Raw genomic sequence first — 57,671 nt, 5'->3', positions numbered from 1 at the left:
CCCTATTCATCCGTATCACTTATGCAATACAAGACAAAAGTAATAATACCATCGACCCAAATAAAATTTTGTCGTTTTATGTCGGTTTACTTGATTTTTTTCAAAGGGTTTAAATAAGCTCAAAATTGGACAGCTAAAAACAACGGCGGGTAAAGCAGAATTACTTCTGTTTCAACCGCCGCTTTTATTTGAATTAGCGTACCAATCAGTTAAATTCGTTTTGTTTACAATGAAAATAGGCAAACTACTCTCTCTGTCCTCCACACATATAAAAATTTACTAACCCTCTATTAAAAAGTTACTTTTCCTTCCTAACTCCCTTAAAAGGAGTATTATCAGACGTTTTAGCTTCTAGGAACCTTCCGTTACTTGCATCCCTTTTGACCCACGTGTCATTTTTAGGATTGTAAGTTTGAGATCTATCTCTTACAGCTCCTTTCCTATAGTCGTTTCCGGTATTTTTCGCCATGTTATTCCAGTCCCTTCCTTTTTATATTGTAAATTATATGTACTAATTCAATATCTATCAATAACATTTAGCAACGATACCAACGAAAGCGTCACACTTCGCCAAAGTCAGTATCGTCGCTATCACTCAGATAAGGCAAGACAATAACATCTACTACCCAGCGCTAATTGCCCCAACGTATTCCAATTTCTCCAAAGGAAGTTTCGCTTTCATTCAATCCCTCAGGATCACTCGTTCCAATTGCTTCAATTTCTTTCTTGGTTAATATTATGTCATTACTTAAATCTTTAATCTTTCTCGTGTATACTGATTTAAGAAGATCAACTTGTTCATCCGTCATCTCATAATAATCCTTCCAAGATTCAACCGCTGAATCATATTCCATTAACTGGCTTTCTAAAAGATAGCCACCATTTAAAACGATTCTTACTACGTTATCTATAGAGATCATATTATCCTGATCCCCCCAGAAAGCTGTAGTAATGGAAGGGATGGGTACACCATCTTCCCCTTCTTCCAGAAGATACTCCAAAGTTTCGTTTCTCGCTAGCTCCAAGACTTCATTGGGTGCTCCTTCAAAAAAATCAATAGCAGCTGTAACATCAGAACGAGTAACATTGTCATTTCGGAATGCTGCAACACAATACTTTTCACTGAATGTAATTGTTGCTCTCCCACCTGTTCCGTCAATAACACTATAGTTCATTCCATCCCAAGAATGTTCATAGGACAGTTCAGGGTAATGGGCCACCATAATTGCGTGCGCAATAGATGAAAGTATACATCCCTTCCAAAGATCGTGTTTATTCCATCCTTTAGTTATCATTATAGGCTTCATTATGGTCTCCCTTTTTTAGGTTTAGAAGGTGGATTCGCTTTATTGGCTTTCGATGAATCAGAAGGCAAAATATTTGATTTATCTCTGTTTTCTTTACGTGTTAGTACCTGGGCATTACTATAACTGTTACTTCCACCTTTATCTTTGGGATAAATATGATCAATTTGCCATTCATTCTGATCAGGAGTAACACCTTTTTGGCTTTTTTGTGGCTTAGTAGCAATTTGACCAGATTGATCAGATTTCACCACGCCTCCGTTTTGTTTTCTATTTTCCTCTATAATTTTTTTCTTTTGGGCAGGTGTGAAATTTTTGCCTGGCCCCACATGTTTTGAATCCTCAAGATTGGAATAAGGACCTGATTCTGCGTCCTTGTTTCCTTTATTTTCAGGAACACTCTTTTTCGGTTTCTGTGGTGTTGGCGAGCCCTTACTCGACTTGGTATCAGTGGGCTTAGGAGGGGTCGAGCCCTGCTTGTTTTTTTCTTTAATCATTTTCCAGAGTTCAGCAGAATCTCCTCCTGTATTCGACGCCCCGTGGTAGGACATCACACCTCCATGATATATCATACCAGCAGATGCAACGTTCACCAACACACCAGCCGGAGATAATACGACCGATCCATCAAGAAGAAAACCACCAACCTCTCCCCCCGTACCAATCATCATCTCTCCAACTCCAGCTACAGTGCTGAACACATCTCCTATCACTTCACCTGTTTTACCTGCAATCGGATGTTTTGGGTTGTAGTCAATTTGATGTTTACCATGTGATACACTTCTTAAACCAGCTTGGTATGCTCCTTGAGTAGCATCCCATGCCATTTCACTGCTAATCCGGGCTCCTTCTAACTGTAGTTGTGCGTTCAGTAATTCAGCCTCACCTTGCTTCTCTAATGCTTGTTCCCACCATGACTGAGATTCCTCTTCTTGCTTTGGCTTTGCTTGTTGAGCCATATAGCTGTCATAATTTGCTCTCCAGCGTTGTCTCAGATCTACCGGAATCTGCTGATACGCATGAACCATGGCATTAGACTCTTTCAGCAGGCTTTGAACCAGCTCTAATGGGCCACCGGAATGTGCTATATGACGTGCACTCGTATATACTTTGCCTAAAATCCACTTGCTATAATAGGCTTGTTTCGCTTGCTCATGCTCGTACTGACTAATCAATCCTTGAAGCGCCAGTCCTGCCAAATGTTTCAACGGATGTACACCCGTTTCCTTAGACGCTCCCAAGGTAGGCGTTCCTTTGCTCCGAACAGGGATTGCTGCGGATACTTGTAAAACCGTTGCCGCCACTTTACCTGCTATTCCACCCGATGTATTCAACATCACACTGGCAACATTTCCGACTGCTGGAATGGAGCCTAATAGCTTGGATACTGTACCCAGCAATGCGTTGGCCTGTTGAAGCGCCGCTGGACTTGTAACCTTTGCCGTAAGAGCAGGAGCCGTACTACTGGAAGAAGCGTTGGCTGCTTTAGATTGTGCGGCCTCATACGCCTTAATATTCATTAACGGCGGCTCAGGTACAGGAGGAAGGTCAGCTACGAAAACTGGAGCTTTTACCGTACCTTCCTGATAAATCACTGGGGCTTTGGTGTCCGTCTCGCCATCCAGCACCATACTGCTGGCCCCACCTTTTAAGTATAGTGCGGTTCCAGCTTCCAGTGATAGTTCCTGACCTGCATCCAGCTTTACATGACCGCCCTGAATCTGTACATTTCCCAGACTGTTAATGGTGATGCCCGTATCCTCATGTAGTGTAATCGAAAACCCATCGGAAGTGGACAGGATCAGCTCCTGCTCAGACATTTCGATGCCGCTACCTTGTACGTGTTTCCATACCTTCACATCTGGCTGTCCATTGGCGTGGCGATGTTGTCGCAAGGAATCTGTCACATAGGCTTCCTGTTCACAGTGTGTAGGTAAATACAGCTCCACTTGTTCCCCAACTTCAGGCATGTCGTACCAGCCGCTATGTTCTTCCGCGACATAACGGGTGGCTACGGGAAACCAACAAGCTTTAGCTGGGTCTTGCTTCGGATCTATTTCCAGTTGAAGTTGTACGAAATCCTGTTGTACCTTCAGCACCGTTCCCGTGAGCGAAATCCCGATAGCTTGATCATTTTCATACCGAGTATAGTGAATATCCCGTTCAGCTTGGAGATCATAACGAGTTTGGAGTAAACCATCCCTTAACTCTGTCACTGCCCGAACAACAACTAGCTCTTTGCCTTGTCCGACGGGTAACGTAATCAAGTCACCCAGCGCATAGTATTGCAGATTTTCAATCGTATAGGTGACATACGCGCCAGCACGTTCCCCTGGTTTTCCTGTATCTAACTCATGAAACGTTTTTCGTACCCTGTAAAATACATCTCGCTCAACCTTGTACTGCTTGCCTTCTGGCATTCCAAAGAAAACCTTAGGTGATGCAGCCGTGATCTCCGGTACAAGTACCGAACCAAAGCGAGAGACAAGACGCTTTAAAAAGGCCCAGTCGGTTTCTTCATATTGTAAAACAAAAGCACCTAACTTGGCATAGTTGGTTACCGTATCAATCGCATCTCCATACATGTACTTCCGAATCATTGTAGTGACCAGATCATCATAGGTACGATGTATGTCCTGATAGGAGCGTCTTTTCGTCTTGATATCCATTTGGTAGGAATGCGAGGCCGCCTCCAGTTCAAAGGTATATACTCCCCTTATACAGTGTACGGACATGCGTGTAACCAGCCCATGAAACAATCTTCTGATCGACTGTCCTTGCTCATCCAACTGGCGTATGACAATCGGTTCCTGCTCCATGTCCTGTCCAACACACGCGGCTCCCTGTTCTTCCGACAGCATGCCGCTCACATACAGGTATGCATGATCGTTAACGGCCCTGGTAATTCGCAATTGTTCCATATGCTGAGGTTGAAAGGGACCGTATAAGCGTAGACTTTCATATCCTATTCCGTTTTGCAGTACGTCCAAATGCTTTCATATCTCCTTTCCAGCGGCACAAGGCACGTTCGCCAGCTACCTCGTGTTTACATGTGTTCGTAGCTATCACACTATTCAGATCCTGAGTTTAAGAGGTTATTTTTAACAGCAAACCATTCTTATGTATGTATCGGATAGAATAAAGATTTTGTTTACAGAAAGCCCCATCCATTCTGTTATTTTGAATTAACATAGCGAACGAATGAATATATGAAGTACCCTAAAACCGTCTTGGCCTTAAATGAAAATAGATATTATTACTTTGAAAGGCTCCTGTTCTCAGTGAAGCCTTATTTCCTTTTAGGAGGTTACGTTGTGCGCATCATACAGACCCAGCAAGACATCGACTCACTGCAATACTCTTCGCTTTCCCCCTCTTTTTTAAAACACATCCAAGAATACTTCACTCAGCTTCGCGACTCATTCCATAACAAAGATGATCCGTATTTCTCCCTCCAGCCTTCCGGCCCTATCTTCATACTAGAAGTAGGGGATAACCTACACGATCTTAGCCTCGTAGGTTTTAGGCGAGAAGACGACGGACTTTTCGGTAGTTGCCCTGAATACGTCGAGTTTTACAACCTTAGTGACATTCAAATCTACAAAATCGCCGTCATGAACACCAATGACTACATCATCACTCTGTTTACACAAGTCGGAATTCATTACAAGGAGGCCGAACAATGGCTGAAAGAACTAGCAGAAGTTTAAAGGCAAATGAGGACAACATACTGAACAAGCTAAAAGAGGTCATTGAATATAACGGGGACGTTGTAAATAATCCTGAATCGTACGGAAACACCTGGATTATGGCGGTGTCACTTAGATCATTCATCCGCAATCAAAAACAGTTTCTACCCGTCTGTTTGGAAGAGCATGAAGTGCTCAATTCCAAACAGGCCTTTTTTGTGCGTGTGATCATCAGAACAACCGATCAGAGTGGAACAAACAGATACGTGGATGGTACGAATCTGTTTGTGACGATAGACCAGGATACTGGAGTTGTAGATATTTTAAAAGAGGATGAAGCACTGTCAGACAACCCTGTATTTCATGGCGGTGAAATTGTAGATGCCTTACGTTGGGTGAATGAGTTAGCCGATCCTTGTTACATCGCACTAGAAGACCCGTATCTAACACCGGAGCAACGCATCCTGTTCATGCAGAGTGCACCTTTTACTCTGTAAATGAATCTTTCCAATCAAAAAAAAAAAAGCGACAGTACGGGCGTTTGAATGTCCATACTGCCGCTATTCTTATTTAGAAATGGAGCGAAAACCATGACAACGCTAACCTTCACGGAAAAAGAAAAACGCGCCCTCGTTGCTCTCATTCAAGAGCAGATGAATACACATCTCTCACGCTTCCCATATGCCAGATATCCCGTATATCCTTTGGAAGAATGGAAGCGTCTTTTGTGTGATCCAGTTACTGTGACGCCAACGATTTTAAAGCAAATACTTGGTTGGACATTCGGGAGCTGGCAGCGGAAAGACCTTCCCTCTGCACAAAGCAGTGTGGTTAGAAGCATCATCAAGCTGTGGCCGGAATTTACAGAAAAGATGCCATCAGAATCCGCTAGCATACTTCAATTTTGGGAGGAGCGGCTGACAGACTGGACGAATGGATTCCAGGCTGTTTCCTTCCTTTTACACCTCATGCGTCCTGACCATTACGAAATCACGGACTCCCATCGCCTTCAAGCCATGTATGAATTGCTTCAAACGATCAATCACCAGGAAAACGACCGTAGTTTGTCACATTCGTTACTTGACCTTGAAAACTACTCCAGCTTTTTCCGCGCCATCTTACCCAAATTCTCCTTTGGCGAACACAACCGCATACAACTTGACCGCTTTCTAAAAGCCTACGGCAACCGTCATGCTTACAAAAATGTAGACAGCAGCTACACCACCAGTGAGCCTCACATCTGGCAATTTTCTTGGAGTGACGTCAAAACAGAACACTATGACCTGGAGAAAATCACTTTACGCTCCAATGCAGACGTCCTGTTTGCTTGCCTACTCTCATTGTTGGACGAGCAGCCAGAGGTGGGGCAAAAACTTACCATTGGACAAGTCGTTGAGCTGCTCCCTATGGGTACTGGAGGCATTTGTAATCCCGCCAGCTTTAAATACGCGCTCATTTCCTTGTTTGGTAAGCAGAAAGGACGGGATTACTTCATTACGGACGATTCTTCGCTCCAACAGGCTTTTACAGTACAAGCCAACCAATCGACTCGTGACATGAAGTTTTACACTCATTTTCAGGGAACAAAAATTACTGTTAATAAGAAATATTTTAAGGAGCATGATCTTTGATCTAATCATCGTAAAATTACATTGAAAACTACATTATTTATTCTTTTCTTTATCAAATGTATGAAGCATGTCGCGCACAACTCTTTGAATCATTGCAACCTCCTCAAAACTTCTTTCCATGAGTAAAGAACGGTGCATTTCTATAACATGATGCTTCTCTGTATTTCCTTCAATTCCATCTAACGAGCCGAACCTAAAAATTTCGACAGGTTCAACTTCAAGTGCAGAAGTAATTTTGTCAATTGATTTCAGCGATATGTTTCGCTCTCCTCGTTCAATGCCGCCAATATAGGAGTCCTGTAATTCGGACAGTTCTGCAAGCTTTGCTTGAGAAAGTCCTTGCTGCTTGCGTAAATTCCTGATCCTTGCTCCGACCAATTTTAACAAATCAGACATCCTATGCACCCCTTATAAAGTAAGGGTAGTTAAAATGAATAAGGTTAAGTAATACTACTAAACTATAAAAATATCTTGTTTAAGGTATTATAAGTACTCTATAATGGATTTATCTTACTTATAGTACTTGAGTAGTAGGCCAAATTGTATGTCATCAGTATCCTGCATAGATGGAAAGTCGCCAAAATCGTCTTCTATTTCATACTGAAAGGGTTGAATTGAATGTTAATGAAGTGGGCTATTGGGGGAGCAGTCCTTGGACTGATTGGATCTATTTCTACGGATACGAGCATCATTTCAGGCATCGTATTCGGTGCAATACTCGGTGTAATCATTAGAAAATGGATTTTTAGGAATATGTGGATGTAGCACTGGTAGGTTTCTTTCAAAGATAGGAAATAAGGCCAGCCCAAAGCTGGCCTTTTGCACAAAACAACGAATAACTAAACTGGACTAATTCATAATAATACAAATCTCAAAGCTTATATTTATTTTCATTAGCTACGTTAAATCAATATAGAGAGGTGCACCGCACATGCTAACCAAGGCAGAACAAGCTCCACCTACCCCAAAGAATTTTACTTTTGAATGGAACGGGGGTTTCAGTTATCTTACGTACTTAAAAAAGAAAACAACCGTTACATTCGAGGGCGAAAAACTGTTGCTAACTAGACAAAACTTCATCTTAGGCGCTTTCCCCTTACAACCATCGACTCAGGAAATTCCGCTCACCCACATCAACTCCATGGCTGTGGGCTCCAAAATCAATTGGTTTGACATGGTATTTGCTATTTTGTTTGTATTCGTAACTCTGATCACCATGAACTTTTTGCCTTTACTTCTGACAGCTCTTTTTCTGTGGCGCACCTTTAACACCAACATTCAAATCTGCGAACGCTCAGGAAACAGCCTAAACATCCTAACTGGTTCTAAAGGTGATGCAAACTCATTCATTCAAGTTCTAGCCAATACGATCAATCAAGTAAAGCATTCCGACAACACAGAAACGGGACAAGATTCCATCGTTCCCCAAGTCCTAAGCAACAAGCCTAAAAAAGTATTTGGCATAGTAAGTGCTGGGGTTGTGGCGATTCTCATTTTACTGCTTGTCATTGCATCACGCGGAGGCTTTGATAACCCCTACGTCACCTGGGTTAAAGATGCTACGGTCCCAGGCGGTACCCATCATACGATGGACGAGGCCCTGAGCAATGACAAGTATTTTAGCAATGTCGTCTGGAAACAGGTCAACAAGGGCGGCAACGAAGAAGATGTAAACAAATACGTCATGTACCAAGCCACCTACACCGATCAAGGCGCGAGCATCAACATTCAAACCGTGTTTCAAGTGTTTGCTGAAAATCAATTTACTCCCGTTGCTTACGCTATTGACGGAAATGGACAAGATCTGTCGGACTGGACTTATTTTTTAGTAGAGGTTACTTCCAAACTGGATGGAAGTCCCCCATCCTCGGATAAAGGTGCTTGGCAAGAAAGCGCCTCTACTTTCTCTACATCAACGTCCCCTCAGTCAGAACCCCCGACTCAAACCAATGCCGAAGCCAAATCACCCGCTCCTCCTGTGCAGGTAGCTACAACACCTGTAAAGGAAGTACAGACTCCAGCGCCAGCATCCGATGCCGTCCCAACAGTGAGCTTAAAAGACTTCAAGCACTGGACTCCTCCTGCTGCTGATCTCACCTATCCTGTTCGTTTAGATGGGGATAACATGGACATTGTGCTGGGTTTAGATCATCCCAATGGCGTGAAAGCACAAGTTGTCGATCATGCTTTGGGGCAGGGCTGGGACATATCCTTGCCTTCCATAGAAGGCAGTAGTCCCTTTGATGAATTTGGAGACTTGTTACCTGATTACTCCCTGGCTGTCAAAGAACATGATTTTACTCAAGATGGAACGCCTGAAATTGTTTTGGTTGCGAGTGATGGGCAAGCCGACATGTACGTGTGGATACTCACATATAATTTCATGGCTTCGGAGCAGGGAACTAACCCTTTAGAACTGCTGTGGAGTGGCATGGGACAATCGGATATTCTAATGTCTGGCAACAAGTTCCTACTTCCATACGGTTCGCAGGGACTGTACGAGGAATACAAGTACGCTAATGGAGTTTTTGTTAAAAATACACAGTAGCTGGATCAGATTACACAAGGAGACGAGTTAGAATACTCGTCTTCCCCTTTGTATCACCGTCCTGATAGGTAAAGATTGCCTCCCACTAAGTTTTCATCATAAAATGAGGAAAACTATTAGGTGGCGATGACATGGATACAATCATTAAAATTCCATTTTCAAAAATTGGAGAAGAGTTGTTTCAGGAGTCTGGTAAAGAAGAGAGGTATAAGAATTTGGACGATTATGACTTTGAGGAAAAAAAGAAGGACTTCATTAAAGCACAAAGAAATGATTTTTTACTTATTTTGAGGATTTTAGGGGTAGATACCGAAATCTTTAAACATCCAGATAGGAACGAATACTCCTTGCCTAAGTCCCAAAAAGAAAGTATTAAAATGCTATTATCCTTCCGATCAGGAAAGACTATCCAAGCCTTTAGGAAATTCTATTCAGATTTAAAGAGCTTTGATTTAGAAAAACAACTGACAAACGAGGAAATTAATTTCCTGCGCGAGAGGTACAAAACCGAATCTAAAAAGTTTGATCTTTCTGAATTGAAAACAATTGTAGATTTGGTGGCACTCATTCTGAAAGACGGAACTACTCCTCTTCAATATAATCATTATGTGGAGAAAATGTATAATCTAACTAGAGTTCATCTAACGCAAGCCACAAAAATGATCGAGCAGGAACTGGTTCCATTTGTGACGGAAAAGATTGACAGGCTCTTTCCAATATTAAAAAACTATTCTTTGAATGATGCCGATAAAGTAGAGCTACTTCGTTTTTATAAAGACTTGATTGTTAAGATTAATCATGATTTCAATTCGATCGTAAACATAGCCGACGACATCAGAAGTTCTGAAATTAATGCTATCTCTGAAAAGGAAATAGAAGATTGGGATAAATCACTTTCTTCCATTGAAGATATCTTAGAGCAGGCCCGCGAACAGTACAGAGAGGAAAAAGAAGAAAGAAAACATCAATTAAAATGGTCTGAAAAACAAATTCAGGAAATAGATGAATTCATCAATTCAAGACCTGTAAATAATAAAACCAATATGAATTCTAATGAGTACAAGTTCAAGCCTGAAAGATATAAATTAAGTACATATCAAGATAAATTAAGGTAGTAGGAAAAGGCGGGAGGAACTCCGCCTTTTTTTTGTTTACAAGATTCGTTAAACCAGTATTTTAACCAAATTAAAAATCATTTAATACCACAAATAAATGAATATATCAAGGGGTTTAGAAAAATAAAAATTTTCTCCCTATTTTGCGCTTTAATCTTGTCATATTCTAAAAATAGAAAGAGAAGCAAGAGGACATAAACGGGAGGAAACAACATGAACAATACAGACCGACACAAAGACACTACAGATCGCACCGAAGCACTACGACACTACTTTTACAAATACGCTGACATGGGCTTGCCTGTCATTCCGCTTTGCCCTCACGATCACGAAGGAATGTCTGAAAGACATAAAGTAACGTGCAGTCACCCTGGAAAAGCCCCTTTTTTCAAGGGATGGCAAGAGGCTGTACCACCATCCAAAGCCAAAATTGACTGTTGGCTATCCAAATATAAGTCATGTAACATCGGATTGGTGCTAGGTGGAGACAGTGGCATCCTCGGCATTGACGTGGATGGAGAAAAGGGTTTTGACATCCTAGAGCGCCTTTCCCAAGGGGATGTACCCTCTACATGGCAATTCAGTACTCCAGGCGGAGGAATGAGGTACTTGTACAGAATCCCTGAAGGATCGTCGTTCACTAGTTGGGTAAAGCGACACCCGACGGAGTCACATTGCGAAGTAAACGTATTGGGAAGTGGACGTCAAACCGTTCTTCCCCCGTCCATTCATACAAACGGAGGTCAATACCAATGGATCATCGAACCCTAAAGGCCAGTGCAGTGCTGGCAGAAGCGCCCTCTTGGATTTTTCAGCATTCTACTCGGGTGCCAACCAACAAAAGCGCGGTTACAACTGTAGTTGGCAACTTGAAAACATTACATGCTCGCTGCCCCCGTTTTGCCCAGGACTACGCTTCCCAGCAACAACATGGCCTGGATGAAGAAACCTGGTTTAAGTGGGTACAGTTACTCCCAGAGGAATTAGCCTTGGAGTTTTCGGCGTTTTCCGATAAACACGACACACATAGTCAGAATCGCATTCGTCAATTACAGCAGAACAAGAAGCCGCCTACGCGCTGCCGCACGTTTGGCTGTAATGAACAACAGATTGCCACTTGCTTTCAACACCGTGTACATAAAAATGAGGAGGGAATCATCGTGAATAGTCCTGCTAAAATGTTAAGCCAACCCAAAACTAAAACCCCTAACCCCTTTACGTCCGTAACAGCCAAGCTAAAGTCTACACAGAATCTAGGTTTGAAAGACGCCGGGTTTACCTTAGATAACACCAATCAGCCGAAACGCTTAAACTCTAACAAATTTGCAGAATTCATTCTTCATCATTACCTCAACACTATTTTTGTGGCCCCTGAGCAACGCTACTATGTTTACAAAGCTGGTGTGTGGGAGGATCAACTTCTTGATGTGCTCAAAACCAATGTACGAAACATTCTTCATACTTGGGCTCCTCATTTCTGGCGTTCTAAAATCGAAGCGGAGTACATGACTGCCTTGACACGTGATTGCACACTGGAACATTCAATGGACAGCGAGCGCGATTATATTAACCTGAGAAACGGGATGCTTGACCTACGTAACTTCAAGTTAGAGGAGCATGATCCTACGTTCTATTCCAGTGTACAGGTTCCCATTGACTATGAACCTGAAGCTCCCTGTCCGAATTTTGAAGCCTTTTTGAAGGACATTTTTGATCACGACCAGGAACGTATTGACCTCATTGCAGAAATTTTTGGCTACTGTCTTACCACATCCACCCAAGCTGAACAAGTCTTTCTTTTTTACGGAAAAGGGTCTAACGGGAAGTCCGTGCTCGTTCATGTGCTAAAAAGCCTGATTGGAGAACGTAATACATCGGCTCTCTCTTTAAATGACCTAGAAAAACCTTTTGCCCGTTCCGAGATGATCAACAAACTGGTCAATATTACGACGGAAAATGAAGTTGGCAGTAAAGGGATTGAAACAAGCTACCTAAAGGCCATTGCTTCCGGTGATCCTGTTCGTATTGAAGAAAAATTTAAACAAGGGTACATGCAGGAACTATTTTGTAAGCTTATTTTCGCAACGAACAACCTGCCCTACTCCAAGGACAAAAGCTACGGACTAATCCGTAAAATGACCATGGTTCCCTTTGAAAAAACGTATACGGACGCTCAGAAAGATCCGGATTTGAAAGTAAAACTGATGAAGGAAGGCTCAGGTATTTTGAACTTTGCGTTAGAAGGATTGAAGCGTTTACGTAAAAATTCATACCTTTTTACAAAGTCGAAAAAAGTACAACAACTGGCTAACCAGTACAGCCAAATGATTAATCCAATTCAAGTGTTTGTTGAGGATATGATTGAAGCCAAACCTGAGAGTAAGCTGCTTAACAAGGATTTAAAAGCTAGTTTTTTTAGCTGGTGTCAGCGTGAAGGCCATAACGGTCTGTCCAACATCAGTAATCAGCAACTGACGGGTAAAGTGAAAGAAGTTTTGAAGGAGCAAGGAATTGTATTTGAACCGGATAAGTCTGGCGGGGAACGCTTAATCAGAGGCATTTGCCTGAAAACCGCCCCTAAGCCTTCTTGGATGAATAGCACTCAGATCCAAGTCGTTGATAACATTGAAGATCTGGATTAAACGGTAGCAAGAGGCATTGGGGGCAGTCAGGGGCGAGGTTGTGACAGATACATCGAAGGTACGCCACATCTCAATTCCTTGCCTGGTAAGGGATTTGGAGAAAGCGGGGCGCTTGTGGCTTCTTTTTCCCTCCCCTGACAAATTTTTTAATCCTTCAATATCTAAAAATAAAAAGAGTAGTTTCCCACAAAAAGGGTCACAAACGCCACGACACCTAAAAAAGCCATGCCCTGCAAAGAAAGAAGCTAGTGGCACAGGCTTTCACAAACGTCACTTTCGGGTCGCTCCAGCGCCACCACCTAAACAGGTAATCCGTTTCAACTCCTCTTTCAAACAGACATTATATCTTTGTAGTCCTGATCACAAGACTACATCACAACCTGTTTAAAGGAGGAACACCATGAAACAAACCGCTAAACGTGTACAGGTGCTGCACCTGCACACCATTCGAGAGAAATCCCTGCTCTTTGCAGATCGGGTGGTTCACAGGCCCGAGGATACCGTTTGCCTTTTCCGGGAGTTCATCGGGGACTATGACCGGGAGGCCTTTTGTGTCCTAACCCTGAACACCAAGAACCAGCCCATGGCCTTACAGTTGGTTTCACTGGGTACACTCAGCTCGTCCTTGTTACACCCGAGGGAGACGTTTAAACTAGCGGTGCTATCCAACGCTGCGTCCATCATAGCTTGTCATAATCATCCTTCTGGCAAGCCAGATCCTTCTACGGAAGATCTGGACATGACCAAGCGGCTTCAACAAAGCGGTGCTATTTTAGGTATTGAACTGCTGGATCACATCATTTTGGGCGATGACTCGTTTGTCAGCCTCAAGCAAAGGGGGCTCATGTAATGAATCAAGCCATACTCACGTTGATCGTCGCTGCTGCTCAGTTGGCATTCGAGATCATCGCCCAATCTAAAAAAAGATAAGTAAGGGGTTTTTGCTCTCATGCCAATGCATTACTCGACTCGTATTTCCAGACGCAAGCTCAAACAATTTTGCACTGATCCCGATGCTTCTTCCTGGCTTACTTCCGATCAGGTACGGGAAACGACTACTTCATACTACCAACCTGCCGTTGAAATGCTGGATACCATTTTGAAGCGAAAACGATAGGCTCACAGTTACGTTCCTGATGATACCTAAGCGGTAGATTTTCAGAACACGAACACATTCATACACTTTAATACTTTAACGCCTTTTTGTATTATACCAATCTGTGGCCTCTCCTTTTACAGAGGGGCTACTCTTTCCCTCAGATTCACCTTCTTTTAAAAATTCATCACCATCATCATTCGCCTTCATCGAAAGGGGTAACTATACTAATGACTATTCAACGCGCCGCAGCTTACGCTCGCTTTTCCAGTGACAACCAACGGGATGAATCCATCGACGCTCAGGTTCGAGCCATTGAAGCCTACTGCAAACAAAAAGGCTTTGAACTCGTTAAAATCTATATCGACCGCGCCAAAAGCGCCACCACAGACAAACGCCCACAGTTCCAGCAAATGATTGTCGATAGTGAAAAAGGCCTTTTTGATGTGCTCATCGTTCATAAGCTGGATCGTTTTAGCCGGGATAAATACGACAGTGCTAAATACAAACGCAAACTGAAATTGAACGGTATTAAACTGTACAGCGTCACCGAAAACCTAGATGGCTCTCCAGAAAGTATCATTATGGAAACTTTGCTGGAAGGTATGGCTGAGTACTATTCCAAAAACTTGGCCCGTGAGGTCATGAAGGGAATGAAAGAAACAGCATACCAATGTAAACATACAGGCGGCTTACCTCCCATCGGCTATGCTGTAGATCCTGTAACAAAAAAGTACATCATTAATGAAGAGGAACGCGGCATCGTCGAAACTGTTTTTTCTATGTTCCTCGCTGGTCACGGGTACAATCAGATCATTCGGGAACTGACGGAGCAAAGTTACAAATCCCGTTACGGTAAACCCATCAGCAAAGGCACCTTGGGTACGATTCTTCGTAACGAAAAGTACACAGGCACCTACATTTTCAACCTCACCGACAGCAAGGATGCGGCTGGTAAACGAAACGGCAATCGGCATAAAAATAGTGAAGATGTGATTCGTGTCGAAGGTGGTATGCCACAACTTGTAACCAAGGAAGATTTTCAGAAGGCACAGGATAAGATGAATCAAAACAAGCGCCAACCTGGCGCTTACAAGGCAAAAGAAATGTACCTGCTTAGCGGACTCATTGTTTGCGGGGAATGTTTGAAAAACGTAGGTATTCAGTATGCCATGATGGGCAATACCAAATACAGTGGTAGAAGCAAACTGAAATATGTTACCTACCGTTGCGGCAACCGTGACCGAACAAAGGCATGCAAGAATCCCGAATTACGCCGGGAGTACATTGAAGCCTATGTACTAGCCCAACTCCAAGAGAAGATTTTTAACGATGAAGCTATCCCTCTTCTGGCTAAACAGCTTAATGAGTACCAGAAGTCCAAAGAAACTCATGTGAAAGCCGATCAACAACGCCTAAACAAGAGTCTGGAAGGTGTAGAGCGCCAGATTGATAACATTGTAAATGCGGTGGCTAGCGGTCTGAACAATCCTACCATTCTCGAAAAGTTGTCCTCACTGGAACAGCAAAAGATTGAGCTAGAAACGAAACTGCTTGAGGCTCAGCAGGTAAAAGAAAAAGCAGCCATCACAGAGGATGCTCTGCGACAACTGCTTTCTGGCTTTCAGGACCACATCACCAGCCGGAATCTTCCTGAGATCAAGAAGTTCATCGGCAGCTATGTAGAAAAGGTGATCGTCTACAAGGAACACGTAGAAGTCATCTTTAAGCTACAAGTTGTGGATTTGATCGATGGAGGCGAACCTTGTTGTACCCCGTTCCGCGTATTTTACGAAGATGCCGGTTGCTCCTGCGGCGCTCTCTGTACCAACGCTTTGCCCAGAAACTGCCGTGTCCGTTCTTCCTTCGGATTGGTGAAAAACTGCTCCACCGGCCCTTGCTCCACGATCACGCCATGCTCCATTAGCACGACCCGATCCGCGACATCCCTCGCAAAGCCAAGCTCATGCGTGACGATAATCATCGTATTGCCTTCACTCGCTACCTTTTGGATGACCGACAGCACTTCATCCACCAGCTCGGGGTCGAGTGAGGACGTAGGTTCGTCGAACAGCAGCACCTGCGGATTCAGCGCCAAGGCGCGGGCAATCGCCACACGTTGCTGCTGTCCACCCGAAAGCTGGGCAGGGTAGTAGGTCATGCGATCCTTCAACCCGACCTTTTCCAAAATGCCTTCACTGATCTCCCTCGCCTGCTTGCGATCCAGCTTTTTGACACTGGTCAGGCCAATCATGACATTGTGGAGAGCATTCAAGTTTTTGAACAGTTGATATTGCTGGAATACCATCGCCGTTGCCGTACGCAGTCCGAGAATGTCCTTTTTCCCCGCCTTGGCTGCATCCACCTTCACACCGTCGATCTCAATGACACCACTGGTCGGCTGCTCCAAAAAGTTGATGCTGCGCAGCAATGTGGACTTGCCCGATCCGCTTGGCCCCAGAATAACCACGACTTCTCCCTTGCCTACGGTCAGGTCTATACCCTTCAACACATGATGCTGTCCAAAATGCTTATGAATTTGATGAAGTTGAATCATGTCCTTACTCACTTCTTTCGTAAATTCGAATACGCTTCTCCAGCACGACAAGCCCACGCTCAATAATGATGCACACCAGCCAGTAGATCAGGGACACCGCAACGTATACCTCAAAAAAGGCCAGCGCACGTGCGCCCATAATTTTGGCCTGTCCCATCATATCGACAACACCAATCATAAAGATAAAAGACGTGTCCTTCACCGTACTGATCAGCGTGTTCCCCAAATTGGGCAAAGCCACCGTCAACGCCTGCGGCAGCACAATTTTAAGCATAATCTGTGTTTGGCTCATACCAATGGAATTGGCAGCCTCAAATTGCCCCCGATCCACCGAATTAATCGCCGCTCGGAACGTCTCCGACAGATAACCCCCGAGATTTAGTGAAAATGACAACAATGCGAAAACCTCGGGTGGAATCACGTAGATATTTAATTGCTGTAAGAAACCATATTCGCTCTGAAAATAATATAAAAACTTGGGTATTCCATAATATACGAGAAATAACTGCACGATGAGCGGCGTTCCCCGAATGTACGAGACATACAACGTAGACAATTGCGCCAATACAGGCACCTTGTATATCCGAATTAAGGCCGTCCCCAACCCGATGATCGAACCCAGCAGCATGGACAAAAATGCTATCCATATCGTAACGGGGAGATACTCCACGATCCGGGGAAGGCTTTTCAGCATATAATCAAGGTCAAACAGTTTTTCCATATGAACCCCACTTTACCCTTTGCATTGTTGTTACTGCGGGATATATTCCCCGCCCGTCCACTGTTCAGACAGCTTTTTCAGCGTTCCGTCCGCTTTTAGTTCCTTAATGATCGGGTCGATTTTGGCTTTCAGCTCTTCGCCCTGCTTATCCTTTTTGAATACCAGGTTAATGTTGTCACTTTGCACCGGATCGCCCACAGCTTCCACCTGCAAGCCTTCCTTCTTGATCGTTGCTGCCGCCATAACCGGATCATTCACATAAGCATCCACCCGGCCATTTTGCACGTCCTGAAGGTTGTCAGATGAAGTGCCCGTGTCATTGTATTTCAGAATAATTTTGTTGCCGTTCTTCGCATTATACTGCTCCAGCAATTGAGTGTAGGAATCCCCTACGGAGGCAGCTACCTTCTTGCCTTCCAAATCCTTGAGAGAGTGGATGTCCGTTCTGCCTTTTTTCACGACAATAACAGATTGTGCCTGGAAGTAGGATTCATCCGAGAACAAATATTTTTGCTCACGCTCGGGATTTTTGGCGACTTCATCCGCTACGACTTGAATTTTGTTCGATTCCAGCGCCAGGAAAATTCCGTCCCAGCCGGAAGGCACAAACTCAAACTTATAGCCGTTCAGCTTCTTGTCAATCTCCTTGACCACTTCCACATCGTACCCGGTCAGCTCATTTTTATCATTCGTAAAAGCGAACGGCGGGTAGTCATTTTGTGTGCCCACATAAATCACCTTATCCCCCGATGCTGCTTCCTTTGAGGAACACCCGCTCAAGGCTCCCGTCAATAACACGAGAGATAGGCCAATCACTGCAACAAGAGCAGATTTCTTCATATGTGATATCCCTTCTTAATCCAAGTAATTTAGTATGATTTTATATTATAACGGGTTATTCAAATAATACAACAGCTAAATTTAATTTCAATTACTTATCCATATGTTGCACACAAAAAAGGACCCTTGCGGGTCCGCTGTCATCCATGAAGCGGAAGACGGTCTGCTGGATGTTCAGGCAAAATGGACGAGATCAGCCGTTGCACAGCCGGATGAGTGGATTCAAAAATCCGATCCTTCTCGTCACAGCGCTCGATCAATCTTCCCTGCTCCATCACAGCAATCCCATCACAGACAGCATAAGCCGCCCGAATATCATGCGTGATGAACAGATACGACAATCCAAACGAAGATTTCAGCTCTCCCAGCAGGGATAAAATGTGCATCTGGTGAACCATATCCAGGCTGCTGACGGACTCATCCAGAACGATGAGCTTCGGTTTGAGCGCAATCGCCCGTGCAATGTTGATCCGCTGTAATTGTCCGCCGCTGAATTGATGCGGATATTTATTCCGATCCTCTGGCTTGAGGCCGACCCGTTCCAGCAGGTTTTCGACCGTTCTCTTTTGCTCCTGCACCGATAACCGTTCGTAATTGTCCAGAGGCTCTCCGATAATCTGCCCGGCGGTCATCCGGGGATTTACGGCCGAATAGCAGTCCTGAAATACGACCTGCATATCCCGTCGCAGTCCCCTGCGAACTTGTTGGCTTCCATTATAAATGTCCTGCCCCCGGAACAGCACCTGACCCTCCTGCGGCTTCTCCAGCCCCAGAATGACCTTGCCCAGCGTGCTTTTTCCCGCTCCGCTGGTTCCAAGCAACCCCAGGCAAAATCCACTCTCTATGGTAAGCGACACGTCCGCCAGCACAGGGGGGCGTGGTTCGGAGCGACCCAGCCATTTGCGCCTTCCATAGCTATGAGTTACTTCCTTCACTTGTAGCATGCGCATTCGCTCCCCTTTTGAAAGTGTAACCGTCCAACAGGCGACTAACCGCCTGCCTGATTTATGCCCCGAAGGGACAACTTGGGTCTGGCATGCAGCAGCATTTTCGTATATTCATGCTGCGGGTGGTCGAACAACTGATGAACCTCCGCCTGCTCAACGATACGTCCCCGCTGCATGACAGCCACTTCATCCGCCATTTGGGAAATGACGCCCAGATCATGCGAGATCAGCAAAATGGAAGTATCGTACTCTGTACGCAGGCGATCCAGCTCTCTAAGCACCTGTAGCTGATTGACCACATCGAGCGCCGTCGTCGGTTCATCCGCAATAACCACTGCTGGCCGCAGACACATGGAAATGGCGATCATGACCCGTTGCAGCATTCCCCCGCTCAACTGAAACGAATAACGCTTCATCAGCTTGGTCGGATCAGGCAGATTCATGTTTTCCAAAGCCGATATGGCAAGGTCGCGGGCCTGTCGTTTGGTTAATCCGGTGTGCGTACGGATCGTTTCCATAAACTGAGCTCCGATCGTATACACTGGCGTAAAAGCGCTCATCGGATTTTGCATAATAAACGCGATTTCCTTGCCGCGAATACGCCGCATCTCCTCGGCTGCCATGCCGTTCAGCTCGCGCCCGTTCAGGCGGACACTGCCATCCACGTCCATCGTCTGGCGATCCAGCAACTGGAGTAGCGCGTTACAGGTCACCGTTTTGCCGCTTCCACTCTCGCCGACAAGACCCAGAACCTGTCCCTTCTTCAGCTCAAAATGGATCGGCTCCAGCAAAGATACCGTCCCTGCATCGGTTTTGAGCTTCACCTGCAAGCGGCTGACCTCCAGCACCTTCGACTTCGCCCCGTCATCCATCGTTGTTCTCACTCCTGTTTTACTGACGTTTGGCAATTCCGTATCGGTCGGACAGCGCTTCTCCCAATAGATTGAAGGCCATCACCACCACCAGAATCATGAAGCCCGGATAGATCATTAATTCCGGATGACTGCGGATGTATCCCGTTCCCTCATGAATCATCGCTCCCCATTCAGGAGTCGGCGGTTGGATGCCCAGACCGAGGAATGACAACGCGGAAATATCCATGATCGCCCAGCCCATCTCCAGCGTACCAATGACCACAATCGGCCGCAGCACATTCGGAATGATATGCCGCCGAATAATGGCCCCTGAGGAGGACCCGCTAATCCTTGCAGCAGCTATAAAATTCCGTTCTTTCAGACTGACGACCATATTGCGGCACATTCTGGCATAATACACCCACTGCACCATCATCAAGGCGAGCAGTACCTGCATGAGACCCGGCCCAAAAATACCGACAATCCCCAGCACCAGCACCAGATTCGGAAACGCCATAATGCCCTCGCAAAACCGCATCAGCACACTATCGACCCAGCCGCCCAAATAACCTGCAACCGATCCAATCACGACACCAATGCTAAGCGAGGACAGGAAAATTAATGTCGCAAAGCCAAGCGAAATCCGTGCTCCATACAGCAGCCGGGACAGATTACACCGACCCAAATGATCGGTTCCCAGCCAATATTCTTTTGAAGGTCCTTCCAGCTTGTGCAGTAAATTGACTTTAACCGGATCATGGGGAGCCAGCCACGGGGCCAGCGCCATAATGATAAAAAGAACCACTAGCACTATAGAACAGACCACGATCACCTTTTGACCCTTAAACATTGTACGCAACCTTATCATCACTGCTCTGCTCGTCCCTTCGATGAAATTCGGGGGTCCATATACAAATGCACCAGATCAACGAGCAAATTGCATACGATGAACAGGCATGCCGCCAAAAACACATAGCATTGTATGACGGGAATATCCCGGTTAAAAATCGCTTCCACAAAATATCGGCCAAAACCGGGCCATGAAAACACCTGCTCCACAATAATCGTTCCGGTCAGCAGCTTGCCCAGATTCATGCCCATACCCGTAATCAGCGGGGCAATGGCAATTTTGAGCACATGCTTGAGCATGATCACCCGCTCACGAATCCCTCTGGTTCTGGCATACTGCACATACGTTTCCTGAAGCTGCTCCAATACACTGGAGCGCAGCAGACGCGTATATAGAGCAATCAGAACCAGCGACAGGGTCAACGTAGGCAGCACCAGATGCTGCCAGGTTCCCCTGCCCTCTACAGGCAGCCAGTCCAGCCTCACGGAAAAAAAGAAGATCAACAGATATCCCAGCCAGAATTGAGGAATAGACGCTCCAAAATAAGAAATTCCCCGACTAAGCATGTCGATCCAGCCATTTTTACGCATCGCCGCCAGTACGCCCAGCGGGATACTCACCACGATAGATAGCACCATACTGCTCAGCGCCAGCTCGACGGTGGCAGGCAGCCGAACCTTCACCTCATCCCACACCGGCTTGTTCGTCAGATATGAAGTACCAAAGTCCAGCCGACTGATTCTTTGCAGCGTCTGTATATACTGCGTCAGCAAAGGCTGATCCAGCCCAAACTCATGTCTTTTCTGCTCCAAAATTTCCGGAGTTGGATAGATATGAGCTGCCGTCAAATAGGCCTCGGCCGGATCAACCGGTGAAATATGAATGAGCGCAAAGGTAACGAGGGTGGCAAAGAGAACAATAGGAATGACCGCTACCATTCGCTTCCCGATATAGCTGATCATGAGTTGTCCTCCTATCCTGTAAACTATCGTTCCCCTTCGGTTTCAACTACTTCCCGATTTCAATTCCCTCAAACGGATTTTCATCCCGATTGGCCGGGAATACAAAATCGGTAATCTTTTTCTGATATACTGCGGTTTTCTTAATATACGAAATAGGCACAATGGCAGATTGCTCCTGAAGGGTTTTCAGAATCGAAGCATACAGCTCTTGACGCTTGGTCTCGTCTGTCGATGAGAGCGCTTCGTGTACTTGCTGATCCAGGTCCTTCTTCATCGGAAGAGCGCTCAGTACCTCGGAAATCCCGAAGCTCTTCTTGGCAATGACATTAATAAAGGAGTGCGGATCATAAGGCGCACCATAGTTGTACCAGAAGTACAGATCAAACTGATTGGATCTAAGGCGTTTGATTTGAACTGTCAGCTCCAGCCCGGTCAGGTTCACCTTGACACCCAGTTCTCCCCATTCCGCCTGAATGGTTTCGGCCATCGCCTTTTGGACCGGATCGGTCTTATCAAAAATCAGCTCAAAATCCAGCTGTTGTCCGTCCTTCTCCCGTACTGCGCCGCCTGCGGGTAGCTTCCAGCCAGCCTCATCCAGCAGCGCTTTGGATTTTTCCACATCATAGTCAACGGGCTGTAAGTCCACATTTGTATACGGATAGTTTTTGGATAAGACAGTATCCGCTTTTTCCTCCAGCCCCGAGGTCACGCCTTCCACCATCGCCTGCTTGTTAAAGCCATGCTGGAGCGCCAGACGTACCCGAAGGTCTGCCAGCTTGGGATTGGACGAATTGAGCAACAAGCTTCTTGTGCCGACAGGCTCAGACAGCTTGGTCACATAATTATTCGTGTCGCGAAGCTGTTTGAAAGCATCTAGACTAATGACACCCTCTCCATAAATCAGATCCAAGTCGCCTTTTTCAAAGGCCATTACACGTGTTTCGCCATCGGGAATGATTTTTACGATAATTTTATCCACTTTCGGTGCAGTACCCCAATAATTCGGGTTACGCTTAAAGGTTGCATATTCATCTTGCTTGTATTCATCCAGCATCCAAGGCCCTGTACCTACAGGTTTCTTGATGCCTTTGGACGTATCTCCATCATCCGGAAACCCGGCTTCCCCCAGAAAACGGAACGGACGAACGACAGACAAGTCCTGAAGCAACGGATAGTATGACTCTTTGAGCGTCATGCGGAAGGTGCTGTCATCTACGGCTTCGGTTTTGTCGAGAACACCAACCACCCCAAGCCAACTGTGCGTTTTCTCATTTTTCATGATAGCGTCAAAGTTCTTTTTGACAATAGCCGCATTAAATGGCGTTCCATCTGAAAATTTCACGCCTTTACGTAGCTTGAACGTATATGTTTTGCCGTCCTTGGAAATGGTCCAGGATTCAGCCAAAGCAGGCTCCAGCTTGCCACCTTGCTTGTAACTGACTAACGGCTCATAAATCATGGATTGTGCAAAAAGTTGGGAAGGATTGTATACGTGAGGATTCATCGTGCCAATGTCGCGCGGCCACGATAGCGTGATCGTCTTCTCATTGGCAGCTCCGTCGGTTGAGGAGGACGCAGGCGTATTATCCTGCTTCGCGCAGCCTAAAATAACGGATAATAAAAGGATTGCTACCAGCGTAAGGGTGGCAGTCTTGCGGTGTCGAACGGACATCAATGTGTTTCCCCTTTTCTATATACGTGATAATGATTATCATAATCATATTTAGAATAGGTATCACATCCTATTTTGTCAACTACATTCGACAAGCAATGCTCTTAATATATTATAAATTTGTATAATATTAAATTTATGGTTTAATCCGCCAACGTCTGAAACAGAGTACGCGTGTACTCATGCTGTAACAGGTGTTCATCCCATTCCTTGAGTACTTCCACGATCTCTCCTTGATACATGACGGCAATCCGATCACAAAACTGACGCGTGGATTGAAGATCATGGGTGATAAAAAGATAGGATAGCTGGCGCTCCACCTGCGCTCTCTTGAGCATGTCCAGCACAGAAGATTGCGTTGTCGTATCCAGATTGGCGACCGATTCGTCGAACAAGATGATATCCGGTTCCACTGCCAGCGCTCTGGCAATACACACCCGCTGCTTTTGCCCGCCGCTTAGCTGCGATGGGTATTTCTCCAGACAGTCCGCAGTCAGCCCCACCGATTCCAGCAAGGATAGGCAAATATTCAGTGCTTGTGCTTTTCGTTCAGGAAAATAGTTGCAGATCGGCTCCTCCAAAATATCTCGGATCGTCATGCGGGGATGCAGCGAGGAAGACGAGTCCTGCGCGACCAGCTGGATTCGTTTGTACAGATGGATATCCTTTATCCTCCCGATGTGAATCGGCTGGTCATCCAGCCAAATCTCACCCGAAGTCAGCGGTTCCAGTCTCAGAATACATTTTGCCAGCGTACTCTTGCCGCTTCCGCTTTCACCGACCAATCCCAGACACTCTCCACGTTGCAGTTCCAGACTCACCTGCTTCACAGCCTGTTCGGTATCCTGCGTTTTGGACCAGCCCTTTCTCCGTTTGCGGACAGGATAGGCTTTGGTCACTTGCTTTAATTCCAGTATCATTCGCGTATCCTTCCTTCCGGGCTCATCTCCAGTACACGATCCGCCACACGGCTCACACCCTGACGATCATGAGAAATTAGCAAAATGGTGAGATCGAAGTCCTCTCTCAACTGTTGAAACAATGCCAGAACCTTATCCCGGTTGATAACATCCAGCGCCGTGGTAGGCTCGTCGGCAATAAAAAGGCGCGGACCGGAGCTTAGCATCGCAGCCAGCAGTACCCTTTGACACATCCCTCCGCTTAATTCAAAAGGGTATGAGGACAAAATATGCTCGGGGTCTGCAAACCCGACCTTCCTCAATAAAGAGCACAGATAAGCCTCCTGCGCTTGAGTAACACGACCTCTGGCCATCTGCACAATCCAGCTCAGCATCTGCCGCACCTGGGGCAACAAGCCCTGAGGGAGGGCTTGCTGCGGTGCAGCAAGGGAGGGAGCGACATCCGCATGCCCCTTCTGGTCGGGTGGCATCCAGCGCCGCCCGTGCAGTCTGAGCGTGTCCGTCAGTTGTGTGCGGACGGTACGGATTGGATTCAACCCGCTCAGCGATTGTTGAATGAGCAGGGCAATGTCCTCGCGACGCAGCCTTTGCCAGCGCCGTTCATCGAATGGGACGATATCCTCCCCGTTGTAGTGTATATGCCCCTGCGTAACGCCGATTCCCGGCTCCAGCATGCCCGCGATCGCATGCGCGGTCAGACTCTTGCCGCATCCGCTCGGCCCGGTTAGAGCCACAATTTCCCCTGGATATACGGAAAAGCTGACATTTCGGAGCAGCGGCTGATTACCGCTTATCCGCATTATTTTCCCATTCGCGCCCGGTTTCCTACCTGCTTCCGCACCTGTTGCTGTGTCAATACGTGTACCCGCTCCTGTGCCTATGCGACATATCTCCAGATGTTCCACGTGCAACATTGGCTTGCGCCCTGCCATATTCCCTTTCATCTGTCCTGTCCCATCCTCCATTCTGCCGCCCCCTTTTCCGAGAATCGGTCTCCCAGAAGCTGGCAAGCAAGCACAAACAGCATAATCGCCAAGCCCGGGAAAATCATGACATGCGGCGCCACCTGAAAATACGACGTCGCATCATGCAGCATCACACCCCACTCCGGCTTAGGCGGCTGTACACCCAGCCCAAGAAAGGAAAGTCCGGCAACCATAAGCACGACTCGTCCAATGTCCCAGACCGCGTACACAAGCAGCTGTGGCAGTACCTGCGGCAACACATAACGTCTCAGCACGCGCACATGTGAATTACCGGATAAACGGGCATATCGGACATAGTCCTCCTGACAGGCTTTTTGAACAAGGGTGCGAATATACCGAACATATCCCGCCCACCGTACCGCAATAATCGCTAAGGTCATGTTTACAAAGCCCGGACCCAAGATACCCACAATCGCCACCGTCAAAATGATATCGGGAAAAGCCAGCACGCCGTCAATGGCCCGCATGACTAACTGGTCCACACGCCCGCGTACATAGCCAATGAGCAAGCCTATCGGCAAACTGATACACAAGGTGGTCACTGTAATCGCACAAGCAATCAGTACGCTGGTCCGAATCCCGTAAATCAGGCGCGACAGTACATCCCGACCCAGATGATCCGTACCAAATGGATATTTCCGACTAGGTGGTGCCAAACGGTTCAGAAGGTCCACATCAAGAGGATCATGAGGAGCAACCCATGGAGCCAGTACCCCGAGCAGCACGATCAGGCCCAGCAGCACTCCTCCTGTCAGTAAGCTCCCTTTGAAGGACAGCCGCATGTTTTTCATTTTCAACTCCCTCCCCTAACGCAAACGCAACCTTGGATCTACAGCCGCCTGGACCACATCTACCAAACACTGAACACCTACGATTAAAAATGCAGCAAAAATGACATACCCCTGGATCACCGGATAATCCCGCTGCGTAATCGCATCTATAAAATACTTGCCCAAACCCGGCCATGAAAAAATCGTCTCTACAATGACATTACCCGCCAGCATAAATGACAAATTTGTGCCTAACAGTGTAATGATCGGCAAAATCGCATGCCTGAATATCTCAAAAAACAGAATATGCTTGCGGGAAAAGCCTCGGGCCTTCGCCGCCTTCACAAAATTCCGGTCACCCAGCTCCAGCATTTGGGCACGCAGCACACGGGCTTGCACAGCCCCCAAACCTGCCCCAAGGGTCAGCGCTGGCAGTACCAAATGAGTCCAATCCTCACGACCCATGGATGGGAGCCAGCCCAAACGAACGGAAAACAGGTAAATCAGCAGAAAGCCAAGCCAAAAAGAGGGAATGGACGATCCCAGCAGTGCAAACAGCCTTCCCAGACGATCGAGCCAACCGCTGGATTTTACTGAGGCGGCCAGTCCCATTCCAAGAGTCAGGACCGTCATGACGGCAAAGCCCGCCGAAGCCAGCTCCACAGTAGCGGGCAGTCTGTTCCACAGTTCGGTTAGCACCGACTCCTTGGATACATAGGAGGTGCCCCAGTGCCCTGTGAACACATCCCGCAGCCAGTTCACATACTGAATATGGAGCGGCTCGCTCAAGCCCAGCTCCTTACGCAGCGCCGTCAACGCCTCCTCAGAGGCAGGCACATTATGCGCGGTGAGCAGAATGGTAGCAGGGTCGCCGGGAGCCAGCCTCATCAGCACAAACGTCAGCGTGGATACAACAAACACAATGATGACAAGCTGCGCCACACGTTCCAGAATAAAACGAATCATAGGGTACGCAGCCCGTTATTCCGCAATATCGGATTGCGCCGTAATGTAGTAATACTCAATCGGATGCGGTGTAAAGCCCTCTACCCCTTTTTTCACCCCAAACACATTATCAGGGTGAACAATAAACGACTGCGGCAAATCCGTATTAATGATATCCAGCGCTTGCAGTGTCACAGCATTACGTTGCGCTGTATCCTTCGCCAGCTTCAAGCTGCCAAGAAGGTTCTCCAGCGGTTTGGAACTATAACGGCTTACATTGGCTTCGCTTTTAGAGGAATAAAACATGTCCATAAAATATTGCGGCTCTCCCGTATGGGCAGTCAGCATGCTGTACATGGCGAAATCCCAATCATTTTTGGTCAGTGCCTCGTCGATATTTTCCACCTTGCGGATCTTCACCTGGATGCCCTCCTTCAGCAGTTGGCTCTGAATCACCTCAGCCATGACCGAAAGCTCTGGACGTTGAGGAAAGGTCAGCAACGTAACCTCGAACGGCTTGCCCTGCTTGGTCCATGTGCCTTGGGCATCCTTCTTCCAGCCATCCTTCGTCAATAGCTGCTCGGGCATTCCGTCCAGCGCTTTACGCTCGACCTTACCGAAGGGGAGAATGCTCGGGAATGGGCTGCTTGCCTCCGTACCATAGCCTCTCATGATCGCACTCACAATAGATGCACGTGGTATCAAGCTGTCCACTACTTTGCGGTTCGCGGCATCCTTGAACAGAGACGACTCCATGTTATACACGATCATATGGGTGCGCAAAGAGGGAGCCGACAGCACTTGCAGCTTATCGTTTTTTTTCAATACCTCCGCGTTATCCACCGGAATATCGGTCGCTACATCTACTTCGCCGGATTGCAGTGCCAGCAGGCGCGAATTGCCGTCCGTAATGAACTTCATCGTTGCTTCAGCCAGCCGGGCCTTCTCGCCCCAATATCCGTCATAACGCTCTACGACCAAGGATTGATCCTTGTTGAACGCTTTAATTTTAAAAGCACCTGTCATCGCAGGGTAGCTCTGCTCATCCTTTATGGACGCTACATCCAGCACAATCGTCGATGGATCAGCCAGATTGGACACCAGCGCCGCATTCGGCTGGTTTGTCGTAATTTTCAACGCCAGCGGCCCGGTTACGTCAATTGACTTTACATCTAGCAAATCCTTCGCCAGATGGCTTTTCTCAATGGAGCGCAGCAGGGAAGCTTTTACACTTTCCGCGTCCATACTCTTTCCATCATGAAAAGTGACCTTATCCTGCAAGCTGAATGTCCAGACTGTGGGGCTATCCTGCTTCCATTCCTTGGCCAGCCAAGCCTCAGGCTCCAGCTTTTCATTCAAACGGACAAGTGTCTCGCCTGCGCCAGAACGCATGACATCCCAGCTATTATCGCCATGCGGATCCACGCCTGACGGCTTCCAGGTATACGCCATCACCAGCTTTTTGTCCGTTGTGGACTGTTGTGCGGATGTGTTTTCGCTCTTGCCGGAGCCGTCCGCCGTCTTATTGGTTGTGGAGCATCCCGAAAGAGCCATAACTACCAGCAGCAGCACCACCCCTGTGCATATGGACCATGAACGCTTTTTACGATTGCTTATCATCTTATTTATCCCCCTCTATCTTGTCATTCACAAATACCTAACGCAAAAAAAAGCATCCCGGACCGCCTGATCAGCAGTCAGAAATGCTTTCATTATAAAATGCCAAAGCTCACCTCAAAGCACCTCTAATCATAGAAGGGATCGGATCGGTTTCAGACATTCCGTAAGCAGCACGCCCAACCACCTCCCCAGCATCCCGTGGGTCTGACAGTGATGTTAAAACAGGCAGGTCTCCTGACTTCAGGCGTATCTTTCAGGCCTTCCCGGTTCTTCACAGTTCCAGTGGCTATTCCGAAAGCTACAGCAATTCCCTGCTGATGCCTGTATACAGTGGCGGGTCCGTGTCGGAATCTACCGAACTTCCCTTTTAAGTGAGCACGTACAACAGCCATCTACATGATCTCAACGAAACCCTGTAGATAGAAAGTCCGGCTCACACCTGTTTTCTTCCTTTATTCTTTTTCATTACGATTTAGGACTATCTTATTTTGTTGTTACAGGCTTGTCAACAAATGTCGCATAATAATTTAAATTTGAACGATACGGCCAGAATCAAGGCTATGACTTTGCGTTGCATGCACGCAATGGACGTGATAAAATTAGGTATAGAGATAACCAACGTGTCCGTATACTAAAAAGAGTCTTCGCCGCTACCAACGGCAAAGACTCTTAGGACTTGAAAGGCTGTGGATCACCACGGCGCGCTAAATGCTTAGCTAAACCCACCGTTAGGCGCCTAACCTAATTACGCGGTGGGTTTTCGCTTGTTCCGAAATTTCCGACGTAGCCAGCGATAAAGTTTACGAATACTAAACACCAGGCTTAGTAACGTAACCATCCAACGCAACACATCGTAGCACGACACAAGGTTGACATCGGCTTCACCCCCTTTCGGGAAGCTGCGCCGTGGTCCGAAAACATCCACCACTATTCAAAATCCATAAGATAGAGTATACCATGACCTCGCCTACCACTCTAGCAAATTCTTCTAATAGAATCTCAAATCCCGATCTTCATACAGGAAGAGGGCTTTATCAATAACTCTATGCCAAAAAGCCGGAAAAAGAGGCTTACGACCTCTCTCCGGCTGTCTTTATCTAATCCTAATTATCAAACCTTCTGCGGAACCTCCGACACTGTAACACCTTTGACCGATTCGGCTTGTTTTTTCGTTAAAACGATGTTCAAGACAATCGCCGTGATCGAGCCGGATACGATGCCGTTTTGCAGCAGCATTTTGGCAAAGCTCGGCAGTTGGTCGAACATTTGGGGCAGCACGGCAGAGCCGAGACCCACCGCAATGCTACATGCCGCGATCAGCAGATTGCTTTCCTTCCGCAAGTCCACTTCTGACAAAATAGACATGCCCGACGCAGCAACCGAACCGAACATAACGATCATCGCCCCGCCCAGCACAGCATTAGGAATCACTGTCGTCAAGGCAGCCAGCTTAGGCAACAGACCAAGAACAACCATAATGCCACCCGCAGCAAAAATAACGTTCCGCGACTTGACGCGTGTCAGCGAAATCAGACCTACATTTTGCGAGAAAGCCGTGTAAGGAAACGCATTAAAAATACCCCCGAGCATAATTGCAAGTCCTTCGGAACGCAAACCATTGACGATTTGCTTCTGCTCCACCTTTTGATCAATCGCCTTGCCTACTGCCAAATAAACGCCCGTAGACTCGACCATGCTGACAATATTAACGATAATCATCGTACATACTGCCATAATGCTAAACTCAGGCTTACCAAAATAAAACGGCTGCGCAACACTTACCCAAGACGCTTGCACCACTGGAGCAAAATGCACCATTCCCATCGCATAAGCGACCACTGTACCCGCAAACAGACCGATGAGCACGGAAATTGAGCGCAAAAAGCCCTTAGCCAACCGATTCACAAGTAAAATAACCAGTAAAGTAACTAACGCCAGCAGCAAATTACGCGGCTGTCCAAAATCCGCGCTACCCTGACCCCCTGCTACGTTATTCATCGCCACCGGAATGAGGGACAGGCCGATAATCGTAACAACCGAACCCGTAACCACCGTCGGGAAAAAGCGTAGCAGCTTGCCATACAACGGTGCCGCGAGCACCACGAATATACCGGATAAAATAATGGCTCCGTACGCGGTCGCCAAATTCGAGGTCGACGCAATTGCGATAATCGGACCCACCGCCGTAAACGTACAGCCCAGGATGACAGGCAATCTACTGCCGAAAAACCGCGTGCCCATAATCTGTAATAACGTAGCAATCCCGCAAGTGAACAAATCGGCAGCCACCAGATAGGCCATCTGGGCTGGCGTCAGGTGCAATGCTCCCCCTACAATGAGAGGTACGGCAATCGCTCCAGCGTACATCGCCATCACATGCTGGAAGCCCAGCGCGAATAACTTTTGTTTGCTTAACATCCCACATTCTCCTTAACGGAAGGAATCACCGCACCCGCTTCTTCTATAAAATGAACCTCACCCGGTGCCATGGAAGCGATACGCGCAAGAGAGCGTACGGCGATGCCTCTTTGTTCCAGCAGTCCACGGCCTTCCTGAAAGCTCTTTTCGATCACGCAGCCAACCCCGGCCAGCTCCGCTCCTGCCTCCTTCACAATATCTGTAAGTCCAACCAATGCTGCGCCAGTAGCCAGAAAATCATCCACGATCAGCACATGGTCGCTGGCATCGAGATATTTTTGGGAAATACTCACCTGATAGGTTTCCTTCCGTGTAAATGAGTGAACCTCAGCGAAGTATACCTGCTCGTTCAGCGTGATTGCCTTCTTTTTCTTCGCGTAGATGAACGGAACACCCAATGCAATGGCTGTTGCCATAGCAAACTGAATACCGCTTGCTTCAATCGTAAGCACCTTCGTAATGGAGGCACCGCCAAAAAGACGTGCGAACTCCTTACCAATCTCCAGCGCCAATGCTGTATCCACCTGATGATTCAAAAACGAATCTACCTTTAATACCGTGTCGGATAAAATCTGTCCCTCTTGACGAATACGTTCCTCCAAAACTTTCATGATGCGGGTATCGCTCCTTCTTTACTTTAAAATAGAATAAACCTGCCAAAACCAAAAAAAGGACAGGCTCCCTTGAGTTGTTTCTCAAGTGAAGCCTGTCCCTGGGGTTGTAATCCCTGACGGATGAGCGCACAAATAAATGCCCGCATTTCATCCGAAGCCGATGCGCTATCACTCATAGTCAGACGATTACAGTGGTCGTCCGGTAGAAACTTTTGGGCCATATCCCCAATATTATACGAGTCATATGAAATTGATATCTTGTATACTACACCCTCTGGCGGAGGGTTTCAAGACTATTTTTCATACAGACAGCGGCACTTGAAGAACATTCCATAATTCTAACATCGCAAAACAATTTCCTCCTCCAATTAAAGTACATATATTGTAGAAAACAGATACCGGAACACGTAAAACCATACAAAACAACATTATATTTTATTTATAATTTGAAAAACAAAAATAAAACCACACATTATATTTCCGTTTGTGTTGACTACACAGAAAAACGGAAGTAGTATTGAGTTATATAAGATGTAAAGAGGCAGGAGCTTCGACTGCCGGGACTTCACCCACGTAAGGAGATTGGTTATGGATAACTATCTTGCTGTTGATATTGGAGCTTCAAGCGGAAGGCTCGTGCACGCAACTCTGCAAGACGGTCTGCTTCATTTGCAAGAGCTTCATCGGTTCAACAACTCCTTTACCGAAAGAGACGGACATGATTACTGGAATGTCGACGATCTGTTTGACGAGATCATAAAAGGACTGCAAAAAGCCAAACAGAAAGGGATTCATTCCTGCACGCTCGGCATAGATACATGGGCTGTAGATTATGTCCTGCTGGATCAGGAAGGTCGTCGCATTCATGATATCTACGCCTATCGCGATGCACGAACTCTTCATGCACCCGAAAAGCTGCACCAGTTCATAAGCAGAGAAGATGTATATGAGAAGACAGGCATTCAGGAACTGAACTTTAACACGCTCTATCAACTGTTCGTACATGACCGGGAGCAGCTTGCCCAAGCGGATAAAATATTGATGGTTCCCGATTATCTGTACTATCGCCTTACGGGCATCATGATGAATGAAACGACGAATGCATCTACTATGCAGCTTCTAAATGTGAACGCCCGAGAGTTTGATGAGGACCTGCTGTCCCTGCTCCAGCTTCGCCGTAATCAATTTGCGGAGCTTACCGAACCCGGTCAGTCTCTGGGTGCGATCTTACCGGAGCTTGTTCAGCAGTACGATCTTCCAGACTGCCAACTCATCGTCGTGCCTACACACGATACAGCATCGGCTGTGGCGGGTGTTCCATCGAAGCGGGAAGAATCGTGGGCCTATATCAGCAGCGGAACGTGGTCACTTCTGGGTATGGAGCGGCAACAAGCCTTGAATACCAAGGCAGCCATGCAGGCGAACTACACCAATGAGTGGGGAGCTTTCGATACGTACCGTTTTCTGAAAAACATTATGGGCCTGTGGATGATTCAGGAGGTAAGAAGAGAGGGCGATTCTGCTCTTAGCTTTGCCGAATTGGCCCAATTGGCTTCGGCAGAAACGCCGTTTGCCAGTCTCGTTCTCTGCAACCTGCCCGCATTTTTAAACCCGGATAGCATGACTCTTGAAATTCAACGATTCTGCGAGGAAACGGGGCAGCCCATTCCCCGAACTCCGGGTTCGCTCGCCCGCTGTATTTTCGACAGCCTGGCCCTAAGCTACCGGGATGCCTTGTATGAACTACAGCGTTTAACCGACGAAACCATTACCCGACTGCACATTGTCGGCGGAGGCGCCAATAACGAATTGCTGTGTCAGCTAACAGCCGATCTTTTGGGGATTGAGGTTCACGCAGGCCCTTCGGAGTCTACGGCCATCGGTAATATTGTCGTGCAGCTCATCAGCATCGGCGCTCTTGACGATCTCCAAGCTGCTGGCAGCGTCATTGCCCAATCCTTCCCGACCCAGTTATATCAACCGAGGCCGGTGGATGGGATTGAAGGGCTTCTGGATCGCTGGGAGAGTCTCAAGAAGCAGACAGCGTCCTCTATTCAGATATCTCGATAAAGGAGTAAACCCATGAATCAAGCCATTGAAGCCAGTTATAACGAAGCGAAAAAGCTGTATGCCCGCCACGGTATTCAGGTGGATGACGTTTTACGGAAGCTTTCAGAGATCAAAATATCATTACACTGCTGGCAGGGAGATGATGTTCAGGGGTTCCTGTTCAAAGACAAACAGCTTAGCGGAGGCATTGCGGTAACAGGCAGCTACCCGGGCAGAGCAGGTACACCGGATGAATTGCGCCAGGATCTAGAGAAGGCCCTGTCGCTCATTCCAGGTCAACACAAGGTCAATCTGCACGCGATCTATGCGGATACCACAGAACAAGTGGATCTGGATCAATTGGAGCCGCGCCATTTTCAGAACTGGGTAGACTGGGCCAAACAGCAGGGATTGGGGCTTGATTTTAACCCCACCTTGTTTTCCCATCCCAAAGCGGAAGACGGCTTCACGCTGAGCCACAAGGACCCGGAAATTCGCAATTTCTGGATCACACACTGCAAAAAATCACGCAGGATTGCGGAACATTTTGGAAAAGAGCTCGGTCAGCCATGTGTTACAAACCACTGGATGCCGGATGGTTACAAGGATACCCCCGTTGACCGCTTGGCTCCAAGAGAACGCCTGCGGGATGCTCTGGATGAGATTTTCAGCGAAAAAATCAGTGAAGAATACAACATAGACGCGGTTGAAAGCAAGCTGTTCGGCATCGGTTCGGAAAGCTATGTCGTCGGATCGCATGAGTTCTATATGGGCTACGCGCTGACACGGGGTAAATCCATTTGTCTCGATTCCGGTCACTTTCATCCGACCGAAGTCATTTCGAATAAACTGTCTTCCGTGCTGATGTTCACCGATCAATTATTGCTCCATGTCAGCAGACCCGTCCGTTGGGACAGCGATCATGTGGTGACCATGGACGACGAATTACTCGACATTGCCCGTGAGCTGGTTCGCGGAGATTTGCTTTCCCGAACACATATCGGCCTTGATTTCTTTGACGGCAGCATTAATCATGTGGCTGCATGGGTCATCGGAACACGCAACACGATCAAAGCGCTGCTTCGCGCTATGCTGGAACCGATTGAAGCATTGAAGCAGGCGGAAGAGGAACGGGACTTTACCACTCGTCTTGCCCTGGTCGAAGAGTTTAAATCGTATCCGTTCGGGGCCATCTGGGATTACTACTGCGCTCAAAACGGTGTCCCCGTCCGTGAAGAATGGCTGGCCGAAGTTAAAAACTATGAACAACAGGAACTGCTAAAACGGTAATTACCGCATGTATACGCTTGTATGTTTAAATCATCCAAAGGGAGAGATCATCCATGACTACTGTACTGGAGAATCAAAAAGAACGAAAATCGGGACTGGATATCCCATTTGTTCGCGAGATGGCGGAAATTACGCAAAACATGTGGAAATTCGGCTGGGATGAGCGTAACGGAGGGAATGTCAGTTATATTCTGGATGAAGCAGAGGTAGCCAAATATCTTGATATCCATCATGTTATTCGTACGATCAAACCTGCTTTTCCTGTGAATGAACTGGCAGGCAAATATTTTATTGTCACTGGATCAGGTAAATATTTTAAAAACGTAATCTCTGATCCGGAAGCCAATTTAGGTGTCCTTCGTGTCTCGCAGGATGGCGAGCAATTGGAAGTCTTGTGGGGCCTCAAGCATGACGCGGTACCTACCAGCGAACTGCCGTCTCATTTTATGAGCCATATCGAACGATTGAAGGTGGATCCTAACCATCGTGTTGTGATCCATAATCATGCCACCCACGTCATTGCCATGACCTTCATTCATAGTCTGGACGAAAACCAGTTTACCAAAACACTGTGGGAAATGTGTACCGAATGTATTGTCGTCTTCCCAGACGGGATCGGCGTAATCCCTTGGATGGTACCGGGCTCCAGCGAAATCGGCCGCGAAACGGCCAAAAAAATGAAAGATCATCACGCCGTATTATGGCCTCATCACGGTATTTTCGGAACAGGCAGCTCCATTGATGAAGCATTTGGCCTGATTGAAACGATTGAAAAAGCGGCGCAAATTTATATGCTCATTGCACAGCATGATATCCAGCAGCGGATTACGGATCAGGAATTGGCGGATCTGGCTAAAGCCTTTAACGTTACTCCAAAAGAAGGAATCCTGAACGTATAAACATAGGCTGAACTCATGCCCTGTTTTCGTTACCTATTTTTTTAATTCATGACGGTTGCTTGGATTCGGAAGCTTCACGAATAGCCCGATCCGTCAACTGATTCAGGACAGCGTCCTCCATCGGCGGGTTATGCAGACCGAAGCGCACATTACGGTACATCAGTTGTAGCGGATGGGACAGCGACAGGCTGTGTACCCCGACAATTTTCATCGCCAGATCCACTACAGACAAAGCTGTTTGCACAGCAAACACCTTGGCTGCGCCGAGATCCGGGTTCGCCTGCTCGGGAGGCACCGTGGCATTCGGCTGCCAACGCGCAGCTACGCCATATAACAGGTGCCGGGCGGCTGTCAGCTCCAGCTCGATCTGTCCGAGCTTTTGCCGGATATGCGGCAATTCGATGATCGGGTGCGACAAGCTGTTCGGCTGATAGCTGGAAGCAAATTGAATCGCCTCCTGACGCGCAGCCAGTGCGATCCCCAAATAGACAGCCGGAATATTGAGCAAAAAGAAGCCGGGCTTCGCGTTTTTGCGGAATGGCTGCCGCTGGTGTACCCTTGCGTGCTCGGGAAGCTGTACATCCTTCAGCACAAGATCATGACTGGCTGTCGCCCGCATTCCCATCGTGTTCCAGGTCGGGTTAATGGATACCCCCGGTGCTTCCTTCGGAATCAGGAACTCCGATACGCCTCCGGTTTCTGTATCCGAGGCAGACACGATGAAGTAGTCCAGCGCGGTCGAAAGAGACGTGAACGCCTTGGTCCCGTTGAGGACAAAGCCCTGTTCTGTCCGTTCTGCCAAGGTCTGGGGCTTGCCCCCACGAGTCGGGCTTCCAGTGCCAATCTCCGAATCGGCACGGTTCACCAGCGCCCCCCGTTCGACTACTTCACGGCATAACGCAGCGTATTGTTCCTTCTGCCAAGGACGATCCTCGGACAAGCCGAACAGGATAATATGATGCCAGCCCAAAGCCAACGCCATCGCAGCGTCAACCTGAACAATTCTTTCCTGGTATAACAAAAATTCAGTCAGGGATGCCCCCTGCCCTCCATATTCGCGGGGAACGGAGAGCGTATGATATCCGATTTCCTTTAGATCGTGAAGCAGGCTTACGTTAAGCTCGTTCGTTTCGTCCGCCTTACGTGCCGTCTCGTGATGGCGCTCCACAATGGTTCCAATCAGCTTTAGCTTGTCCACTTGCTCTTTTGTTGTAGCGAATCCGTATTCTAATAAAGACAATGAAGCCCCTCCTTTTGCCTAGAAGCTTATCCAATATAGCCTAAATAAGATATTCCATAGAGATTATCATTTAATAGTATCAAGCTTTCAAACGGTGCGTCTATGTCAATTTGTGATCTACTTTCCTTAGCATGTGATCAAATTGACAAAAAAACAGCACCCTCCGGAAATGGTTTTGATTTGATAACCCCAAATTCCAATGAATTAACTTGTAATTATCCATTCCTTTATATACAATAAAATCAAAATCCCCTTATCTCCACCAAAGGAGAGGTGACATGTTGTGAAAAGAGTAAAGAACGAAGATCACTTCGACATCGTGGAAGACCATTATTTCACAGCTACTGAACTGGAAAAATCCAGCGCGATATGGCCAGTCAGGCTCGGTATGGATATTTCCAAGACCAGCTGTCATGTCGGCCCCAAGGCTGTGCCTTATTTCTATTTAATTTTTGTGCTTGACGGTCAGGCTGAGTTTATTTATAAGCAAAAGAAATATCATGTGCAGAAGTCTGACCTATTCTGCTTCTTCCCACATCTTGCACATGAATACTACACGGATCAGGAGAACCCGTTACAAAAGGTATGGATTGCTTTTGAGGGACCCAAATCTCTTGCTTTACTGGAGCGAATCGGGATTAAACCCTGTACGCCTTTTTTGGCCAATGCAGTAAGCGAGGAAGTCACTGGACTCATCTCGAATTTGTTTTCCATTGTAAATGACAGCAGCAGACGTGACAGCGATCTCGCGCGTCTTATTACACTGCACCAGATTTTCGAGGAGCTGTCCCGCAACACATCGGACACGCTGCGCAACTATGTATGCTCTGACTATTGGCTACAACAGGGGAAAGATTACATTGATATGCACTATTGTGACCGCATTACGATTGAACAGATTGCCGAGCATGTAGGCGTGGATCGCGCGCATTTTTCACGCAAATTCCATTCCACCTTCCTGATTTCCCCCGCCAAGTATTTGCAAAACCTCAAGATCGATGAGGCCAAAAGATTGCTGGAGCAAACGACTTACAATTTGTCGATCATTGCCCAGTCCATCGGCTACACGGATATGTCCACTTTTTCCAAGGCATTCAAGAAAACGGCTGGAATTCCGCCGCGTGAGCATCGGTTCCGGCATCAAGCCCGGCAAGAGTTCCGTACCGCCAACGCTTAATGCACAGTACCGTATGGCGTAGGTTCCATCACTCTTTACCACCCTGTTATTTAGCACAAAAAAGATAGCACGAGTACGCTGGCATGGAGTGCAGTAGCGATACAGGAGAGCCACCGTATACGGTGGCTCTCCTTTTTTTATGACCTGATCCTAATTCCTACTTGGTTCTCAGACCTTTCAACGTTATAATAGGCATCAAACCAACAGGAAAGGTACGTGAAACGAATGCTGCGATTCAATGCGATACGTACGGGCTATCTGCTGGGCATCTCACTGGTACTGGCCGCGATTATTTATTTTTTCGCCTCCAATTGGGGTGGACTGGATCGGACGGTCAAAATTGTGCTGGCTGCTGCGCTTATCGTTCTGTTCTATGGCTTGTCCTTTGTATTTGCACGTATACGCGCTATTCCCGGTCAGCAAGCCTTTCTGTCGAATATATTTCTGGTGGCTGGCTGTATAGCCTTTGGCATTTCCGTGGCGTTGCTTGGTCAAATATACAATTCCCACGCGGACAGTTACGGGTTGTTCTTGATTTGGTCGGTTCCGGCTCTGCTGTTAAGCTGGATTACACGCTACAATCCTTTTTATATACTGTCCTATGTATTAATTCATCTCGGTTTGTGGCTTTATTTTTACCCTACGATGCAAAGTACGTCTTATAGCGAACTGGGATCGTTGTCCATCGCCGGAGTGTTCGCACTGGTCAATCTGGTGTTGTTTCTATTGACGTTCCTTCATCGTATACATTCTGGACCGCTGAAATATATGAGCTTTATCGTTCTCCATATAGCCGTGCTGACGATGACTAACTCTTTTGCATTGGATGAATATGGTCTCGTTATGAACATACCATGTATCGCTGTAATCGCTATTGGATTTTATGTGTTTACCAAGGTCCGACTGAGTAAAACGCTGCTCACCTTGAATGCATTGGCGACCTCCGCTTTTGCTGTCTTTAAATTTATTGAGCTGGCGGAAGCGTACTCTTCATCGCTGTTCTTTGTCTTTGGGTTGATTTTTGTGGCGCTGCTGTTGACGGGTAATGTATGGTTTTTCCGTTATTTGAATCGTTTGGGGAAAACACCGCCGGAAGCTGAGGAAATATCCAACGAGAACAAAGGGGATAGCGCAAAATCCGATACGGAGACAACGGGCATCAGTACATCAAAGACTGAGACAATCGTTCCCGAAGAACGTAGCAGTGAATGGATCAGCAAAACCGTATCCCGCGTGATCAAAGTGGTTGGAGTGCTGATTGGAAGTATATCCCTGATCGGACTGATTAACATTAGCACGAATGTAAACCACACCGAATATGTACTGTTGGGTGTATCGTTGCTGCTTATGATTTCGATGATTGTCATTCCGGAATCCAAGCTGGATTCTGTAATACGTTATACCCTGTTGACGATCAGTTATATTACAGGCTGGGTAGCCATTTTATGGTCAGATATGACGTTGCTTTCGGTATTATTTCTGATCGTTTCCATCGTCGGATGGTTTCGCTCCAAAGGGAAAAGGCAACTCTTTTTTACCTATACCTTTGTAAACCTGAATTTGGCGACCATTCTATTTCAGCAGTTTCAGGAGTGGGATTCTTGGAACTGGTCCTTTGAGTACATTATCCTTTCTCTTTTCTTGGTCAATGCTGTGCTGTATGCAGCAAGTTATTTTATACCCAAGACGGCATCGCGGAAACACCTTCGGGATAGCTCCTTATTTTTCAGCCTGCTGTTTATGTTGTGGACGACCTTTTTCGAGGATGTCATTCCACACTCTTATGTGCTGATTAACATTCTTTATTTTGTTATCGTTACAGGCATGGTCTTTGCCTTCATCCGACTAAAACAAAGATCGGAGGCCATCACAAGCGTAGCGTTCTGGTTTATTTTTATTGGCTTCAAGTACTATGATTTGTTGTGGACGCTACTGTATAAGTCCTTTACGCTGGCACTGCTGGGTGTCATTGTACTCGGAATTGCGTGGTGGGCAGATCGGCGGATGGCCCATAGCGGCAAGACAGCGTTTGATGCCGACCACCGCAGCTTTAGCTTCATGCGCTTAAGCCCGCTGCTGATCGCTGTAGTTATCGTCCTACAGCTCGGTGTGATCGGCTATCAGACCGTGAGAAGTGAAAGCCTGCTTGCCACAGGCGCTTCCATCAAGCTCAAACTAGCCCCTGTAGACCCTCGCTCTCTGTTACAAGGCGATTATGTCATGCTGAATTACGATATCTCTACCCCTTTTTCGCAGGACAATTGGAATCAGGGCAAGGTTAAAGTCGTGCTTGCACCGAATAGCCAAGGAGTATACACCGTTGATCGACTGTATCAGGATGGTGACAAGCTTGCCAATCATGAGGTTATTCTAAATGGAAAATGGAATGGTTCACGTATTCAGTACGGTATTGAGAATTATTTCATCCCTGAGGGAACCGGACGTAATGTTGAACAGAACGCTCATTATGCCTACATTCGGGTAAGCCAGAACGGGGATGCGTTGCTGGAACGGCTGTCAGACAGCTAACCGGAGATCATGCAGCACATCGTACCCAATGGGGTCTTATCCTGCTGTTGTACGTCACGCCTGCATGATGCGAAGACCCAGTCGTCATTACAAAAACAGGCTGAACCAAGCCCCTCCATTACTGGAGAGTCACTTGGTCCAGCCTGTTTACTTTTACAATACAGTGGAAGGACGTCCCTTATGAATTACCTTCTTCATCCTTCGTTCAGCCCCGCCTATGCGTCTCTCGACCAATTCGCAATCCCTTGGATATCCTCCGGCTGAGTCCGGCAACAACCACCAATCAGACGGGCTCCTGCTTCATACCATTGGCGAGCACTCTGCCCGAACGTCTCCGTACAACTCGTACCGTGCCATGTCTTGGTAACCGGGTCATATTCCTCCCCCAGATTGGGATATACCACCACAGGCTTATCCGTATAACTGCGCATTTCGTGGATGAGCGATGGAATGTACTGCGGCAAAGTACAATTAATACCTACAGCAGCCACTTGCTCATGTTCATCCAGCCATTCGGCGCACGCGGCGGCAGACTCCCCATTGCTGATGTGCTGCCCATCCTTTGCACTAAAGCTGATCCAGGCATACGTACCGGGAAATTCCTTTAGCAATCGCACGATGGCCTTGGCTTCGACCAGACATGGTATTGTTTCACAGGCCAAAATGTCCGCGCCTGCCTCAATGAGAGCCTTCATTCGCGGCCTGTGGAACTCCACTAGCTGTTCCTCGCTCAGCGTATAATCACCGCGATATTCTGAACCATCCGCCAAAAACGCCCCGTAAGGGCCGACGGAGGCCGCGACCAGCGGTTTAGGACGATGCTGTTGTTTTGCACCAGTCGTCATGTCTGCCCAAAATTCATCCCGTGCCTGTACGGCAATCCGTACTGAGGACTGAATCAACTCCAACGCTTCATTTTCGCTCAAGCCCCGTTTGGCATAGCCTTCAACGGTAGCTTGATAGCTCGCAGTGATCGCGCAGTCTGCACCCGCTTCAAAATAGTCTCTATGCACACGCTTGATAGACTCCGGGTGCTCATGAAGTATTTTAGCCGACCATAAGCTGTCGTTCAGATCATGCCCGTGACGCTCCAGCTCCGTAGCCATTGCGCCATCCAGCACGATCAGCGGAAATTCGTCCAGTATATGTTGTATCGGATTCATAGGGTTCCTCCTGCTCGTCTTTTCTATTTAACCCACTAATCAAGTTGGGTTTAATTTTTTATATTATAGCATGTATGTTGATGAGTACCTCTCATTTGCCCATCTGATGTAATGTATAAATTTTTTAAATTAGTTTCATAAGTTAAATTAATTAGATATTGTTCTTTTTTTCACAAAGTCATTTTACTATAAAAGTGCAAACCAACCACTTTGGCCAAAAGATCAGGGAATTGCATAGTCACATTTGTGAAAAAAGGTACAAGAGAGGGTTTTATCTATGTCTTTACTACAAATGATTACATCGACCTTAACAGATAATAATATTCTCAGTTCCATCGCTTCCACCGTTTTTATTATCCTTCTCGGTTTCTTTTGCCGCAAGAAGGGGATTTTTACAGCACAAGTAGGAAAGCTGCTGTCCAAGGTTGTTTTAACCGTGGCTTTACCAGCGCTAGCCTTTAATTCTTTCATGCAGGATATTAATCCTACAATATTAGAGCAAGGCATGAATGTTTTAATATGGGGAATTTTAATTTATATTATTCTCATTTTTATTTCAAAACCTTTCTTCCTGAGCTACAACAAGGATAAACAGGATGTTCTGCGGGTATTAACTATTTTCGGTTCTACTACTTTTTTCGGAATTCCAATTGTTGCGGCAATCTATGGTCCTACCGGAGTTATGTACAGTTCCATTTTTAACATAGGCTACCGCATTTTCTTATACTCCTATGGCTATATCAAAATGAGCGGCTTAAAAATGGAGCTTAAAAATCTCAAAACCATGTTTTTAAATCCGATCGTTATCGCCACTTTTCTAGGCTTGTTTGTTTGGTTGTTTCAGGGTTATTTGCCACAGATGAGCGTAGCTACTGAGGATGGGGCCATTCAGCAATTCGCTTTTCTAAGAATTGATCAAACCGCTGTCTGGTTGTTCAAGCCCATGACCTACCTTGCTGGGCTAGCTTCACCATTAGCCTGGTTATCGATTGGTTCTACATTGGGTGAGATCAGCTTCAAGTCGGCAGCTACTGACAAGACCTCTTGGTATTACAGCATAGTTAAGGTTTGGCTTGTACCTATTGTTAACATCGTTTTGCTGGCTTTGTTAACTGTATCTCATATTCTGTCGGTCGATACTGTCGCTTTATCTACTATTGTCATTATGATGGCTACTCCTACAGCTACCGTAGCCGCAGCCTATGCCATCAGCTTCGATAAGGAAGCCATATTGACTTCCAATGCATCGCTTCTATCAACTATAACTTCTGTCGTCATGATTCCAGTTTGGATTATTACGCTAAATATCATTGATAAAATTGGCATTTTCTAAATCAGGGGGAAAACAACATGTTAAAAATAATTTGCTATGGTGTCCGTTCTTATGAGCAACCATATTTCCATGACCTCAATAAATATAACTTTCAACTAACGCTGGTAGAAGAACTGTTAACTTCCAGCAATGCAGAATTGGCGCAGCATCACGATGCCGTTTTGTTAAGAGGAAACTGTGCTGCGAATCGAGAGAATCTCACGAAATTCAAGGATTACGGCATTCAATATGTTTTCACCAGAACGGTCGGAATCAACCACATTGATTTAGATGCCTGCAGCGAATTCGGGATGAAGGTCGCACGTGTGCCATCATATTCTCCGAATGCCATTGCGGAGCTCTCCTTAACTCTGGCCATGATGCTGTTCCGTCACACGGCTTATATGACTGCCAAAAGCTCGTTCAAAAATTTTATTGTGGACGAGCATACATTCAGCAAAGAGATCCATAACTGTAAAGTTGGGATTATTGGGGTCGGTCGCATTGGTCTGACGGAAGCCAAATTGTTTAAAGGATTAGGAGCATCCGTTATTGGCTATGATGTGTACCAATCCGACGCAGCCAAGGAAGTCATTCCATTCACAACTTTAGATGAGCTATTGGCAGAGAGTGATATCGTCAGTGTGCATGTTCCTTATCTGCCGGGACAGAACGACAAAATGATTAACGCCAGCTTTTTAGAAAAAATGAAAAAGGGATCTATTCTAATTAATACTTCACGCGGAGAATTACAAGATAACCAAGCCATTTTGGACGCTTTGCTCAGCAACCATCTGGAAGGCTTCGCTACGGATGTCTTCCCTAAAGAAGATGAATTATTTTTCAGAGCATTTGATCCATGGCAAATGCTCCCGGATCCAACGATCCAGAAGCTTGTGGAGCTGTATCCAAGAGTTTTGGTGACGCCTCATGCTGGCTCGAATACCGTTACGGCGTTATCCAACATGATTGAAACCAGCTACGACAACTTCCATGATATACTTACAACCCAAACTTCGGACAATCTGGTCCCACTCCCTGTTCTTTCTATGAAATAATTAGGAAGCTCGGCATTATCGTTTCACAAAAAAGAACCGCTATTTCCAGAATTACAATGGAAATAGCGGTTCTTTTAAATTAGGATTCACCTGATAGAGCATTAGCGGCCTTCCAACCTTGTGGTATTCTATCGATTCAATCAAGAAGCCATCGTCCACCAGGAACTGAATATATTTTTTCACCGTAATACGGGACAAATCCACTTCTCTGGCTAAGGTTTCGACCGAAAATTGACCATCCAGCTCTTGGATGTTCTTCAGTATCGTGGTCATGGTCAGTTTGGACAGGTTTTTGGAAAGATTTTTGGATAGGTTTCCAGGAGATCCTTTCTTCTCCATACCCGTATGCTCATCTTTATTAAAATAATGATCAATGGCAGCTTGATTAATTCCGTTCCCTTCCTCCATCACCGTGGCCAGACGCTGGATTTTCTCAACAGCCAACTTAAAGCGTTCGAATGTAAAGGGTTTAATTAAATAGTCTGCAACTCCATAAAAAACAGCTTCCTTCACCGTTTGAATGTCTTTTGCAGCCGTAATTAAAATAACCGACGCATGATACTGATGCTCCTGGATATGTGATAATAAAGTTAATCCACTTTTTCCAGGTAAATAAACGTCCAGCAATACCAGATCCGGTGTCCATTTTTGAAGACAATCCTGTGCTTTCTTGACAGTATCTGCCTTACATACAACATCCAAATTGTCCATGCGCTCAATAAACTGTTGATTTAGCTCAGCAACCATGGGATCATCCTCAACAATCAGAACCTTCATTCATTTGTCACCTCCAATGTACAGGGCAACTCTACATATATACTTGTTCCCAGGCCCGGCTGGCTGTCAATCTCAATGATTCCCTGATGGTTATCCACCATGGTTTTAACCAGATTCAAGCCGTAGCCTCTATCTTCTCCTTTGGTTGAGAAACCATGCTCGAATATTCTTTTTTGCATTTCAAAATCAATCCCCATACCATTATCTTTCACTTTCAGAATGAATACATTTCCCTCACACTCATAGTTTAATTTCAACTCAATTCTACCAGGTTGTTTTTTTTGTAAAATCGAGTCTATGGCGTTGTCAAAAAAATTGCCCAGTATGTGTATGACATTATGAACGATGTCCTGCATCTCCACATTAGAGACATTCGAGCTTTCTTCAAGAAGAACCGAAATATTCTGTTCGCGTGCTTCGTTGATTTTACCCATAATAAAACCTGCTAATGCTGGAACTTTAATTCTCTCGGTCAGAAAGCCTACCTCATTTTGATACCGGTGATTTAGCTGCTGAATATACTGACTGACCTCTGCATATTGCCTCATCTCAATCAGTCCGGATATGACGTGCATTTTGTTCATAAATTCATGGGTCTGTCCGCGAAGTGAGTTAATATAATATTTTGTACCACTTAACTGGTTACTAAGATGAATCATCTCGGATTGGTCTCGCAGCGTTGCAACTGCTCCAAAAAACTCATTTTCAATATACATAGGGGTTATTGTCGCAATGACTTCTATACCATTCACATAAAATGAGCGATCCTTGATCTTCTTCTTGTCATCAAACACTCTTTTGAAGAGCACATTATAAAAGTTGGTATCGACCTGCTCGCCAATCGGGGCTTCCATGTCCTGGTTCGCCAGTTGATACTTGGCCTGAGCTTCTTTGTTCATGAGTATAATTTTCTTGTCAGCCGAAATGGCTATAATTCCTTCAGCGACCTCATCTTCAATAATTTCTTTTTCACGTAATCGTGCTGCTATCTCTTGCGGCTCAAGCCCGAATAAAATCGTTTTGATTTTTTGAGCCAGGAAGATGGCACCCAGAATTCCACTAAAGAGCCCAAGCATCAGTCCTCCAAAAATGGTATACTGCGCCTGCATCAAATCATAATTTAGAGTTCTCATGGTCAGTCCCACACATACAATGCCAATGACCTCATTCTGTTTATTAAATATCGGCGCAAAATATCGGTAGCCTGAGCCCAAAATACCTATATTCTCAGAAAAATGCCCCTGACCGGACAGCGTTCTTCTGGCATCATTCAAATCAGAGAACGGTTTGCCAATCATCGTTGCATCTGGATGGGATAGCCGAATTAAATCGCGGTTCAGAATGACAACAAAATCCACATTAACATTATTCATTACTCTAAGCGAATAGTCCTGAATCTGCTTCACAGGAACTCCCTGCTCGACATTTCGAATGACATCGCTGTCACTTGCAATGACCTTGGCAATACCCGAAAGTTTTTCCTTCGTATTATCAAAATGCTTGTTAATCACGAAATTACGAATGAGAAGCAAGGAAATAATTAAGGAAATAATGATAGCTAAAACAACCAAAATAATAATCATGAACTGTAGCGAAACTTTGAATTGTCGTCTCGGTTTCGACTTGCGTTTGAACCACAACCCCATCACCTTGCTTCTTTTTTCAAGCTCTCCATTGGGAAGAAGAGCATGTCTTTTACTCCTATAATCCCTTGATATTCGACACCGTTTGACAAATTCCTTCTTAATCTGCAAGCTCTAAAAACCTCACAACGACAACAAACGTAGCCTCTATCTGAAATAAGACAATATGCTGAATAAGGAAGGATCAATTCTCCATAATAAGGACGTATACCTAACGAAATGGAGGACATCGGATGATTGACAATCTCGAGAGTAATTACAACTGCGCCAATGCAGGGCAGGATCTTCATCAGCTCAAGCAGGAACTCGTTGCGCTTCAGGAACAAGGTGTTAGCGACCAAGCTTCCAAGGAAGCCATTCATCAGCTGGAAAACCAAATTTCGTTCATCTTGAACAAGTGCGATATTAACCACTAGTTAAGCTTGGCTGTTTCGGTACAATAAAATACAAAACCGGCTTGCCCTGGAAGACAAGCCGGTTTTGTATGCTTAAGTTTATGCAAACGAGTACGAAATTCACAAGATTCCTCGTATCTCATCCAGCGTCTGCACCTTTTCCCGTTGCATCCATTGTTCAAGACCGTAGACCAGCTCAGCTCCTGCGTGCAAGTGGACAAAATTGTATGTTCCCACCTGAATCGCAGCCGCTCCTGCCATCGTAAATTCGATAATATCCTCCACCGAGCTGATGCCCCCCATCCCGATCACCGGAATGGATACTGCCTGCGCCACCTGATGAACCATGCGCAAGGCAATCGGCTTGATCGCCGGGCCAGAAAGACCTGCATACGTATTCGTAAAAACACTGCGTCGCCGACGTATATCAATTTTCATCGCAGAAAATGTATTGATCAGCGAGACACCGTCTGCGCCTTCTTCCTCGCACATGACCGCCATCTGCGTAATATTCTCTGCATTTGGGGACAGCTTCACGACCAGCGGAAGCGCCGTTACATTGCGCACCTGCCGTACCACGTCCCGCGCCACCTCGGTCTGAATGCCAAATTGCATCCCGCCCTGCTTTACGTTGGGACAGGAAATGTTCAGCTCCAGCATATCAACGCCTCTGCGATTCATCGTGCGCCGTTTTTGCGCATTTTCCGTAATCATGGCTACGGCCTGAACGTACTCCTCCAGATTGGAGCCACCCACGTTAGCAATTACAGCCGTATTCCAGCGCGTCATGTCATCCAGCTCATCCTTCAAAAAGGCCGCAACCCCCGGATTTTCCAGTCCCACACTATTGAGCATACCAGATGCTGTTTCATGTATACGTGATCCGGTATTACCCGCCTTCGGATGAAGGGTTAATCCCTTGCCGACGATGCCGCCCAACAGCTCAGGAGAGTAAAATTCCGCATACTCACGTCCGAACCCAAATGTACCGGATGCCATGATGATCGGGTTCTTGAACGGGACGCCCGCAATATTACACGCCATGGAGATCATCAAAGTCCACCTCCTCTATCGGGAATACAGGCCCTTCCTTACACACCCTCTTATTACCTCCACGGGTATGCACGGTGCAGCCCAAACACGCGCCAATACCACAGGCCATATGTCTTTCTGTTGATATATATAAACGGGACGGAGAGCCTGCTGCTTTCACCGCAAGTGCTTGTAGCATCGGAGTCGGCCCACAGGAAAACATATTCACATAGAGATGGGGATCGACCTTCTCGACGATGCTCCCCCCTACACGAACGTGTACAGAGGCTGCCACAGCTTCAAAAGCTTCCACCCCAAAGGCTTGCTGCGCAAACCCCAGATAAACATGTGCATGCGGATAATGCTTTGCAGCCAGCAGCAATGGAGCCGTGCCCATACCACCACCGATTAAGGCCAAGCTGCCTTCTACCTGAGGAAAGCCATTGCCGAAAGGCCCTTCCAACTGAATCTCCTGCCCCGGCTGCAACCGGGAAAACAAACTTGTCCCTTCTCCCACAACCCGATATAGAAAGGAAATGTCCTCTTCCCCGATATCGTAAATGCTAATAGGTCTAGGTAGCAATGGGTACCCGGTTCCACTGCGTAGCATGTAAAACTGGCCCATTTCCCCTTTAAAGGTTCCCTCTATTTTCATCACATAAATGCCCGGAACGAGCGCCACATTCGAAATTACGTTAGCCATATAACCCCTCCACTAACCACTCACTATAACGTAAAAACAGCAATGATTACGTGACTATTTTCACATTTATAGACTGAGTTAGGTTTGAGCGCTTTTCTTTCTCCTCAATAATCCAGGCATAAAAAAAGCGTACTCCTGTTAAAGAGTACGCTTCTGTATTAACTAATCGCTTCACGTTCCGATGTGCGACTACCATTTGCATCCTTGCGGATTTGCTTGCTGCGCAACTGTCCGCAAGCCGCGTCAATGTCGACTCCATGCTCCAGCCGAACACTACAGCTAATGCCTTGTCTTTTCAGAACATCATAGAAGCCCGTAATCGACTCCGACTCACTCCGCTGGTACTGGCTATGCTCATCTACCGGATTGTATGGAATCAGGTTTACATTTGCCAAATTGCGACGGTGGCCCACCAACTCAGCCAACTCCAGCGCATGTTCCTTGGTATCATTAACATCCTTCAGCAAAATATACTCCAGCGTAATCCGACGATTTGTTTTATCCAGATAGTAATCAATCGCCTCCATCAGCTTCTCAATGGGAATCGCCCGATTGATCTTCATGATGCGGGTGCGAGTCTCATTATTCGGCGCATGAAGGGAAATCGCCAGATTGACATGCAGATCGGAATCGGCAAATTCAATAATTTTATCGGCAAGTCCGCTCGTAGAAACCGTAATATGTCGCGGACCAATCGCCAGCCCTTTATGATCCTTAATGACTCGGATAAAGTCGGACAGGTTCACGAAGTTATCAAACGGCTCACCAATCCCCATCACGACGACGTGACTGACCTGGTCGCCCGGACGTTCCTGATCCAGATACAACTGCACCTTCATAATCTGCTCGACGATTTCACCGCTGGACAGGTCACGGCTCTTCTTCAACAGCCCGCTCGCGCAAAAGCTGCATCCGATGTTACAGCCCACCTGCGTTGTCACACATACCGACAGCCCAAACTTGTGCCGCATCAATACTGTTTCAATCAAATTACCATCCTGAAGACGGAACAAGAATTTGACCGTCCCATCCGCCGACTGCTGCTTCACATGCTCTTCCAATGTTTGAATCGGAAAATGTTCTGCCAACAGGCGGGTACAATTTTCATGAATCTCCGTCATCGCAGCAAAATCAGTAATCCGTTTCCGGTAAAGTGCGTCCCATACCTGCAACGCCCGGGATTTCTTATGTCCACGCTCGATGAGCCATGCTGTCAACTGATCTAGCGTTAATCCATAAATGGATTCTTTTTTCATGTTCGATCCTCTTTTCAAAACGTTAAAATTCGTCTTCCTCTATATACAATCCATTTATTTAAAACAAAGCACTTACCAATCATCTCAGCCATCATTGCATCATAGCATGTTTAAGCAGTCTTCGCTATTTAAACGCTTCTTTCATTGTCCCAAATTTTAATTATGAACACAAGGGGGCAGGCGAAATGTATCCTCTAAAATTTCAGTATGAAATTCCGACTTGAAACAGAGTATGCGTCCCATTAAACTAGGCGACAGAGCCTGTTCAACAAGAGCACGCAAAGACAGGATTACGGACACCGCTAATGATATGATAACAACCAAGGAAGGTGATGCGGTTGGAATGGTTACTTCGGATCAAGAACGCACTGGATCTGATGGAAGAAAGAATGCAGCAGCCGCTGGATATCGACGAAATTGCAAAGGCAGCCTATTCGTCTCCTTTTCATTTTCAACGTATGTTTCATATGCTTACCGGCGTCACAGTAGCCGAATATGTACGTAAACGTCGATTGACCTTGGCTGCACAGGAATTGAGTCTTTCTACCACCAAAGTCTTGGATGTAGCGTTCAAATACGGATATGATTCCCCCGAATCTTTTTCTAAAGCGTTCCGTAAGGTACACGGTATATCTCCCTCTGAGGCCAGAAGCCCTGGGGTGAACCTGAAAGCCTTTCCACGTATTACCTTCCATCTATCGTTGAAGGGAGATCAGGATATGGATTATAAAATCGTAGAGAAAGCGGCCTTTACGGTCATTGGAAAGTCCATCCAAGTCACAACGAAAGACGGTGAAAATTTCCGGGAAATCCCGAAATTCTGGGACGAGCTGAACGCGGATGGTACATCGGATCGGATTCAAGCCTTGGGAACAAGCGAGGATATCCTCGGTATTTGTTTGGATTTCAAGCATGGGGAAGAGAAATTCACGTACCTGATTGCCGCAGAGGGCAGCGAGGACGTAGCCGCTTCCAACGGATTGGATGCCAGAACGATTCCGGCTGCAACCTGGGCTGTGTTTACATCCATCGGCCCTATGCCTCATTCGATCCAAAACGTATGGCAAAGAATTTTTCAGGAATGGTTCCCGGCCAGCAATTATGAGCATTCAGGCGGCCCGGAGCTGGAATTGTACCCCATGGGAGATTCCCGTGCGGAGGATTATCGATGCGAGGTATGGATTCCGGTTAATAAAAAGTAAACAAATGAACCGATTGCCCACGGCAGTCGGTTTTTTGCTGTAAATTATTGATTTTTGTGTTTCTCCCACTCTAATACCGATTTCAAAACCTGTAGAGCCATCTCCTGATCCTGCCCAGGACGATCTTCCAAAAGAGTGATGATCTCGCCCAATGTATCCTGCCTTGTCATAGGGTCGAAAAACCGGAATAGTTCTTCTAACGACGTATCTAATCCTCTAACAACCTTCTCCAATGTTTCGAGTGTCAGATTCTTCTCCCCACGTTCCACCTGTCCCACATAATTCGTATGTAAACCTGATCGTTCTGCCAGTTGTTCTTGCGAAAAACCTTTCTCTTTGCGCAGTCTACGGATCTTATCCCCCACGCGCTTTACGACATCAGACATGTTCATCACCTCAATTTAAGCGTACCCGAGGTAACCCAAAGCATTAACCCACTATAAATGTTACTTGACTACATATAAACATCTATAGATAATATATTATAGTATTTATAAATGTTTTTTTATAATAAAACCATATTTAAAGATTACAATATTAGTATTCTCTCTCACAGTTGAATTATACAACAGACCCATGGAACTAAATATATTAATAACGTATCAAAAGGAGATCGCAAAATGAATAAACCCAAGCGTGTAGAAATCATAACTTTGCGTATAGTTCGGGAAAAAACTTCGTTGCTTTATCCTAACCGAACTATCAGCTCACCTCAGGATGCAGTCGGATTATTCAGAAGATTTATCGGTGACTATGATCGTGAAGCCTTTTGCATTCTTTGTCTAAACACCAAAAATGAGCCCACCGCGCTACACCAAGTATCTTGCGGTACATTGAATACCTTATTGGTTCACCCCAGAGAAACTTACAAGCTCGCCGTACTTGCCAACTCTGCATCTATCATTGCCTGTCATAATCATCCCTCAGGTACACCTGTTCCTAGCTCAGAAGATGTAAGCACAACACTCCGATTACGAGACGCAGGCCTTTTACTCGGCATCGAATTGCTGGATCATGTCATATTAGGAGACAAAACATTCATTAGCATGAAGGAAGAAGGGCTCATGTAATTAACAGCAGTCCAGATTATTTGGAAAGGCACCCTTTAAAAAAGGCAGACTGTCTCCCAAGTGGGAATAGTCTGCTTCTATAATGATCTTCACCATTCTATTCATCTTGTCTTTTCCATACCGGAATATTAACTCATTCATTGCTTTATTGACCTCATCAAGAACTGAACCATCCAGCTGGTTATATTCTTTTTCCGCAGCCTCATGTAAACGAATATCAAACAATTCTTTCATTTAGATTAGGTAGTTCGACGGATATCTTTCCAGGATTTCGCGGATGCTGGGTCCCGATCAAGACTTTCTATACGTTCCACTAATATACGTTCTTCCTCTTGTTGCTCCAATTGAGTTAAACGATCGTACAGTTGTTCAAAAATTTCATATCCCATTAAAACCGAATCAACTGAACCATTATCCGTAATATACTGAGGACGATGTTTAGCCTTTTTACGAAGCTCCCCAAACCTTTTTGAAGCCTCAGAGGACGTAATCATTTGATCAACGTCAAAAGTGGGTTTCATTATTGTTCCCATCCTTTATCTTCTCCTATATTTATATATTATTATTCCGATCATACAATTAAGTAAACCATACAACATTATATATTGCGTATAATAATACGTAATATATAACATCAAATATTACGTATTTTCAATTATACCCGTCATTAACACCTCCTCGAACGCTTCCCTCATCGTAAAACGGTTCGAGGTGGAGCTGCTGGAACGCCCTGCCGAATTCAAAAAGCTTTTCGGTCCCTACGCCTCAAGCAAGCTCGCCCTTTCACTGTGGACCCAAGAGATCGCTCCGGCAGCCACCGCTGAGGGGATCAAGATACGTAGCGTCTGCCCGGGTGCGAATAAAACAACGATGACTTCGAGTTCAGGAATGCCGGGGTATATGATTCCGATTCGGAACCTGATTTTTTCCCACCCCAGCAAAGGAGCCTCTCGTCTTTACGAAGCCGCTCTGGGTGAATTCAGCGAACAAACTGGCATTTTTCTGAAGAAGGGAAAAGTCACCCCTTTAATTTTCACTCAGCACAGCTCCCAAGTCCTTAGCAAGGTCGACCAGATTTATAAACAGCAATTCATAGAATCTACTTGACATCGCATTTTCGTTGTAAATAATATTGTTATAACAACATTAGTTACAACGCTGCTATAAGGTATTGTACAACTCAACTGGAGGATGAAATTATGAATATTACAGATCATTTTATTCCGGTATTTGCGAGTAATCTGGAGTCGGCTGTAGCCCATTATGAAAAAATCACCGGAAAGCCGTCTGACAGACAATGGGCTATTCCCGACGCCGAGCTTCAATTAGCCACGGTCTATCCCTATGTCATCGTTTCGGGGACCGAGCAAGCTTTGGGGCTTGCCAAAAACCTGCGCTCTGTAGTGTATGTGGACTCCATGACAGAGCTTAAAGCCATTCTGGCCGCAGAAGGCACCCCGATTGTAAGGGATCAGCACGGTCCTGTGGGACCGAGTATTTTTGTAGAACACCCGGATGGCACTTTTATTGAATATGTTGAACCGCAAGGCCAATGACCAAACAATAATACAAGGTAAAATAACACATCAGCCTGAATTCGGCTTTTGATTAGAACCGGATTCAGGCTGTAAAATGGAGTGTGTCAGGGCATCTTCTGCTCATCAGTAGCCCGCTTTTTGCTGAAGTTGGGCAACAATTTGTCCTAACGTGACGGAAGAAAGCCTTCCTTCCAGCGCCAACTGTGCCTGCACCATCTCAGGATGCAGTACCTCTTCAATATGTTTCCCCACCGAGCATTCGGGGTCCGGGTCTTTATGGAACCTGAACAGGTCGCCATCGTCTGATGCTTCAACGGCTTTATAGATATCCAGTAGTGTAATTTGCTCTGCTTCTTTTAATAGAGAAGCCCCACCGACACCTGCTTTGACTTGGATAAATCTAGCTTTTTTTAATTGCGCAATGATTTTGCGTATGATGACAGGATTACTATTGACGCTTTTGGCAATGTAATCGCCTGTACATAACGATGGACGCAAAGCAATCATGGACATGGTATGCACCGCAATTGAAAATCGGCTGCTAATTTGTTTCATCGAATCACCCTCTTTGTTGTAATCAGTATAGTTCCAACAAAACGAGGGCGTCAATGGCTTCACAATAGCTTGCAAGAACCCTTGATTTAGTTAATGGAATAGTTAATCCAATCTGCCTGGACAGCACCCTTTTCTTCAAAGAAACGTTGTGCCCGCTGATTGCTGGGCCCCGTGATCCAGGACATGTACGCATACCCATGCTCTTGTGAGTATCGGCGGCATTCCAAAAACAGTTGCGATTCCACCTCAGTACCTCTGTATGGCTCCATAACAAACAGATCGTTCATGATGGTAATTTTATCTGCTCTCATCGTGCTGAAAGCAAAGTATAATGTAGCGAAGCCAATCAGCTCCCCATCCTGCTCTACTACGAACTGTATACCTGCCTGCTTCTCGAAAAGGTTAAAAATCAAATTATGTAGTTTCTCAGCAGCCGGTCTGGGATTCTTATAAAAACCAACAATATACTCATACATTAACTCCGTCAAACCATTCACATCATTAGGTTCAGCATTTCTTACGATAAATGACATGTTAACTCCCCCTCTTGTACGATTGAATAAATATACTGTATAGCAGATTAATATGCAAAGTATTAGAGATAACTAGCACATTTCACTAATGAACTATCATAGCTTGATAAAACAGAACCAGCCTCACACTTTATTTCTTTATTCTCGTGTTCGACTGGTTTTTGATTTATGATGTTGCAACGCGCTTGAGCAACTTTATACTAATGTTTTTCAATCCGACGTTTGTTTCTCAAAATGTTGTGAATCATCTTATGATTGGGGAGCTGCTTGAACAACTTATGTCCGGGATGCGGATTGGCCTCGATGATCCAGATTTGACCATTCTTCTCAATAGCAAGATCAATACCCAGCTCGCGAAACGGATGTTTTTTATCTATTGTGTCGGCAACCATTTTAGAAAGTTCGATGATCTGATCCAGAGTCTCTTTCATTTTCGTTCTGTCATTTTTAAAGACCTTTAAAAGCACTTTGGACAATGGTGCCGCATGTCCTCCTTTGCGATAATTGGTAACCACTTTTTGGGGTGCGGCAACACGACCGGTTATTCCTGAAATGACCCATTCCGATTCCGGCTTCTGCATATACACTCTAACATCAAAAATCGAACCTTTGTACTTCGCTAACCTAAGTCCTTGCTGTACCAAATAACGGCGATGAGGCCTGCGATGGGTTTTGATCGCTCTTCTCACCGCGTGGGATCTGACAATTCTTCGACTGGAGCCACAACGAATCTCATACCTCCTCCCCAGCTTTTTGGCCCGTATGATACCAGTCCCTCCGCTTCCATAATTAGGCTTAATGAAAACCGTCCGATATTCGTCCAGCATGCGCAAAGTCCTTGCTTTGCTAATCCAACGGGTTTCCGGCAAATGAGAACTTAAAACGGGATGTTGTCGCATTTCCTTATATTGAATCATCTTTCCAATGGGCACGAGTATCCCTCGATTCTGTTGGGTTTTTGCACGCATTACATGAATATGCATCCATAATCTATCTTGGTAACGGCGAATGCCACAGTTTGCTATGAAAGAGGCACACCTCTCCTATCCTACCTTCTTTGATTCAAGAGAAATGCGGGAATGTGTTCGTTACATGAGTGTAGTTATTGTATATACCTATAAATCTGATTCCAATTATATATTAGACCAATACCAACTCTGGATATATGATGTATTAAAAATACCGTGAGGAGGAACATTAACATGTCCATTTATGATTTCCAAGCAACCTCAATTTACGGGAAGCCAATTAAACTATCCGAGTATAGAGGAAAAATTATCCTGATCGTAAATACAGCCAGCCAATGCAGCTTCTCCCGCCAATTTGCTGATCTGCAAAAGCTCTACGAAAGTCGGAAGGGACAAGGTTTTGAAATTCTCGCGTTTCCATGTAATCAATTCAATGAAAAAGAGCCGAGTAGCCACTCGGAATTGCAGGAAATCTACCAAAATGGACATGGCGTAACGTTCCCACTATTTGGGAAAACGGATGTAAGAGGCTCAGCCGCTCATCCTTTATTTCAATATCTGACACAACAAGCACCATTCCAGGGCTTCGATTCCCAGACCAAGGACGGTCAATGGATGGAGGATTTCCTGCGGGATAAGTATCCGGAAATATACGCTGGCGACGGAATCAAGTGGAATTTCTCCAAGTTTTTGATCGATCGCGATGGTCATGTAAATGGAAGATTTGAAGCAACGACGGAGCCCTTTGAAATAGATTCTGTCATCGAATCACTGTTGTAGGGTTTCAGTTTACTCCTTTGAATTAGTTTAGAAGAAAAAGAGTATCAAATGACAAAAATAAATATTTGTCATTTGATACTCTTTTGTGTTATCCTGACTTCAAGGAGGTGACTCACACGGCAACTTGACCGTGTCTCTATGGAAAAATCCTCAGATATTTTAACCAAGGAACAGATTCTCATCGCTACAGAAGACACACTTAGACGTTTTGGTGTAGCTAAAACCTCCGTGACCGATGTTGCCAAAGTATTAGGAGTAAGTCATGGCACCATTTATCGACATTTTAAAAGCAAAGCCGAACTTCTTGAAGGCGTGACCGAAAAATGGCTGAATGAAAAGATTATCGCTCCGTTAACGGAGGTGTGTCAGGATTCATCCCTGCTGGGAACGCCGCATTTACAACGATATATACAGACCTTGATCGAACTCAAGCAGTATTATGCCCGCGATGACGAGGAGATGTTCGAGATGTATACCCGGGTCACCGAGCAAGCCGCTGATTTAATCGACCAGCATATCGCTCACATTGTGGATCAGCTCGCTGACATCATTGCACACGGGAACATCACATCGGATCAGCCAGCCCAACTGGCGCGTACCCTTTTCTATGCCACAGCCCGTTTCCATCATCCCGCTCATGCTTACGAATGGAAGAGTCCTGCGATTGATCAGGAGTTTTCGGATGTGTGGATGCTTTTAGAAAAAGGAATCTCTTAAAAAATTATAGAAAGAAGGTTAAATACCTATGAAACATTTGGACGGAAAAATAGCGATTATCACCGGTTCCTCCAGAGGAATTGG

At 46.0% G+C, this 57,671-nt stretch carries 54 protein-coding genes, 1 pseudogene and 2 riboswitches (1 of these 57 running past the window's edge); of the genes and pseudogenes, 25 read left to right on the top strand and 30 right to left on the bottom strand.

Translation table 11 applies throughout. The annotated features are described in order from the left end of the window. Positions 1 to 632: 632 nt before the first annotated feature. Positions 633 to 1,307: a hypothetical protein gene (locus ACQ4MX_RS16040; protein WP_431085912.1), complete on the bottom strand. Its 675-nt coding sequence runs from the start codon at positions 1,305 to 1,307 to the stop codon at positions 633 to 635. Then, positions 1,307 to 4,294, bottom strand: a complete 2,988-nt coding sequence (locus ACQ4MX_RS16035; protein ID WP_431085911.1) for a contractile injection system protein, VgrG/Pvc8 family — start codon at positions 4,292 to 4,294, stop codon at positions 1,307 to 1,309. Before ACQ4MX_RS16035 ends, ACQ4MX_RS16040 begins: the two co-directional genes overlap by 1 nt. 324 nt (positions 4,295 to 4,618) lie before the next feature. On the opposite strand from ACQ4MX_RS16035, the gene ACQ4MX_RS16030 reads away from it, so the two are divergent. The 3 genes from ACQ4MX_RS16030 to ACQ4MX_RS16020 all read left to right on the top strand — a co-directional run bounded on the left by ACQ4MX_RS16030 (position 4,619) and on the right by ACQ4MX_RS16020 (position 6,624). After that, complete coding sequence (locus ACQ4MX_RS16030) at positions 4,619 to 5,014, top strand: hypothetical protein (RefSeq protein ID WP_431085909.1); 396 nt, start codon at positions 4,619 to 4,621, stop codon at positions 5,012 to 5,014. Continuing rightward, positions 4,987 to 5,490: a hypothetical protein gene (locus tag ACQ4MX_RS16025; RefSeq protein WP_431085908.1), complete on the top strand. Its 504-nt coding sequence runs from the start codon at positions 4,987 to 4,989 to the stop codon at positions 5,488 to 5,490. The genes ACQ4MX_RS16030 and ACQ4MX_RS16025 overlap by 28 nt, the downstream gene beginning before the upstream one ends. A gap of 93 nt (positions 5,491 to 5,583) precedes the next feature. Then, positions 5,584 to 6,624, top strand: coding sequence for a hypothetical protein (locus ACQ4MX_RS16020; RefSeq protein WP_431085905.1), 1,041 nt, complete (start codon positions 5,584 to 5,586; stop codon positions 6,622 to 6,624). A gap of 33 nt (positions 6,625 to 6,657) precedes the next feature. On the opposite strand, the gene ACQ4MX_RS16015 is transcribed toward ACQ4MX_RS16020, so the two are convergent. After that, entirely contained in the window at positions 6,658 to 7,020 is a 363-nt protein-coding gene (locus ACQ4MX_RS16015; protein WP_431085903.1) for a helix-turn-helix domain-containing protein, read from the bottom strand. Positions 7,021 to 7,555: 535 nt separating this feature from the next. On the opposite strand from ACQ4MX_RS16015, the gene ACQ4MX_RS16010 reads away from it, so the two are divergent. From ACQ4MX_RS16010 to ACQ4MX_RS15980, 7 genes and pseudogenes are all read left to right on the top strand, one after another. After that, positions 7,556 to 9,172: a hypothetical protein gene (locus ACQ4MX_RS16010; RefSeq protein WP_431085901.1), complete on the top strand. Its 1,617-nt coding sequence runs from the start codon at positions 7,556 to 7,558 to the stop codon at positions 9,170 to 9,172. A 131-nt stretch (positions 9,173 to 9,303) separates the two neighbouring features. Next, positions 9,304 to 10,287, top strand: a complete 984-nt coding sequence (locus ACQ4MX_RS16005; protein ID WP_431085899.1) for a hypothetical protein — start codon at positions 9,304 to 9,306, stop codon at positions 10,285 to 10,287. A 213-nt stretch (positions 10,288 to 10,500) separates the two neighbouring features. Beyond that, complete coding sequence (locus ACQ4MX_RS16000; RefSeq protein ID WP_431085897.1) at positions 10,501 to 11,058, top strand: bifunctional DNA primase/polymerase; 558 nt, start codon at positions 10,501 to 10,503, stop codon at positions 11,056 to 11,058. 11 nt (positions 11,059 to 11,069) lie between these two features. After that, the gene (locus tag ACQ4MX_RS15995; protein ID WP_431085896.1) at positions 11,070 to 12,929 is read left to right on the top strand and encodes a DNA primase family protein; all 1,860 of its coding nucleotides are present in this window, start codon (positions 11,070 to 11,072) and stop codon (positions 12,927 to 12,929) included. Between the two features lie 400 nt (positions 12,930 to 13,329). After that, positions 13,330 to 13,779, top strand: a complete 450-nt coding sequence (locus ACQ4MX_RS15990; RefSeq protein WP_431085894.1) for a JAB domain-containing protein — start codon at positions 13,330 to 13,332, stop codon at positions 13,777 to 13,779. 99 nt (positions 13,780 to 13,878) lie between these two features. Next, positions 13,879 to 14,046, top strand: coding sequence for a hypothetical protein (locus tag ACQ4MX_RS15985; RefSeq protein ID WP_431085892.1), 168 nt, complete (start codon positions 13,879 to 13,881; stop codon positions 14,044 to 14,046). 209 nt (positions 14,047 to 14,255) lie between these two features. Next, positions 14,256 to 15,329, top strand: a pseudogene (locus tag ACQ4MX_RS15980) (recombinase family protein); the annotation flags it as partial. A 485-nt stretch (positions 15,330 to 15,814) separates the two neighbouring features. Here the strand turns inward: ACQ4MX_RS15980 and ACQ4MX_RS15975 are convergent. The 15 genes from ACQ4MX_RS15975 to ACQ4MX_RS15905 all read right to left on the bottom strand — a co-directional run bounded on the left by ACQ4MX_RS15975 (position 15,815) and on the right by ACQ4MX_RS15905 (position 31,698). After that, the gene (locus tag ACQ4MX_RS15975) at positions 15,815 to 16,582 is read right to left on the bottom strand and encodes an amino acid ABC transporter ATP-binding protein (protein ID WP_431085890.1); all 768 of its coding nucleotides are present in this window, start codon (positions 16,580 to 16,582) and stop codon (positions 15,815 to 15,817) included. 4 nt (positions 16,583 to 16,586) lie between these two features. After that, on the bottom strand, positions 16,587 to 17,303 hold the full coding sequence (locus tag ACQ4MX_RS15970; RefSeq protein ID WP_431085888.1) for an amino acid ABC transporter permease: 717 nt from the start codon (positions 17,301 to 17,303) through the stop codon (positions 16,587 to 16,589). A 30-nt stretch (positions 17,304 to 17,333) separates the two neighbouring features. Further along, entirely contained in the window at positions 17,334 to 18,143 is an 810-nt protein-coding gene (locus ACQ4MX_RS15965) for a transporter substrate-binding domain-containing protein (protein WP_431085885.1), read from the bottom strand. A 140-nt stretch (positions 18,144 to 18,283) separates the two neighbouring features. Further along, positions 18,284 to 19,093, bottom strand: a complete 810-nt coding sequence (gene nikE, locus ACQ4MX_RS15960) for a nickel import ATP-binding protein NikE (RefSeq protein WP_431085883.1) — start codon at positions 19,091 to 19,093, stop codon at positions 18,284 to 18,286. Positions 19,094 to 19,131: 38 nt separating this feature from the next. Continuing rightward, positions 19,132 to 19,962, bottom strand: coding sequence for a nickel import ATP-binding protein NikD (nikD, locus tag ACQ4MX_RS15955; RefSeq protein ID WP_431085881.1), 831 nt, complete (start codon positions 19,960 to 19,962; stop codon positions 19,132 to 19,134). 19 nt (positions 19,963 to 19,981) lie between these two features. Beyond that, entirely contained in the window at positions 19,982 to 20,812 is an 831-nt protein-coding gene (gene nikC / locus ACQ4MX_RS15950) for a nickel ABC transporter permease subunit NikC (protein ID WP_431091352.1), read from the bottom strand. Beyond that, the gene (gene nikB / locus ACQ4MX_RS15945) at positions 20,812 to 21,756 is read right to left on the bottom strand and encodes a nickel ABC transporter permease subunit NikB (RefSeq protein ID WP_431085878.1); all 945 of its coding nucleotides are present in this window, start codon (positions 21,754 to 21,756) and stop codon (positions 20,812 to 20,814) included. The genes nikC (ACQ4MX_RS15950) and nikB (ACQ4MX_RS15945) overlap by 1 nt, the downstream gene beginning before the upstream one ends. A gap of 46 nt (positions 21,757 to 21,802) precedes the next feature. Further along, positions 21,803 to 23,428 (bottom strand): nickel ABC transporter substrate-binding protein, encoded by a 1,626-nt coding sequence (gene nikA / locus ACQ4MX_RS15940; RefSeq protein WP_431085876.1) that lies wholly within the window; start codon positions 23,426 to 23,428, stop codon positions 21,803 to 21,805. 143 nt (positions 23,429 to 23,571) lie between these two features. Then, complete coding sequence (locus ACQ4MX_RS15935; protein WP_431085875.1) at positions 23,572 to 24,348, bottom strand: ABC transporter ATP-binding protein; 777 nt, start codon at positions 24,346 to 24,348, stop codon at positions 23,572 to 23,574. Beyond that, positions 24,345 to 25,313 (bottom strand): ATP-binding cassette domain-containing protein, encoded by a 969-nt coding sequence (locus ACQ4MX_RS15930; protein ID WP_431085873.1) that lies wholly within the window; start codon positions 25,311 to 25,313, stop codon positions 24,345 to 24,347. Before ACQ4MX_RS15930 ends, ACQ4MX_RS15935 begins: the two co-directional genes overlap by 4 nt. Next, positions 25,289 to 26,125 carry a nickel transporter permease gene (gene nikC, locus ACQ4MX_RS15925; RefSeq protein WP_431085871.1) on the bottom strand — a complete coding sequence of 279 codons (837 nt, stop codon included), beginning with the start codon at positions 26,123 to 26,125 and terminating at the stop codon, positions 25,289 to 25,291. Before nikC (ACQ4MX_RS15925) ends, ACQ4MX_RS15930 begins: the two co-directional genes overlap by 25 nt. Before the next feature lie 15 nt (positions 26,126 to 26,140). Continuing rightward, on the bottom strand, positions 26,141 to 27,070 hold the full coding sequence (gene nikB / locus ACQ4MX_RS15920) for a nickel ABC transporter permease (protein WP_192510993.1): 930 nt from the start codon (positions 27,068 to 27,070) through the stop codon (positions 26,141 to 26,143). Positions 27,071 to 27,085: 15 nt separating this feature from the next. Next, positions 27,086 to 28,669, bottom strand: a complete 1,584-nt coding sequence (locus tag ACQ4MX_RS15915) for an ABC transporter substrate-binding protein (protein ID WP_431085868.1) — start codon at positions 28,667 to 28,669, stop codon at positions 27,086 to 27,088. A gap of 207 nt (positions 28,670 to 28,876) precedes the next feature. Further along, a riboswitch (cobalamin riboswitch) is annotated at positions 28,877 to 29,080 on the bottom strand. 699 nt (positions 29,081 to 29,779) lie between these two features. Further along, entirely contained in the window at positions 29,780 to 31,087 is a 1,308-nt protein-coding gene (locus ACQ4MX_RS15910) for a nucleobase:cation symporter-2 family protein (RefSeq protein WP_431085867.1), read from the bottom strand. Beyond that, complete coding sequence (locus tag ACQ4MX_RS15905; RefSeq protein WP_431085864.1) at positions 31,081 to 31,698, bottom strand: xanthine phosphoribosyltransferase; 618 nt, start codon at positions 31,696 to 31,698, stop codon at positions 31,081 to 31,083. Before ACQ4MX_RS15905 ends, ACQ4MX_RS15910 begins: the two co-directional genes overlap by 7 nt. Before the next feature lie 158 nt (positions 31,699 to 31,856). Next, a riboswitch (purine riboswitch) is annotated at positions 31,857 to 31,960 on the bottom strand. Between the two features lie 329 nt (positions 31,961 to 32,289). Between ACQ4MX_RS15905 and rhaB the strand changes: the two genes are divergently transcribed. The 3 genes from rhaB to rhaD are packed head-to-tail and all read left to right on the top strand — an operon-like array spanning position 32,290 to position 35,939. Further along, positions 32,290 to 33,771 (top strand): rhamnulokinase, encoded by a 1,482-nt coding sequence (gene rhaB, locus ACQ4MX_RS15900; protein WP_431085863.1) that lies wholly within the window; start codon positions 32,290 to 32,292, stop codon positions 33,769 to 33,771. A gap of 12 nt (positions 33,772 to 33,783) precedes the next feature. Next, entirely contained in the window at positions 33,784 to 35,040 is a 1,257-nt protein-coding gene (rhaA, locus tag ACQ4MX_RS15895) for an L-rhamnose isomerase (RefSeq protein WP_431085861.1), read from the top strand. Positions 35,041 to 35,093: 53 nt separating this feature from the next. Further along, on the top strand, positions 35,094 to 35,939 hold the full coding sequence (gene rhaD, locus ACQ4MX_RS15890; RefSeq protein WP_431085860.1) for a rhamnulose-1-phosphate aldolase: 846 nt from the start codon (positions 35,094 to 35,096) through the stop codon (positions 35,937 to 35,939). A 46-nt stretch (positions 35,940 to 35,985) separates the two neighbouring features. Here rhaD and ACQ4MX_RS15885 read toward each other — a convergent pair whose 3' ends face one another. Then, entirely contained in the window at positions 35,986 to 37,179 is a 1,194-nt protein-coding gene (locus ACQ4MX_RS15885; protein WP_431085858.1) for an acyl-CoA dehydrogenase family protein, read from the bottom strand. Between the two features lie 283 nt (positions 37,180 to 37,462). Between ACQ4MX_RS15885 and ACQ4MX_RS15880 the strand changes: the two genes are divergently transcribed. Together ACQ4MX_RS15880 and ACQ4MX_RS15875 are read left to right on the top strand one after the other, a co-directional pair. Beyond that, positions 37,463 to 38,356: a helix-turn-helix domain-containing protein gene (locus ACQ4MX_RS15880; RefSeq protein WP_431085857.1), complete on the top strand. Its 894-nt coding sequence runs from the start codon at positions 37,463 to 37,465 to the stop codon at positions 38,354 to 38,356. Positions 38,357 to 38,581: 225 nt separating this feature from the next. Then, entirely contained in the window at positions 38,582 to 40,885 is a 2,304-nt protein-coding gene (locus ACQ4MX_RS15875; protein ID WP_431091351.1) for a GDYXXLXY domain-containing protein, read from the top strand. Positions 40,886 to 41,100: 215 nt separating this feature from the next. Here ACQ4MX_RS15875 and mmuM read toward each other — a convergent pair whose 3' ends face one another. Continuing rightward, positions 41,101 to 42,048: a homocysteine S-methyltransferase gene (gene mmuM, locus ACQ4MX_RS15870; RefSeq protein WP_431085856.1), complete on the bottom strand. Its 948-nt coding sequence runs from the start codon at positions 42,046 to 42,048 to the stop codon at positions 41,101 to 41,103. Positions 42,049 to 42,325: 277 nt separating this feature from the next. Between mmuM and ACQ4MX_RS15865 the strand changes: the two genes are divergently transcribed. Both ACQ4MX_RS15865 and ACQ4MX_RS15860 read left to right on the top strand, forming a co-directional pair. Continuing rightward, positions 42,326 to 43,381: an AEC family transporter gene (locus tag ACQ4MX_RS15865; RefSeq protein WP_044646415.1), complete on the top strand. Its 1,056-nt coding sequence runs from the start codon at positions 42,326 to 42,328 to the stop codon at positions 43,379 to 43,381. 17 nt (positions 43,382 to 43,398) lie between these two features. Then, positions 43,399 to 44,418 (top strand): 2-hydroxyacid dehydrogenase, encoded by a 1,020-nt coding sequence (locus ACQ4MX_RS15860; RefSeq protein ID WP_431085854.1) that lies wholly within the window; start codon positions 43,399 to 43,401, stop codon positions 44,416 to 44,418. 51 nt (positions 44,419 to 44,469) lie between these two features. On the opposite strand, the gene ACQ4MX_RS15855 is transcribed toward ACQ4MX_RS15860, so the two are convergent. Together ACQ4MX_RS15855 and ACQ4MX_RS15850 are read right to left on the bottom strand one after the other, a co-directional pair. Next, on the bottom strand, positions 44,470 to 45,195 hold the full coding sequence (locus tag ACQ4MX_RS15855) for a response regulator (protein WP_431085853.1): 726 nt from the start codon (positions 45,193 to 45,195) through the stop codon (positions 44,470 to 44,472). After that, a complete protein-coding gene (locus ACQ4MX_RS15850; RefSeq protein WP_044646412.1) occupies positions 45,192 to 46,841 on the bottom strand; it encodes an ATP-binding protein in 1,650 nt (549 codons plus the stop codon). The genes ACQ4MX_RS15855 and ACQ4MX_RS15850 overlap by 4 nt, the downstream gene beginning before the upstream one ends. A gap of 230 nt (positions 46,842 to 47,071) precedes the next feature. On the opposite strand from ACQ4MX_RS15850, the gene ACQ4MX_RS15845 reads away from it, so the two are divergent. Next, positions 47,072 to 47,254 carry a DUF2524 domain-containing protein gene (locus tag ACQ4MX_RS15845; RefSeq protein ID WP_431085851.1) on the top strand — a complete coding sequence of 61 codons (183 nt, stop codon included), beginning with the start codon at positions 47,072 to 47,074 and terminating at the stop codon, positions 47,252 to 47,254. 99 nt (positions 47,255 to 47,353) lie between these two features. Here the strand turns inward: ACQ4MX_RS15845 and ACQ4MX_RS15840 are convergent, their stop codons facing one another. The 3 genes from ACQ4MX_RS15840 to rlmN form a co-directional block, all read right to left on the bottom strand. Then, entirely contained in the window at positions 47,354 to 48,286 is a 933-nt protein-coding gene (locus tag ACQ4MX_RS15840; protein WP_044646410.1) for a dihydroorotate dehydrogenase, read from the bottom strand. Then, entirely contained in the window at positions 48,267 to 48,968 is a 702-nt protein-coding gene (locus ACQ4MX_RS15835; protein WP_431085849.1) for a dihydroorotate dehydrogenase electron transfer subunit, read from the bottom strand. The genes ACQ4MX_RS15840 and ACQ4MX_RS15835 overlap by 20 nt, the downstream gene beginning before the upstream one ends. A gap of 158 nt (positions 48,969 to 49,126) precedes the next feature. Next, on the bottom strand, positions 49,127 to 50,224 hold the full coding sequence (rlmN, locus tag ACQ4MX_RS15830) for a 23S rRNA (adenine(2503)-C(2))-methyltransferase RlmN (protein WP_431085846.1): 1,098 nt from the start codon (positions 50,222 to 50,224) through the stop codon (positions 49,127 to 49,129). A gap of 332 nt (positions 50,225 to 50,556) precedes the next feature. Between rlmN and ACQ4MX_RS15825 the strand changes: the two genes are divergently transcribed. Then, a complete protein-coding gene (locus tag ACQ4MX_RS15825) occupies positions 50,557 to 51,426 on the top strand; it encodes an AraC family transcriptional regulator (protein WP_431085844.1) in 870 nt (289 codons plus the stop codon). A 44-nt stretch (positions 51,427 to 51,470) separates the two neighbouring features. Here the strand turns inward: ACQ4MX_RS15825 and ACQ4MX_RS15820 are convergent, their stop codons facing one another. Continuing rightward, positions 51,471 to 51,812 carry a helix-turn-helix domain-containing protein gene (locus ACQ4MX_RS15820; RefSeq protein ID WP_431085843.1) on the bottom strand — a complete coding sequence of 114 codons (342 nt, stop codon included), beginning with the start codon at positions 51,810 to 51,812 and terminating at the stop codon, positions 51,471 to 51,473. Between the two features lie 234 nt (positions 51,813 to 52,046). On the opposite strand from ACQ4MX_RS15820, the gene ACQ4MX_RS15815 reads away from it, so the two are divergent. Next, complete coding sequence (locus ACQ4MX_RS15815) at positions 52,047 to 52,496, top strand: JAB domain-containing protein (RefSeq protein WP_431085841.1); 450 nt, start codon at positions 52,047 to 52,049, stop codon at positions 52,494 to 52,496. A 239-nt stretch (positions 52,497 to 52,735) separates the two neighbouring features. Here ACQ4MX_RS15815 and ACQ4MX_RS15810 read toward each other — a convergent pair whose 3' ends face one another. Continuing rightward, positions 52,736 to 53,029 (bottom strand): type II toxin-antitoxin system Phd/YefM family antitoxin, encoded by a 294-nt coding sequence (locus ACQ4MX_RS15810; protein ID WP_192510973.1) that lies wholly within the window; start codon positions 53,027 to 53,029, stop codon positions 52,736 to 52,738. Positions 53,030 to 53,207: 178 nt separating this feature from the next. Here ACQ4MX_RS15810 and ACQ4MX_RS15805 point away from each other — a divergent pair, with 178 nt between their 5' ends. Together ACQ4MX_RS15805 and ACQ4MX_RS15800 are read left to right on the top strand one after the other, a co-directional pair. Then, the gene (locus ACQ4MX_RS15805) at positions 53,208 to 53,603 is read left to right on the top strand and encodes an SDR family NAD(P)-dependent oxidoreductase (protein WP_431085839.1); all 396 of its coding nucleotides are present in this window, start codon (positions 53,208 to 53,210) and stop codon (positions 53,601 to 53,603) included. A gap of 92 nt (positions 53,604 to 53,695) precedes the next feature. After that, a complete protein-coding gene (locus ACQ4MX_RS15800; RefSeq protein ID WP_431085837.1) occupies positions 53,696 to 54,052 on the top strand; it encodes a VOC family protein in 357 nt (118 codons plus the stop codon). Between the two features lie 105 nt (positions 54,053 to 54,157). Here ACQ4MX_RS15800 and ACQ4MX_RS15795 read toward each other — a convergent pair whose 3' ends face one another. The 3 genes from ACQ4MX_RS15795 to ACQ4MX_RS15785 form a co-directional block, all read right to left on the bottom strand. Continuing rightward, complete coding sequence (locus ACQ4MX_RS15795) at positions 54,158 to 54,589, bottom strand: Rrf2 family transcriptional regulator (RefSeq protein WP_431085836.1); 432 nt, start codon at positions 54,587 to 54,589, stop codon at positions 54,158 to 54,160. A gap of 86 nt (positions 54,590 to 54,675) precedes the next feature. Beyond that, positions 54,676 to 55,122, bottom strand: coding sequence for a GNAT family N-acetyltransferase (locus ACQ4MX_RS15790; protein ID WP_431085834.1), 447 nt, complete (start codon positions 55,120 to 55,122; stop codon positions 54,676 to 54,678). A 200-nt stretch (positions 55,123 to 55,322) separates the two neighbouring features. Beyond that, complete coding sequence (locus ACQ4MX_RS15785; RefSeq protein ID WP_431085832.1) at positions 55,323 to 56,054, bottom strand: YheC/YheD family protein; 732 nt, start codon at positions 56,052 to 56,054, stop codon at positions 55,323 to 55,325. Positions 56,055 to 56,324: 270 nt separating this feature from the next. On the opposite strand from ACQ4MX_RS15785, the gene ACQ4MX_RS15780 reads away from it, so the two are divergent. From ACQ4MX_RS15780 to ACQ4MX_RS15770, 3 genes are all read left to right on the top strand, one after another. Next, positions 56,325 to 56,870, top strand: a complete 546-nt coding sequence (locus ACQ4MX_RS15780; RefSeq protein WP_431085831.1) for a glutathione peroxidase — start codon at positions 56,325 to 56,327, stop codon at positions 56,868 to 56,870. A 138-nt stretch (positions 56,871 to 57,008) separates the two neighbouring features. Beyond that, the gene (locus tag ACQ4MX_RS15775; RefSeq protein WP_431085830.1) at positions 57,009 to 57,587 is read left to right on the top strand and encodes a TetR/AcrR family transcriptional regulator; all 579 of its coding nucleotides are present in this window, start codon (positions 57,009 to 57,011) and stop codon (positions 57,585 to 57,587) included. Positions 57,588 to 57,615: 28 nt separating this feature from the next. After that, positions 57,616 to 57,671, top strand: the start of a protein-coding gene (locus tag ACQ4MX_RS15770) for an SDR family oxidoreductase (protein ID WP_431085828.1). 685 nt of this gene lie beyond the right edge of the window; only the first 56 of its 741 coding nucleotides appear in the window; it begins with the start codon at positions 57,616 to 57,618; the stop codon falls past the right edge of the window.

It is taken from the genome of Paenibacillus sp. 8b26 (genome assembly GCF_050626875.1).
In the GTDB taxonomy this organism is placed as follows: domain Bacteria; phylum Bacillota; class Bacilli; order Paenibacillales; family Paenibacillaceae; genus Paenibacillus.
This window is presented reverse-complemented; position numbering and strand designations above follow the sequence as displayed.

Excerpts from the sequence above, each read along its gene's own strand:
- ACQ4MX_RS16040 (WP_431085912.1), bottom strand. The coding sequence starts at position 1,307 with ATGAAGCCTATAATGATAACTAAAGGATGGAATAAACACGATCTTTGG.
- ACQ4MX_RS16025 (WP_431085908.1), top strand. The coding sequence starts at position 4,987 with ATGGCTGAAAGAACTAGCAGAAGTTTAAAGGCAAATGAGGACAACATA.
- ACQ4MX_RS16020 (WP_431085905.1), top strand. The coding sequence starts at position 5,584 with ATGACAACGCTAACCTTCACGGAAAAAGAAAAACGCGCCCTCGTTGCT.
- ACQ4MX_RS16015 (WP_431085903.1), bottom strand. The coding sequence starts at position 7,020 with ATGTCTGATTTGTTAAAATTGGTCGGAGCAAGGATCAGGAATTTACGC.
- ACQ4MX_RS16010 (WP_431085901.1), top strand. The coding sequence starts at position 7,556 with ATGCTAACCAAGGCAGAACAAGCTCCACCTACCCCAAAGAATTTTACT.
- ACQ4MX_RS16005 (WP_431085899.1), top strand. The coding sequence starts at position 9,304 with ATGGATACAATCATTAAAATTCCATTTTCAAAAATTGGAGAAGAGTTG.
- ACQ4MX_RS16000 (WP_431085897.1), top strand. The coding sequence starts at position 10,501 with ATGAACAATACAGACCGACACAAAGACACTACAGATCGCACCGAAGCA.
- ACQ4MX_RS15990 (WP_431085894.1), top strand. The coding sequence starts at position 13,330 with ATGAAACAAACCGCTAAACGTGTACAGGTGCTGCACCTGCACACCATT.
- ACQ4MX_RS15985 (WP_431085892.1), top strand. The coding sequence starts at position 13,879 with ATGCCAATGCATTACTCGACTCGTATTTCCAGACGCAAGCTCAAACAA.
- ACQ4MX_RS15975 (WP_431085890.1), bottom strand. The coding sequence starts at position 16,582 with ATGATTCAACTTCATCAAATTCATAAGCATTTTGGACAGCATCATGTG.
- ACQ4MX_RS15970 (WP_431085888.1), bottom strand. The coding sequence starts at position 17,303 with ATGGAAAAACTGTTTGACCTTGATTATATGCTGAAAAGCCTTCCCCGG.
- ACQ4MX_RS15965 (WP_431085885.1), bottom strand. The coding sequence starts at position 18,143 with ATGAAGAAATCTGCTCTTGTTGCAGTGATTGGCCTATCTCTCGTGTTA.
- nikE (WP_431085883.1), bottom strand. The coding sequence starts at position 19,093 with ATGCGCATGCTACAAGTGAAGGAAGTAACTCATAGCTATGGAAGGCGC.
- nikD (WP_431085881.1), bottom strand. The coding sequence starts at position 19,962 with ATGGATGACGGGGCGAAGTCGAAGGTGCTGGAGGTCAGCCGCTTGCAG.
- nikC (WP_431091352.1), bottom strand. The coding sequence starts at position 20,812 with ATGATAAGGTTGCGTACAATGTTTAAGGGTCAAAAGGTGATCGTGGTC.
- nikB (WP_431085878.1), bottom strand. The coding sequence starts at position 21,756 with ATGATCAGCTATATCGGGAAGCGAATGGTAGCGGTCATTCCTATTGTT.
- nikA (WP_431085876.1), bottom strand. The coding sequence starts at position 23,428 with ATGTCCGTTCGACACCGCAAGACTGCCACCCTTACGCTGGTAGCAATC.
- ACQ4MX_RS15935 (WP_431085875.1), bottom strand. The coding sequence starts at position 24,348 with ATGATACTGGAATTAAAGCAAGTGACCAAAGCCTATCCTGTCCGCAAA.
- ACQ4MX_RS15930 (WP_431085873.1), bottom strand. The coding sequence starts at position 25,313 with ATGGAGGATGGGACAGGACAGATGAAAGGGAATATGGCAGGGCGCAAG.
- nikC (WP_431085871.1), bottom strand. The coding sequence starts at position 26,125 with ATGAAAAACATGCGGCTGTCCTTCAAAGGGAGCTTACTGACAGGAGGA.
- nikB (WP_192510993.1), bottom strand. The coding sequence starts at position 27,070 with ATGATTCGTTTTATTCTGGAACGTGTGGCGCAGCTTGTCATCATTGTG.
- ACQ4MX_RS15915 (WP_431085868.1), bottom strand. The coding sequence starts at position 28,669 with ATGATAAGCAATCGTAAAAAGCGTTCATGGTCCATATGCACAGGGGTG.
- ACQ4MX_RS15910 (WP_431085867.1), bottom strand. The coding sequence starts at position 31,087 with ATGTTAAGCAAACAAAAGTTATTCGCGCTGGGCTTCCAGCATGTGATG.
- ACQ4MX_RS15905 (WP_431085864.1), bottom strand. The coding sequence starts at position 31,698 with ATGAAAGTTTTGGAGGAACGTATTCGTCAAGAGGGACAGATTTTATCC.
- rhaB (WP_431085863.1), top strand. The coding sequence starts at position 32,290 with ATGGATAACTATCTTGCTGTTGATATTGGAGCTTCAAGCGGAAGGCTC.
- rhaA (WP_431085861.1), top strand. The coding sequence starts at position 33,784 with ATGAATCAAGCCATTGAAGCCAGTTATAACGAAGCGAAAAAGCTGTAT.
- rhaD (WP_431085860.1), top strand. The coding sequence starts at position 35,094 with ATGACTACTGTACTGGAGAATCAAAAAGAACGAAAATCGGGACTGGAT.
- ACQ4MX_RS15875 (WP_431091351.1), top strand. The coding sequence starts at position 38,582 with ATGCTGCGATTCAATGCGATACGTACGGGCTATCTGCTGGGCATCTCA.
- mmuM (WP_431085856.1), bottom strand. The coding sequence starts at position 42,048 with ATGAATCCGATACAACATATACTGGACGAATTTCCGCTGATCGTGCTG.
- ACQ4MX_RS15865 (WP_044646415.1), top strand. The coding sequence starts at position 42,326 with ATGTCTTTACTACAAATGATTACATCGACCTTAACAGATAATAATATT.
- ACQ4MX_RS15860 (WP_431085854.1), top strand. The coding sequence starts at position 43,399 with ATGTTAAAAATAATTTGCTATGGTGTCCGTTCTTATGAGCAACCATAT.
- ACQ4MX_RS15855 (WP_431085853.1), bottom strand. The coding sequence starts at position 45,195 with ATGAAGGTTCTGATTGTTGAGGATGATCCCATGGTTGCTGAGCTAAAT.
- ACQ4MX_RS15850 (WP_044646412.1), bottom strand. The coding sequence starts at position 46,841 with ATGGGGTTGTGGTTCAAACGCAAGTCGAAACCGAGACGACAATTCAAA.
- ACQ4MX_RS15845 (WP_431085851.1), top strand. The coding sequence starts at position 47,072 with ATGATTGACAATCTCGAGAGTAATTACAACTGCGCCAATGCAGGGCAG.
- ACQ4MX_RS15840 (WP_044646410.1), bottom strand. The coding sequence starts at position 48,286 with ATGATCTCCATGGCGTGTAATATTGCGGGCGTCCCGTTCAAGAACCCG.
- ACQ4MX_RS15835 (WP_431085849.1), bottom strand. The coding sequence starts at position 48,968 with ATGGCTAACGTAATTTCGAATGTGGCGCTCGTTCCGGGCATTTATGTG.
- rlmN (WP_431085846.1), bottom strand. The coding sequence starts at position 50,224 with ATGAAAAAAGAATCCATTTATGGATTAACGCTAGATCAGTTGACAGCA.
- ACQ4MX_RS15825 (WP_431085844.1), top strand. The coding sequence starts at position 50,557 with ATGCGGTTGGAATGGTTACTTCGGATCAAGAACGCACTGGATCTGATG.
- ACQ4MX_RS15820 (WP_431085843.1), bottom strand. The coding sequence starts at position 51,812 with ATGTCTGATGTCGTAAAGCGCGTGGGGGATAAGATCCGTAGACTGCGC.
- ACQ4MX_RS15815 (WP_431085841.1), top strand. The coding sequence starts at position 52,047 with ATGAATAAACCCAAGCGTGTAGAAATCATAACTTTGCGTATAGTTCGG.
- ACQ4MX_RS15810 (WP_192510973.1), bottom strand. The coding sequence starts at position 53,029 with ATGGGAACAATAATGAAACCCACTTTTGACGTTGATCAAATGATTACG.
- ACQ4MX_RS15800 (WP_431085837.1), top strand. The coding sequence starts at position 53,696 with ATGAATATTACAGATCATTTTATTCCGGTATTTGCGAGTAATCTGGAG.
- ACQ4MX_RS15795 (WP_431085836.1), bottom strand. The coding sequence starts at position 54,589 with ATGAAACAAATTAGCAGCCGATTTTCAATTGCGGTGCATACCATGTCC.
- ACQ4MX_RS15790 (WP_431085834.1), bottom strand. The coding sequence starts at position 55,122 with ATGTCATTTATCGTAAGAAATGCTGAACCTAATGATGTGAATGGTTTG.
- ACQ4MX_RS15780 (WP_431085831.1), top strand. The coding sequence starts at position 56,325 with ATGTCCATTTATGATTTCCAAGCAACCTCAATTTACGGGAAGCCAATT.
- ACQ4MX_RS15775 (WP_431085830.1), top strand. The coding sequence starts at position 57,009 with ATGGAAAAATCCTCAGATATTTTAACCAAGGAACAGATTCTCATCGCT.